Raw genomic sequence first — 56,052 nt, 5'->3', positions numbered from 1 at the left:
CTCAGGCAACGCTAGCGGCGCTATTCCGTCTGCGTCACCTTGTTGAGGCCGCGAGGAGAGTCGGGGTCGATGCCCCGGCGTCGGGCGAGGGCCTCGGTCAGGATCTGCCCGGGGACGATGAGGCCCATCGGGGCCACCCACTCGGGCAGCGCAGGACCGTTGAGGGCCGCCGTGGACGCCTTGGCCAGCTCGGCTCCGCCGCCCACGCCGTACGCCGACGCGCCGGCGCCGGTGACCCGGCGGGCCAGGGCGACGGTGCCGGGCAGCGTGGGGCCCTCGTCGGCGGCGACCAGCAGCGCGGGGGTCTTCTCGTCCACCACCGCGATCGGGCCGTGCAGCAGGTCGGCGTAGGACAGGCCCATGGCGTGCAGGTAGCAGGCCTCCTTGAGCTTCAGCGCGGTCTCAAGGGCGGTCGAGAACGCCATGCCGCGGCCCGACACCACGACGCCGGACACCTCGGCCAGCCCCTCGACCACGGTGTCGATGTCGCCGGGGTCGGCGATCAGCCGCTCGACGGCGTCGGGGACGCGCTGGAGGTCGTCGGCGTCCACCTCGGCCCCGAGGCCGAGGGCGAGCACGGCCAGCGCCGCGAGCTGGGTGGTGTAGGTCTTGGTGGCCGGGACGGCCTTCTCCTCGCCGGCCTGGGTGCACAGCGCCAGGTGGGCGGTCTGGGCGAGCGGCGAGTGCTCGCCGCCGTTGGTGATCGCGACGGTGCCGGCGCCGCAGTCCTTGGCCCAGGCGAGGGTCTCGACGATCTCCTCGGTCTTGCCCGACTGGGACAGCGCGACGGCGAGCACGCCGGTGAGGTCGAGCTTGCGCTTGTAGGTCGTGGCGATGGACGGGGCGGCGAGGGAGGACATCCGGCCGGCGCGCGCCTCGATGAGGTAGCGGCCGTAGACGGCGGCGTTGTCGGAGGTGCCCCTGGCGATGAAGACGAGCTGGCGGGTCTGCCCGGCCAGGGCCTTCACCTCGCCGATCCTCGGCAGCAGGGCGTCGAGCGTGGCTCGCAGCGCGGCCGGCTGCTCGGCTATCTCGCGGCGCATCATCGTGGTCATCGGTGCCCGTCCTTCGGCTCTGGAGGGCGAGATCGGGCCGTTATCGATCCGTCGCCGGTCCGTACGTTGACACTCTTTTCTGGCATGTGGTCTAGTCCGGACTAGACCAGCACAAACCTTAACTCAAACCCATGCGGAGATCGAGAGGAGGGAAAAGCGGTGGCCCAGATCGACCCCGACAGCCCTGTGCCGAAGTACTTCCAGCTTCGCGAGATCCTCCTCGACCTCATCGAGGGCAACGAGCTCACCATCGGCGCGGCGATCCCCTCCGAAAGGGAGCTCTGCCAGCGTTTCGGCCTGTCACGCATGACTGTACGCCAGGCGGTCGACCACCTGGTGTCCGAGGGGCGGCTGCACCGCGTCGCGGGAAAGGGCACCTTCGTGGCCCGTCCCAAGATCGAGATGGCGCTGCGGCTCACCTCGTTCAGCGACGACATGCGGGCGCGCGGCATGGAACCCGGCTCGCGCGACCTGGACCGGCGGGTGGTCCGGGCCAGCGCCCACCTGGCACGCGAACTCGGCATCCAGCCGGGCGAGGCCGTGCACTTCATCGAGCGGCTGCGCACGGCGGACGGGGAACCGCTGTGCATCGAACGGGCGCACATCCCGGTGTCCTTCGCGCCCGACCTGGAGTCGTTCGACCTGTCGGGCCGCTCGCTCTACGCGCTGCTGGAGACGCGCCACGGGGTGGTGCTGGACGCGGGCGAGCTGACCATCGACGGCGGCATCGCCGACCCCGGCGACGCCGACCTGCTCAAGCTGCCACGAGGCGGGGCCGTGCTGCTGCTCCAGCGGCGCTCCTTCTCCGGCGGCGTCTGCGTCGAGTTCGGGGTCTCGACCTACCGTGCCGACCGGTACCAGCTCCGCACGGTGCTGGAGATACCGACGCGGCGAGGCTGAGCCTCCCTTCCCGAGTCCTGGAGGACAGCCGATGGGCCCCACTTCGGCCGACGCCACCCCGCCCGTCCCGGACACCTCTCACGCGCCCGTCCCGGACCCCTCCCGCGCGCCGGCCCCCGACGCCTCCCGTGCGCCCTCACGGCGGCCGGCCGTCATGGCGGTCCTGTCGCGCATCGGCCGCTCCCTCATGCTGCCCATCGCCGCGCTGCCCGCCGCGGGCCTGCTGCTGCGGCTCGGGCAGGACGACCTGCTCGGACGCACCGACAACGCCGCCCTGGACAAGATCGCCGAGGTGGTGGGCGGCGCGGGCGACGTGCTGTTCGACAACCTCCCCCTGCTGTTCGCCATCGGCGTGGCCGTCGGGTTCGCCCGCCGCTCCGACGGTTCCACGGCGCTGGCCGCGCTCGTCGGCTACCTGGTCTTCGACCGGGTCTCCCGCCTGCTGTTCTTCGACGCCTCCGGCTTCGCCGTGCACGACCGGGTCACCCAGACCGTCGTCCAGGCCGACGGGCGGGCCGTGGAGACGATCGACCTGGCGGCGGGCAACCCGACCGGCGTGCTCGGCGGCATCGTCATCGGGATCACCGCGGCGCTGCTCTACCAGCGCTACCACCGCATCAAACTGCCCACCTGGCTGGCGTTCTTCGGCGGCCGGCGGTTCGTGCCGATCGTCACCGCCTTCGCCGCGCTGCTGCTCGGCGTGGTGTTCGGGCTGGTCTGGCAGCCGGTCGGCCAGGGCATGACCGCCTTCGGCCAGTGGCTCGTGGACCACTCGACGGCGGGCGCGGGCATCTACGGGGTGGCCAACCGGCTGCTCATCCCGCTCGGGCTGCACCACTTCCTGAACTCGATCGTGTGGTTCCAGGTGCCCGACTGCACGGTGGCGGGCAAGCAGTTCGCCGGCGACCTCACCTGCTACCTGCAGGGCAACCCGGGGTCGGGCGAGTTCATGGCCGGGTTCTTCCCGGTCATCATGTTCGGCCTGCCCGCCGCCGCGATCGCCATCTGGCGGGCCGCCCCGCCGCACCGCCGCCGCACCGTCGGCGGCATCATGATCTCGGCGGCGCTGGTCGCGTTCGTCACCGGGATCACCGAGCCGATCGAGTTCGCCTTCATCTTCGTCGCCCCGCTGCTGTTCGTGATCCACGCCCTGCTCACGGGGCTGTCGATGGCGCTGGTCGCCGCGATGGACGGGCATCTCGGCTTCACCTTCTCGGCCGGCGCCATCGACGCCGCGCTCAACGCCACCAAGTCCAACACCGACGGGTTCTGGAAGATCATGCTGCTCGGCCTGGTCTACGCGGTGGTGTACTACACCGTCTTCGGGTTCCTGATCAGACGGCTGAACATCATGACCCCGGGGCGGGAACCCGAGCCGGACCTCGACGCCGGGGAGGTCACGGGACCGCCGGGCGGGCGCGCCCCCGCTTCCGTCGCTCCGGACCCCGTCGTTCCCCCCTCCTCCGGGCCCGTCTCCGGCCGCGTTGCGGACGACGGCGTTTCGGACGACGGACGGGCGAGCGGCGGGACGGCCGAATAGCGCGTCGGCGCGCCCGGGAACCGTGCCGCCATACCGTCATCGTGGGGCAAGCGGCGCGAACCCCAGCACCGAAGCGGCAAGTTGGCAGCCCAACCGGCGGCCCCGGTATCAGCGCGACCGGCCGAAAACTCCTTAGAGCGTCACTTCCCGACCTCACCGGAGTCCCGATGCCCCGCTCCCCCGAGCCCATCCGCCCCGTCGCGCCCTCGCGCGGCGGCACGCGGCCCGCCGGCCCCTCCCGCGCGGTCCCGCTGCCCCGGTTGCGACCCGTGCCGCCGGCCGACCCGCCCTACGACGACGAACGCGAGACCGGCCACGTGCCGCCGCCGCCCACACAGGGAGTCCTCGCCCTCGCCTACGACCGGCCCTGGGAGACCCCTGCCCGCGCCGAGCCGTCCCCCCGTCCCGCCGACACGCCCGCCCAGCCCGCCCAGCCCGTCCAGCCGGTCCAGCCGGTCCAGCCGGTCCAGCCCGCCGACACGCTCACACGCTCCACCGACACGCCCACCCAGCCCGCCGACACGCTCACACGCTCCGCCGACTCGCCCGCCGGGCCCGCCGACACGCCCGCCCGCCCCGGCGGCCGGCTGCCGCGCCTGCCGGTCGCTCCGCCCCCCGACCTGCGGGAGCTGCGCGGCATCGGGCAGGCGATGGCCGAGATCCTGGCCGGACGGCGCCCGCCCGCGACCGTCGCCGACCGCCTGACCGGCAGGGCCTACGCCGACCTGGTGCGCGCGGGGACGATGATCCGCACCAGACGGCCGCCGCTGGTCGCGCTGCCGCACGTCAAGCGGCCGCAGGACGGGGCCGTCGAGGCGTGCCTGCTGGTGCACTGCGGGGAACGCAGCCACGTGCTCGCGCTGCGTCTGGAGCGGTGCGGCGGAAAGTGGCTGGTCACCGACTTCGAGACCGCCTGAGACGCCACCGATGCTGACGCCACCGAATCTGAGACGCCGCCGGATCGCCTGAGACGCCGTTCCGAACCCCTGAGACGCCGTTCGAGACCCCCTGAGAACGTCGACGGCCCCGCGACCGGGCAGGTCGCGGGGCCGTCGAGCGCTATTGCGAGCGCGGGCGAGCCTCAGGCGGTGGCGTTCTTCGGGTCGCCGTGGCAGCGCTTGTACTTCTTGCCCGAGCCGCAGGGGCAGGGCGCGTTGCGCTCGACGTTGCCGTAGGCGGCGCGCTCCTCGGCGGTGGTGCGCACGCGGGTCTGCTCCACGTCACCGCTCTCGCCCGGCGCGCTGTAGATCATCTCGGTGGGACGCTGCGGGCGGCGCAGCGCCTTGGAGATGATCGCCTGCGCCTCCGAGACGTTGGCGTCCTGCGGGGCGGCCTCCTCGACGATCGGGTTGTCCTGCACCTCGATCTCGAGGTTGAACAGGAAGCCGACCGACTCCTCCTTGATGCCGTCCAGCATGGCCGCGAACATGTCGAAGCCCTCGCGCTGGTATTCGATCACCGGGTCGCGCTGGGCGTAGGCGCGCAGCGCGATGCCGTCGCGCAGGTAGTCCATCTCGTAGAGGTGCTCGCGCCACTTGCGGTCGAGGACCGACAGGATGACCCGCCGCTCGACCTCGCGCATGGTCTCGGCGCCGAGCTCCTCCTCGCGCCGGTCGTACGCCGCGAGGGCGTCGGCCTTGATACGCTCGCGGATGAGGTCGGCCGTCAGGCCCTCGCGCTCGCCGCCGGCCTCCTCGATGAGCTCCTCGACCGTGACCGAGATCGGGTAGAGCTGCTGGAACGCCTTCCAGAGCTTGTCCAGGTCCCACTCTTCGGCGAAGCCCTCGGCGGTGGCCGCCTGGACGTACCCGTCGACGACCTCGGTGATGAACTCGCGGACCTGCTCGTGCAGGTCGGCGCCCTCCAGCACCCGATGGCGCTCGGCGTAGATCACCTTGCGCTGGCGGTTCATGACCTCGTCGTACTTCAGAACGTCCTTGCGGATCTCGAAGTTCTGCTGCTCGACCTGGTGCTGGGCGGAGGCGATGGCCTTGGAGACGATGCCCGACTCGATCGGGACGTCCTCGGGGATGTTCAGCCGCGTCATGATCATCTCGACGCGTGCGGAGTTGAACAGCCGCATGAGGTCGTCCTCGAGGGACAGGTAGAACCGCGACTCGCCGGGGTCGCCCTGACGGCCGGAACGGCCGCGCAGCTGGTTGTCGATGCGGCGCGACTCGTGGCGCTCGGTGCCGAGGACGTACAGGCCACCGAGCTCAGTGACCTCCTCGTGCTCGGCCTTGACGGCCTCCTTGGCCTTCTCCAGCGCCTCGGGCCAGACCTTCTCGTACTCCTCCGGGGTCTCGGAGGGGGACAGGCCGCGCTGCTGCAGCTCGATGTCGGCGCGGAACTCGGGGTTGCCGCCCAGCATGATGTCGGTGCCGCGGCCGGCCATGTTGGTGGCGACGGTCACGGCGTGCTTGCGGCCCGCCTCGGCGATGATCGTGGCCTCACGGGCGTGGTTCTTGGCGTTGAGCACCTCGTGGGCGACGCCGGCCCGCTTGAGCGCCTTGGAGAGCTTCTCGGACTTCTCGACCGAGGTGGTGCCGACCAGGACCGGCTGGCCCTTCTCGTAGCGCTCCTTGATGTCCTGCACACAGGCGTTGAACTTGGCGTCCTCGGTCTTGTAGACCACGTCGGCCTGGTCTCTGCGGACCATGGGCCGGTTGGTCGGGATCGGGATGACGCCCAGTTTGTAGGTCTGGTGGAACTCGTTGGCCTCGGTCGCCGCCGTGCCGGTCATGCCGGCGAGCTTGCCGTACAGGCGGAAGTAGTTCTGCAAGGTGACGGTGGCGAGGGTCTGGTTCTCGTCCTTGACCTTCACGGCCTCCTTGGCCTCGATGGCCTGGTGCATGCCCTCGTTGTAGCGGCGGCCGTGCAGGACGCGACCGGTGAACTCGTCCACGATCAGGACCTCGCCGTCGACGACGATGTAGTCCTTGTCCTTCTTGTAGAGCTCTTTGGCCTTGATGGCGTTGTTGAGGAAGCCGACGAGGTGGGTGTGCTCGGGCTTGTAGAGGTTGTCGATGCCGAGCCAGTCTTCGACCCTTTCGACACCGGCCTCAAGGACGCCGACCGTGCGCTTCTTCTCGTCGACGATGTAGTCGCCGGTGCTCTCTTCGCCCTCTTTGCCCTCGACGCCGCGGCGGAGGCGGGGGACGATCTTGGCGAACTCGGCGTACCACTTGCCGGACTGCTCGCCGGGACCGGAGATGATCAGCGGCGTGCGGGCCTCGTCGATGAGGATGGAGTCGACCTCGTCGACGATGGCGTAGTTGTGGCCGCGCTGGACGCACTCTTCGAGCGACCAGGCCATGTTGTCGCGCAGGTAGTCGAAGCCGAACTCGTTGTTGGTGCCGTAGGTGATGTCGGCGTTGTACTGCCGGCGGCGCTCGTCGGGCGCCATGTTGGCGAGGATGACGCCGACCTCCAGGCCGAGGAAGCGGTGGACGCGCCCCATGTTGTCGGCGTCGCGCTTGGCCAGGTAGTCGTTGACGGTGACGACGTGCACGCCCTTGCCGCTGATGGCGTTGAGGTAGGACGGCAGCGTACAGGTGAGGGTCTTGCCCTCACCGGTGCGCATCTCGGCGATGTTGCCGAGGTGCAGCGCGGCGCCGCCCATGATCTGCACGTCGAAGTGGCGCTGGCCGAGGACCCTGCGGGCCGCCTCGCGCACGGCGGCGAACGCCTCGGGAAGCAGATCGTCGAGGGACTCGCCGTCGGCGTGGCGCTGCTTGAACTCGTCGGTCAGCGCGCGCAGCTCGGCGTCGCTCAGGCCGGTGAAGTCGGACTCGATGGAGTTGACCTGCTCGGAGATCCGCTTCAGCTTACGCAGGACCTTGCCCTCGCCGGCGCGAAGGATCTTGTCGAGAAAGGCTGGCACTTTGAGTAAAGCTCCTCGCAGGTCTGTACCGCGGCCCGACGGCTGCGGACATGAGGACGAGACATGGTTCCCCACAGCCATGGTAGGCGGTTTCACCACCGGACACAGCCATCGTCAATGACGCTGTCGGGGAACAGGGAGTTCAAGACCGTCTCATACCGGCGACTGACGGGGTACGGCCTGCGGCACGGCCGGTGAGGTTGTATATCGTTCGATGGTACGGGCAGGGAATCTTTGCCACGGGGCGGCCCCCCGGCGGCAACGCACATCGACGAGAACAACAAGGAGTCGGGATGGCCGAGAGCGCACCGGCGAAACCACACAGCGGCCAGTCGCACGCCGGGCGTGCGTCGTCATGGCTCGCGGTGACCGTGATCCTGCTGGGCTTCACCATCGGCGGCATCGCCCTCGTGATGGGCCCCAACTGGCTGCTGTTCTGGGTGGGCGGCGGAGCGGTCATCGTGATCGGCGGCATCCTCGCCCTCATCTTCGACATCTTCTCCGACGTCATCGAGGACGCCCCGCGCGAGATCGCGGTGCAGGAGCACCACTCCCCGTTCGAGCACCACGGCGAGCGCGCCTGACCCCTCGTCGTCCCGGGACGACACCGGCATAGCCGTTTCGTCGGTGGCTCGCCCTACCATCGACACATGCCGAACGGTATCCCCGCCCCCGTGCTCGACCTGTCCGCCGACGAGGCCCGCCGCGCCATCCTGCGCGCCCAGGGGTTCCTCGGGGCCGGCTCCCGCCGGGGCGGGGTCACGGCCATGTTGCGCCGCCTCGCCGCCGTGCAGCTCGACACCATCTCGGTCCTGGCCCGCTCCCACGAGCTGGTGGCGTACGCGCGGCTGGGCGCCGTCGGCCGGGCCGCGGTCGAGCGGGCCTACTGGCACGAGCCCGCCACCGCCTTCGAATACTGGTGCCACGCCGCGTGCGTCGTGCCCATCGACGACTGGCCGCTGTACGCCTTCCGCCGCCGCGCCTACCGCGAGCGGCGCTATCGCTGGCACGAGGTGCCGCCGACCATCGACAAGGTGCTCGAGCAGGTCAGGAACGAGGGGCCGGTGACCACCACCGACCTCGGCGGCGCCAAGAACGGCGGCCCCTGGTGGGACTGGTCCGACGTCAAGATCGCCGTGGAGTTCCTGCTCGACATCGGCGAGGTCGTGTGCACCCGCCGGGTCGGCTGGCGCCGCGTCTACGACGTCGCCGAGCGCGTCGTCCCCCCGGCGCTCCTCGGCCGCGAGCTCACCGACGCCGAGTGCGTCCAGGGGCTGGCCGGTCACGCCGGGCGCGCCCTCGGGGTGGCCACCCGCGCCGACCTCGCCGACTTCATCCGCGTCCGCGGGGCACAGGGGGCCCTGCTGGACGAGGCGCTCCTCGGCGGCGGCGCCGGCCTGGTCCCGGTGTACGTCGACGGCTGGGGAACTCCCCGCGGGGCGGCCGGGGCCGCGCGTCCGGCGGCCAACGCCTGGGCCGACCCCGCCGCGCTCGCCACCGCGCCGCGCGGCCGCCACCGCACCACACCGCTCTCGCCGTTCGACTCCCTGGTCTGGGACCGCGCCCGCACCGAGCGGGTCTTCGGCTTCACCCACCGGCTGGAGGCCTACGTCCCCAAGGACAAGCGGGTGCACGGCTACTTCACGATGCCGGTGCTGGCCGGCGGCCGGCTCATCGGCCGGGTGGACCCCGCGCGCGACGGCTCGACCTTCGTGGCACGTCAGGTGGGGTTCGAGGCCGGGCCGGCCCGCGGCGGCGCGGCCCGCGCCGCCGCCGAGGCGATGAGCCAGGCCCTGTGGGAGGCCGCCGCCTGGGTCGGCTGCGACGACGTCCGCGTCGAGCGCGTCGGCAGCCCCGACCTCGCCGCTCCCCTGGAGGCCGCCCTGCGCCGCCCGCCTGTGGGCGACGGTTCCTGACGTCCGCCTATGGGCGACCGTGCGTGACGCCCGCTAGTGGGCGACGGTTCGTGACGCGCGCCTGCGGGCGACGGTGCGTGACGCCCGCGCCGCCCGCGTGGGTCAGGTGATCTCGAGGAGGCGTTCCCTGACGGCGTAGACGACGGCTTCCATGCGGGAGTGGAGCTGGAGTTTCTCCAGGATGTTGCGGACGTGGTTCTTGACGGTGTTCTCGGAGATGAACAGCTGCTTGGCGATCTCGCGGTTGTTCATGCCCTTGGCGACCAGCCGCAGCACTTCCATCTCGCGGTCGGTCAGCCGGGGCACCGGCAGCTGCGGAGGGCGCTCGGCCTCCTTGCGGCTCATGTTGGCGAACTCGCTGATCAGCTTGGCCGCCATCGCCGGGTTGATGAGCGACTGGCCCTCGTGGACGCCGCGCACGGCGTCGGGCACCTCGTCGATCTGCACGTCCTTGAGCAGGTAGCCGGTGGCCCCCGCCTTGATCGCCTCGAAGAGGTCCTCCTCTTCGTCGCTGACGGTGAGCATCACGATGCGGGCGCTCGGCACCGACGCCTTGATCGCCCGTGTCGCCTCGATGCCGCTCTGCCGGGGCATCCGGACGTCCATGAGAACGACGTCCGGCAGGAGGCGGTCGGCGATCTCGACCGCCTCCTGACCGTCGCCGGCCTCGCCGACCACCTCGATGTCCGGCTCCGCGGCCAATGCCAGCTCAAGGCTCCGCCGGATCAGCGCGTGATCGTCAACGATCAGCACGCGGATCGGCTCCTGACGCCCGGAGCGGTCGGCCGTTTCGTCGGTCTGCGTCACGCCTCCTCCTCGTGGGGAGCCGGTCGCGCGGGTAGGTCGACCCCTACCGCACGACGCTCCCGCGCCCTCGGGACCGCCATCATTACATGGCTTCCCGGCGCGCGGGGGTGGTCGAGAGGATCATCGAACGCGTTGGCTACTGTTCGACGAGCCGCAACACGCCGTACGCGTATCCGACACGCCGGTACACGACGCTCGGAAGTCCGCACTCCTTGTCTCTGAACAGGTAGAAGTCGTGGCCGACCAGCTCCATCTCCAGCAGTGCCTGGTCGATGGTCATGGCGTCGGCCTGGTGGAACTTCTCGCGGACGACGAGGGGCCCGTCGCCTTCCATCTCGATCGGAACGATGGGCTCGCGATATTCGTCCTCGTCACGGGCCGGCTCGGCGGCGTACGGCTCGGCCAGCTCGACGGGCTCGGGTGGAAGCGGTTGCGGCAGGGACTCGTAGGCGTCGGCCAGGACGGAGGTCAGTTCGGCCACCGATGGGGGGCAGTGGTTGCCGTGGTGGACCTTGCGGCGGTCGGCGATGCGCCGGAGCCGTCCCTCGAGCTTGCCGAGGGCGATGTCGAGGGCCGCGAACCGGTCGTCGGCGGAGGCTTCCGCCCTGATCGCCGGTCCCTTGGAATGGATGGTCAGCTCCACCCGCTCGCGGTGCTCGGTCGCCCGCACGTTCGCTTCCTTCGACACCTCCACATCGACGCGTATGAGCTTGTTGTCCAGTCGTTCGATCCTGGCCAGTTTCGTCGTCACATGATCGCGGAACCGGTCACTCACACTGGTGTGCCGTCCCTTGACGATGATGTCCACTCAAAGGCCCCCCTTCGTCTCGACTGCAAGGAGTGGCACCCGCCCGGCCGACCTGGTCTTCGTCCCCACATCCGCCTGCTGAGGGGTTCGCGGCCTGTGCCACTACTGCCCTTCTCTTCTGGCGGAGGACATCTGGACCTCCGGGAAGGCAGGACTTACCTCTAAGCCGCACCGTGATCGGTCGACGAAGAGTCGCCTTACGTGGGCCGTTTCGCCTGCGGCTGGCATCGGCTAGCCAGTCCGGTCCCCTGACGGGGGTCGGTCCGGCGCAACCACGGACCCGAACGGGTGCCATGCTCGAACGCTAGTCCCTGCCGGGCCGAATGTCAGCCGCGGGCTCGGCCAAAGGATCACTATGAGTGATCCGCTGGGCGGCCGCGGACCTCGGGCCGACCCGGCGTTGACCATGCTCGGACCCGTTCCGTGAGGGCTTCTCGCGTCGATTGAGCAGGGAGGGACGGGGGCCGGGACAGCAACATGTGACCGCCGCGCCATGCCGATGATTTATCTCTGCCATTACCGTGCGTATTCTTCTGAGTTCTCTCGAATCCGGGCGTGTCGCGTTCGACGCGGCGTGGCGGCCACCGTGACGGCGAGCGCCACCTCCACCCCGGCCGCCCGCAGCGCCCGCGCCGCCTCGGCCAGCGTGGCCCCGGTGGTGACGACGTCGTCCAGCAGGACCACCACGCCGTCCGGCGGGCCCTGAGAGCGGCGCTGAGCGAGGTTCCGCCCGGGCAGGACACGAAGAGCCCTGCCGAGGTTGGCGGCCCTTTCGGGCGCGCTCAGGCCCGCCTGGTCGCGCACCCGCCGCGCCTGCGCGAGGGCGGGCACCGCCGCGGCCGGCCGCCCCCGCGCCCGCAGCGCCCGCGCCGCCAGCACGGCCAGCCGCCGCACCGGGTCGTGCCCGCGCCGCCGCACGGACCGGCGCGCGCTCGGGACCGGGACCAGGACGAGCGGCGCGCGCGGCGGGAGGCCGCGAGCCGCGAGCGCGGCGAGCAGGGTGGAGACCAGGCAGCTCGCCAGGAGCGGGGCCGTCGCCGTGCGCCCGCGTTCTTTGTAGGCGAGCAGGACACGGCGGACCGGGCCCTCGTAGGAGGCGGCCGACCAGCAGTCGGGCAGGCCGGGCGGCGGCGGGCCGGGCGGCCGCGGCACGGGGTCGCCTCGCAGGCCGGCCGCGCACAGGACGCAGACGGCGGCGCCGGGCCGGTCGCACCCGGCGCAGCGGTGGAGTGAGATCAGATCGAGGAGGGCGGTGAGCATGCCCCTACCGTGCGCCCCGTCACCGACGGTCCGGGCCCGTGCCTCCCGTCCGTCCACAGACGAGCGGGACGAACCGGGGCGACCCGCCCGTCGTCCACAGGGCTCCGCCCCAAGCCCGGTGCGTGCGGGTCACAGGCGACCGGGGTGTGACACGGCCATCGTCCACAGGCGCGCTCGCCGTGGACGACGCCACGCGGGTCACAGGTGACCGGGGTGACTCCGCCGTCCTCCAGGTGGACGGTGCACGGGTCAGCCCAGGGGGTAGGCGGGGGGATCGGCTCCGTCCTTGACCACCGTGGTCCACTGGGTCTTCTGCGGGTTCCACACCTGGATCTCGCCGCCGGCCGTCCCGGCGATGATGAGGGCGGGGTCGGGGGCCGCCGCGATGCTCTCGATGCCGGCGGCCGACTTCGGCGACTCCAGCCGCACCCCTTGAGTCACCGACCACGTGCTGAGCACGCGGTCGGCCTTGGTCGCCATCAGCACCAGAAGCGTGTCGGCGTCGCGCCAGGCGATGTCGATGATTCGCTGGCCCTCGCTCGCGGGCACCAGGGGGCGCAGGTTCTGGATCTTCCACTCGCTCCGGTTGATGGAGCCCACCAGAACCTGCTCGCCGTGCCCGTCGTCGGCGATGGCCGCCACTCTGGCGCCGTCGCGCGCCACGCGGAAGGCGGTCACGTCGCTGATCTCAAGGCCCGGCGCGCTCACCGGGACCTGCCGCGTGGCGTCGTGCGCCCTGAGCACCTGCGCCTTGCGCGGCGCCTGCTGGACGACCGACCACAGATCGCCGTACCGGTCCCACGACGGCGGGGTCAGGTGAGCGCCCTCGATCCAGCGCTCCCACTGGCTGCCGGGGTTGATGCCGCTGACGTAGGCCCCGCCGGCGCGCTCGAGCGCGGCCACCTTGACCGCCTGGTCGTTGGACACCGCCAGATGGGTGAACTGCCGCGTGCCGACCTGCCCCACGCCGACCACTGTGGGGTTGTCGTTGTCCTTGTCCAGCCGGTGGAGCCTGCCCTGCTGCAGGTAGTACGGCTGCGGCTGGGCGATCACGTCGGGGTCGAAGCGGTCGTAGTCGCGCGGGTCGATGATGAACGGCCCGTTGGGGAACTGGTCGCCGTTGACCCGCACCTCGATGCGCCGCGACTCGGTGAGCGGTTTGAGCGTCCAGGCCAGCTGCGCCGACAACGCCTCGCGGTTGACCTCCGAGAGCGTGGAGTCGACGATGCCGTAGGTGAAGTCGACCACGACGGTGTCGTTCTCGACGAACACGTCGTTGACGTCGACGTTCTTCCTGAACGCGGAGTCCACGGCGCCGCTGAGCGGCGCCGTGGGCCCGATGAGCAGCTTGCGCACCAGTGACTTGGCCAGCCCCTCGCTGGGGTTGATCGGCACGCGCACCTGGTCGGCCACCAGGCCCGCCGACTGGTAGGCCGGGAAGTACAGGTCGAAGGAGCGGAAGGCCCGTTTGAAGTCGTCCTGGGTGAGCCACAGCCCTGGAGGCGCCGAGGAGATGCGCCACTCACCCTGCACCTTGACCAGGGTGAACTCGCGGGCGGTCTCACCGCTCGCCGCGGCGTCGCTCGGGACGTAGTGCCCGTCGCCGTCGAGGCTGCCCAGGACGGTGCCCTTCAGCGTCACCCGGGCCTGCTGGATGTCCACTCTGGGGTCGTCCATGGCCAGGGACCCCTCGTAGATGGTGATCGGGTGGAAGGGGACCCAGCCGCGCAGGGCCTCTCCGGTGAGGTACTGCCGGGCCACGGTGCGCAGCGGGTCGTCGAAGCTCGCCGCCGCGGCCAGGAAGCCGCCGACGACCTCCAGAGGGGACCCCTTGGGCTTCGGGGGCGCGGCGAGGACGCGGACGTACGGCTGGCTGAGCGCGTCGCCACCGCGCCCGCCGCGGACCGCGAAGGGACTGCCCCCGGTCGGCACCGTCGAGCAGGCGGCCGACAGCACGGCGACCACGGCCAGGGCGAAGCCCCGCAGCAAGGCTCTACTCGGCATCGAAGGCCCCCTCGATGGCCGGAGAGAGCACCGGCGTGCCCTGGCCCCGCCAGGTGCGCCGCATCTCGACCTCGGGCGGCACCAGGGGCAGGGGCGACCCGCGCAGCTCGGACCCCGCCAGCCGGGGCAGCGACAGCCGGAACTGCGACCCCTCGCCCGGGATGCCCCACGCCTGCAGCCAGCCGCCGTGCAGGATGGCGTCCTCGCGGGAGATCGCCAGGCCGAGGCCGGTGCCGCCGATGGTGCGCGCCCGGGAGGGGTCGGCGCGCCAGAACCGGTCGAAGACCATGTTCTCCTCGCCGGGCTTCAGCCCCACGCCATGGTCGCGCACGGCCACGGCCACGGCGTCGCGGTCGGCGCCGAGGGTGACCACGATGTCGCGGCCCTCGCCGTGCTCGATGGCGTTGAACAGCAGGTTGCGCAGAATGCGCTCGACTCTGCGGCTGTCGCACTCGGCCATGCACGGCTCGTTCGGCAGCCGCAGGTCCAGCCGGGTCGCCTTGCGCTCGGCGAGCGGCTGGGAGTCGCCGACCGCCCTCAGCACGACGTCGCGCATGTCCACCGAGTCGATGTCGAGCGTGGCCGCGCCCGCGTCGTACCGGCTGATCTCCAGCAGGTCGGCCAGCATCGACTCGAACCGTTCGAGCTGGTTCTGCATGAGCTCGGCCGAGCGCGCGGCGGCCGGGTCGAAGTCCTCGCGGCTCTCGTACAGCAGGTCGGCCGCCATGCGGACGGTGGTCAGCGGCGTGCGCAGCTCGTGCGAGACGTCGGAGACGAACTGCCGCTGGACCTGCGACAGCTCCTCGAGCTGGTGGATCTTCAACGCCAGCGTGGAGGCCATCTCGTTGAAGGAGGCGGCCAGGCGGGCCAGGTCGTCCTCGCCGCGCACCTTCAGCCGCTCCTCCAGCCGGCCGGCGGCCAGGCGCTCGGCGGCCTGGCGGGTGAGCCGGACGGGGGTGACGACCTGCCGGGTGACCAGCGAGGCGACCGCGGCGAGCAGCAGCACCAGCGCCACGCTCGCAAGGATCACCCACCGCTGGACCTGGGACAGCGTGCTGACGTCGTCGCTCAGCGGGAAGAAGTGGTAGACCTCGTACTCCCCGTAGACGTTCGGCACCATCGCCCCGATCGCCAGCGCGGGGGTGGGTGTCGGGTCGCCCTGGTAGTACATCGAGGTGTACTGCCCCTGGGGCTCGCCGCGGGCCTTGCGCACGGCGTCGCGCAGCGTGCGGGGGACGCTTCTCAGGGCGATGTTGTTGGTGCCGCGGTCCTCCCCCACGTGGTAGCCGCTGAGGATGACGACGCTGTAGCGGGCGCCGGCCCGGCGGGCGAGCGCCTCGGCCGCCTGGTCGACCGGGGTCTTGAACGGTCCGTCGATGTCGTCGCTCTGGGCCGCGGCCGACTGCTTGGCCGTGGTGTCGGAGGGCTGGCCCAGGTAGCCGGCCACGGTGGTCACGTTGGCCTGGGCCTCGGCGATCGCCGTCTGCTTGCGGCCGTCGAGCACCGCCGTCTGGATCATCTGCAGCAGGAAGAAGGCGACCACCACGACGACGGTCATGGAGATGAGCAGCGTGCTGGTGACGACCCTGAGCTGCAGCGAGCGGCGCCACATGCGGCGCGTCCGCCCCGCGGCGCGCCGGGCCCTCCGGCGGACGCCGCGCACTATCTGGCGCGGCGTTCGCCGGGTCTTCTTCTTCGGCCTGGGCCGGCCCTGCGCGGGGCGGGCGGCGCCGGAGGATGCGGTGGGGAGGGCCATGCGGATGTCCCAGGGGTCACGGCGCGGGGCGGCGGCGGGCGCCGCCTACGCCGGGCCGGCCTTGTAGCCGACGCCGCGGACGGTGACGACGATCTCGGGGTGCTCCGGGTCCTTCTCGATCTTGGCCCGGAGTCGCTGCACGTGCACGTTGACCAGGCGGGTGTCGGCCGCGTGGCGGTAGCCCCAGACCTGCTCGAGCAGCACCTCGCGGGTGAAGACCTGGCGCGGCTTGCGGGCCAGGGCGACCAGCAGGTCGAACTCGAGCGGGGTGAGGTTGACGGTCTCGTCTTCGCGCTTGACCGAGTGGCCGGCGACGTCGATCGTTATGTCGCCGATCTGCAGCACCTCGGGCGTCGGCTCGTCGGTGCGGCGCAGCCGGGCCCGCACCCGGGCCACGAGCTCCTTGGGCTTGAACGGCTTGACGATGTAGTCGTCGGCGCCGGACTCCAGCCCGAGGACGACGTCGATGGTGTCGCTCTTGGCGGTGAGCATGACGATCGGCACGCCGGACTCGGCGCGGATGCGGCGGCACACGTCGATGCCGTCGGCGCCGGGCAGCATCAGGTCGAGCAGCACCAGGTCAGGCCTGGTGTCGCGGAACGCGTCCAGCGCTTTGTCGCCGTCGGAGACGAACGACGGCTCGAAGCCCTCCCCCCGAAGGACAATGCCGAGCATCTCGGCGAGAGCGGCGTCGTCATCGACGACCAGCACGCGTCCTTTCATGGCCCCTCATTCGTTCTGCGCAGTATGGAGGTGGAGGCGAAAGCCGTACGACCGACCGAAGGCTACCTGTGACGCACCGCCGGGTGATAAACGACCGAACAATAGCTCCACCGAAAGCCGAATTTTAGGCTCACGTTACTCAACCCGCCAATGATCTGGCTCGATGGGCTCGTGGCGTGGCGTGGCGCGCACCGGACATGCCCTGGCACAAGTTTGCGCCAAGCCGGTCGTATTCCACCATCTGGACGCATGATCGATCGCCCGGGCACCCCGAGCGGGCGTGCGACATGCCAGGATTGGGATATGTCAGACGGTCACGGCTCCGCGCCAGGCACGCCCCCGGGTTGGGCGCAGAACCAGCCTCCGCCGTACGTCCCTCCCGGGCAGGCGCCGTGGACCTCTCCTGGCGCGGCGAACCCGCCGTCCGACGAGCCGGCGGGGACCGCCGGGCAGCCGGGCGCGCCCGCTGGAGGCACCGCGCAGCCGACGCCGGAGCAGACGGCTCCTGGGCAGGCCGGCGGGCGGACGCCGCAGGACGCGCCGCCGCAGGGCCCCGGATACGGGCAGCAGTCCCCTCCGCCGCCTCCGCCCCAGGGAGGACAGGCCTACCCGCCCCCTCCGGGGCAGCCATACGCGCCGCCCTCCCCAGGGCAGCCCTACCCGCCCGGCCCGTATGGCGGATACGGCGGATACGGCGGATACGGCCCCCACGGGCAGGCCCCCGGCTACGGCGGCCAGTACGGCTTCCGCCCGCCGCCGCAGGCGCCGCGCCCGGGCATCATCCCGCTGCGCCCGCTCGCGCTCGGCGACATCCTGGACGGCACGATCAAGCTGATCCGGTCCAACCCGAAGGCCACGCTCGGCCTGTCGGCGATCGCCGCGGCCATCGGCATGCTGCCGCTGTCGATCGGCCAGGCCGTCTACTACGGCTCCGTCGGCGAGATCATCGCCGATCCCGACACGCTCGCGGCCGGGCGAGAGCTGCCCATGGGTGGCGTCATCGCCCAGTTCGGCGGCGCGCTGATGACCCTGGTCATCCAGTTCTTCCTCGTAACCGTGCTGACGGGCATGCTCACCCGGGTGCTCGGGCGCGCGGTGTTCGGCGGGCGCATCACCATCGGTGAGGCATGGCGGCTCACCCGCGGACGCCTGCCCGCCCTGTTCGGGCTGGCCCTGCTCACCGGCCTCATCGCGCTGGCGCCGCTGGTCGTCGTCGGCGGGCTGCTGTTCCTGCTCATCGCCGGCGACGGCCCCGGCGCCCTCATCGCGCTCGTGGTGATCCTTTCCGTCATGGGCTACGTCGCCTACCTCGTGACGGTCAGCACGCGCTTCTCGCTCGCGGCGGCGGCCGTCGTGCTCGAACGGCGCGGGGTCGTCGAGGCGATGCGGCGGTCGTGGCGGCTGGTCGGCACCGGCTTCTGGCGCGTGCTCGGCATCCTGGTGCTGACGCAACTCCTGGTCGCCATGCTCGGCTACATCCTGTCGCTGCCGGTCACCATCGTCAGTTTGGTGGTGTCCTTCGGCGGGCAGGGCACCGTCGCCGCGACGGTGGTCACCACGGTCCTGCTCACGGTCGGCGGCATCCTCAGCTCGATGATCACCTACCCCGTGCAAGCGGGCGTGAACGGGCTGCTCTACACCGACCTGCGCATGCGCGCCGAGGCGTTCGACCTGGTCCTGCAGACGGCCGCGCTCGACCAGCAGCGCCTGGGCTGGGTGCCCGCGGCCGCCGACGAGCTGTGGCACCCCTCCCACGCCGCGGGCGGCGCCGGCCCGCACGTCCCCGGCTCCCCCGCGGCGCCGTGACCGTTACCGCGACCGTTACCGTGACCGCGCTCGCGTCCGCCGCCGTTCTGGCGGGCACGGCCTCCGGCGGCGGTCCCGCCATCGCCGGCGGTCCCGCCCTCGCTGGTGTGCCCGCCCTCGTCCGCGCGCTGGCCCTGGACGACATCGGGCGCGACGAGGCCCGCCGCCGGGCCGTCGAAGAGCTCGTCAAACCCGAATACCAGCAGGAGTCGCTGGTCGAGCGGGCGTTCCGGCTGTTCCAGGAGTTCATCGACGGCCTGTTCGACAGCGCGCCCGGAGGGGTGCCCGGCGGCGTGCTCGCGCTGCTCGCCGTGCTGCTCGTCGTCGTCGCGCTCGCCGCGCTGCTCCTCTGGCAGGCGCGCAGGGCCACCGGGGCCCGCCGCGCCGCCGCCGAGGGCCTGTTCGGACCGAAGGCGCGCACCGCCGAGGAGCACCGCGCCGAGGCCGAGCGCCTCGCCGGCGAGTCCCGCTGGGCCGAGGCCGTCCAAGAACGGCTGCGGGCGATCGCGCGCGACCTGGAAGACCGGGCCATCGTGGCGCCGCAGGCCGGGCGCACGGCCGACGAGCTCGCCGCGGAGGCCGGGCGGGAGCTCCCCGCGCTCGCGCCCGCGCTGGCGGCCGCGGCGCGGCTGTTCGACGACGTCACCTACGGCCAGGCGCCGGGCACCCCCGAGGGCTACCGGTCGGTCGCCGAGCTCGACGCCGGCGTCGCGGCCGCCCGCCCCGCCGCCCTCGCCGCGACGGCGAGGCCCTCATGACCCTCACCACGCCCGGCCGCGCATCCGACCACGCGGCCGGCCCCGGCACCGCTACCTCGGTCTCCACCTCGCCCACCGCGCACGGCCTGTGGCGCGGCGCCCGTGGCATGGTCGCCGTCGGCGTCCTGGTGGTGCTGGTCGCCGTCATCGCCGCGCTGTTCACCGGCACCTCCACCGAGGGGCGCCCGCTCGACCCCGCCGACGCCTCGCTGACCGGCGGCAAGGCGCTCGCGCAGCTCCTGCGGGCGCGCGGCGTCCGCGTCGAGCGGGTCTCCACCGTGGACGACGTCGTGCGCCTGGACGGGCCCGCGAGCCGGGTCCTGGTGACCGACACCTCCTTCCTGAGCGCCGACGAGGTGTCCCGGCTGTCGCGCACGCGGGCGCAACGGCTGATCGCCGGGCCGGTGTCCGACCTCGACCGGCTGGCCCCCGGCATCGGCCCCACGGGCGAGACCGGCTCGCGATCCCGCGAACCCCGGTGCGCGCTGCCCGCCGCCGTCCGCGCCGGCAGCGCCTTCATGGGCGGGGCGCTGTTCACCGTGCCCCGCGGCTCGACCGGCTGCTATCCCGGCTCCGACGGCGTGAGCCTGGTGCACACGCCCGGCGACCCGTCGGTGACCGTGGTCGGCGACGGCGCCTTCATGACCGACCGGCGGCTCGCCGAGGACGGCAACGCCGCGCTGGCGATGAACCTCGCGGGCGACCGGCCGGTGCTGATCTGGCTGGTCGCGCCGGACGAGCCCCAAGCCGTCCCCGGCTCGGGAGAGGCGAGCGCCGCCGACCTCATCCCGCCCGGAGTCCCGTGGGCCGTGGTGCAGCTCGGCGTCGCGCTCGTGGTGGTGGCGTTCTGGCGGGGCCGCCGCCTCGGGCCCGTCGTGGTCGAGCGCCTGCCGGTGGTCGTCCGCGCCGCCGAGACCGTCGAAGGCCGCGGCCGCCTCTACCGCGCCCGCCGGGCCCGCGACCGCGCCTCGGCCACGCTGCGCGCCGCCTGCGTCTCGCGCCTGGTGCCGCGGCTGGGCCTGTCCGGGGAGGCGACGCCGGACGAGATCGTCGCCGCGACCGCGCTGCGCACCGGGCACGATGCGATCTGGTTGCGTTCGGTGATGTACGGTCCGACACCGGCCGACGATGCCGGGCTCGTCGCCCTGGCGGGCCACCTGGACACCCTGGAAAGGCAGGTACGAGAGCCGTGAGCACACCTCCGCCCGGAGCGCCCATGAGCGGACCCCCCGGTCATCCCTGGCCCGCGACGCCGCCCGCCGCCCCGGCCTCCGCTCCGGCTCCGGCCGGGCCGACTCCGGCCGGGCCGACTCCGGCCGGGCCGCCCGCGCCCGTCCCGGCGGGCGGCGGTGACGGCGAGCCCACCCGGCCCGGCGAGCTCACCCGGCCCGCCGGGGCCCACGCGCGCGCCGCCGGCGACCAGGCCAGGGACGCCCTCGGCGCGCTGCGCGCCGAGGTCGCCAAGGCGGTCGTGGGGCAGGACGCCGTGGTCACCGGGCTGGTCATCGCCCTGCTCTGCAAGGGCCATGTGCTGCTGGAAGGCGTCCCCGGCGTCGCCAAGACGCTCCTGGTGCGCACGCTGTCGGCCACGCTGGCGCTGGACTTCAAGCGGGTGCAGTTCACCCCCGACCTGATGCCGGGCGACGTCACCGGCTCGCTGGTCTACGACGCCAAGACGGCGGAGTTCGCCTTCCGCGAGGGGCCGATCTTCACCAACCTGCTGCTCGCCGACGAGATCAACCGCACGCCGCCCAAGACCCAGGCCGCGCTGCTGGAGGCGATGGAGGAGCGGCAGGTCAGCGTCGACGGCTCGCCCATGCGGCTGCCCGACCCGTTCGTGGTGGTCGCCACGCAGAACCCCGTCGAGTACGAGGGCACCTACCAACTGCCCGAGGCGCAACTCGACCGGTTCCTGCTCAAGCTCACTGTGCCGCTGCCGCCCCGCGACCAGGAGATCGCGGTGCTCGAACGGCACGCGCTCGGCTTCGACCCCAGGGACCTCACGCACGTCAAGCAGGTCGCCTCGGCGGCCGACCTGGCCGCCGGACGGGCCGAGGTCGCCAAGGTGCACGTCGCGCCCGAGGTGCTCGGCTACGTCGTGGACCTGGCCAGGGCGACGCGGATGTCCCCGTCGCTCCAGCTCGGCGTGTCGCCGCGCGGCGCCACGGCCCTGCTGGCCGCCTCCCGCGCGTGGGCCTGGCTGTCCGGGCGTTCGTACGTCACCCCGGACGACGTCAAGGCGCTGGCCAAGCCGGCGCTGCGCCACCGCGTGCAACTCCGCCCGGAGGCCGAGCTGGAGGGGGCGACGCCCGACGGCCTGCTCGACGGCGTCCTGGCCTCGGTCCCGGTCCCCCGCTGATGGCGCTCACCGGCCGCGCGGGGCTGATCGCCGCGCTCGGCGCGGTCGTGGTGCTGTTCGCGCCGCGCCCCGGGTACGCCGTGCTCGGCCTGCTGCTGGTGCTCGGCGCCCTGGTCGCCGTGGACCTGCTGCTGGCCGGGAGCGTCCGCCCGCTGAGCTTCCACCGCGGCGGCGAGCGGCTGGTGCGGCTCGGCGAGTCGGTGACCGTCGAACTGGTCGTGGCCAACCCCGGTCGCCGCCGCGTACGGGGCGCCCTGCGGGACGCCTGGCCGCCGTCGGCAGGTGCCGCGCCCCGTCACCTGCGCCTGGACGTCCCGGCCGGCGAGCGGCGCCGCCTGGTCACGACGCTGACGCCCGCGCGGCGCGGCGACCGCGAGGCCGTGACGGTCACCGTGCGCTCGCTGGGCCCGCTCGGCGTCGCCGCGCGGCAGGGGTCGCACAAGGTGCCGTGGTCGGTGCGCGTGCTGCCCCCCTTCCTCAGCCGCAAGCACCTGCCGGCGAAGCTGTCCAAGCTGCGCGCGCTGGAAGGGCAGCATCCCGCGCTGGTGCGCGGCCAGGGCACCGAGTTCGACTCCCTGCGCGAGTACGTCGTGGGCGACGACGTACGCTCGATCGACTGGCGGGCCACGGCGCGCCGCTCGGACGTCGTCGTGCGCACCTGGCGTCCCGAACGCGACCGGCGGGTGCTGATCGTCCTGGACACCGGCCGCACCTCCGCCGGCCGCGTCGGCACCTCCCCCTTCCCCCAGCCGCACCGCGAGGGCATCGCCGGGCCCGCCGGCGGCCCGGTGACGCGGGGCGAGGCGGGATGGCCGCGCCTGGACTGGTCGATGGACGCGTCGCTGCTGCTGGCCGCGCTCGCCACCCGCGCCGGGGACCGCGTCGACTTCCTCGCCCACGACCGCGCCGTACGGGCGTGGATGTCCGGCGCGTCGCGCACCGACTCGCTGGCGGCCCTGGTCAACGTGATGGCCCCCATCGAGCCTGAGCTGGTGGAGGCCGACTCGGCGAACATGGTGGCGGCCGTGCTGTCGCGCGCCAAGCGGCGCTGCCTGGTGGTCCTGCTCACCGACCTCAACCCCGCGGCCATGGACGAGGGACTGCTGCCGGTGCTTCCGCAGCTCGCCTCGCGCCACCTGGTGCTGGTCGCGGCGGTCTCCGACCCGCGCGTCGCCGAGATGGCGTCCGGGCGCGGCACGGCCGAGCTGGTCTACGACGCGGCGGCGGCCGAGCACCTGCGCGGGCAGCGCGCCCGGCTCACCGCACTGCTGCGCCGCCAGGGTTGCGAGGTGGTCGACGCCGTCCCCGACGACCTCGCCCCGGCCCTGGCCGACGCCTACCTCTCCCTCAAGGCCGCCGGCCGCCTCTGACGGCGGTCGCGCGGGGGTGGAGCCGCGCGGCGGTGCCGGCCGGGGGACCAGAGCTCCGGGACCACCGGGTGGCGAACCGCGCCCGGGGATCGCGCCGGGGTATCCCATCGCCCGGGCGCACGCTCAGCCGCACACGTCGGCATAGGCCACCTCGCCGACCTGGCGCCGCCATTCTTGCGGCGCGGGTCCGCCCCCGGCCCGGGCGCAGACCTGCGACGCGATCCGGTCGCCGTCGAGGGGATACCTCCTGACCACCCCGTCGGGCGTGGCGCTGAGGAGCGTGCGGCCGTCCTCGCCGAAGGCCAGCGACGCCTGCCCCTGGAAGCCCTCTCTGGTCAGACCGTCGAAGACCAGTCCCAGCGGCAGGCGGCTGGACACCTCCCACAACCTCACCCTGTCACCGGACCCGTACGTGGCGATCGTGCGGCCGTCGGGCGACCACACGGCGGTCGCGATCCCGCCTTCGCCCGCCTCCGGGAACGCCTGGCCGGTGGGCGCGCGGAAGTCCGCGTCCCAGACCGACAGCCGGGTCGTCTCCGCGCCGATGGCGACGCGGCGGCCGTCCGGGCTGAACGCGTACGGCCCGGCGGCCAGGCTTCCCGTCCCGCCGGGCCGCGGGAGCCGGGTCCGCCCGGCCGGATCGACGAGCGAGAGCTCGGTGTCGACCCCGGCCACCAGCAGCCTTCCGTCCGGGCGGTAGGCCATGCGCGCGGATCCCGCCACCTGCGGCACGACGACGGCCCGCCCGCGGCGCAGGTCCCACAGTTCGAGCGGCCCGGCGGGGCCGAGGTGGTCCGGCGCGACCGCGAGCGTGGCGCCGTCCGGGCTGAACGCCAGACCGGCGACGCCCTGGGCCTCGCGGTCCGCCACCGGGAAGGAGGTGGTCACCGACCCGTCGGAGGTGTCCACGATCACCACGCCGGCCCGCGCCGCCGCCGGGAGCGCGCCGCCCGGCTCTTCTTCGCCTCCCGTGCCGACGGGACCACGGGTGGCGACAGCACCTGTGGGAGGTGTGGGCGTGCTGGAGACCTCGGCCGTCCCGGGGGCGCCGGGCACGCCGCGGCGGACGGATCCTCCGATGGCCAGCCTGCCGCCGTCCCGGTCGAAGGCGAGGGCGGGAAGCGTGTACGACGGGTTCTCCAGCGCGACGGGACGGCCGATCGTCCGACCGGCCCGGACGTCCCACAGCCGTACGGCCTCGCCGTCGTACAGGGCCAGCACCCGGCCTCCCGGCCCGAGCAGAGCCTTGCCGCCCTCAGAGGACCCGGGCAGGACCGGCCGGTCGAGCAGGGGCGCCAGGTCCAGCGTGGTCACCGCGCCATAGGACGACAGCACCCGCAGAGCGTGGTCGGTCTCGTCGAACCACAGGTCCGCGATCTCCACGCCCAGCTCCCGCTGCGCGACGATCTGGCCGTCCGCGAGCCGCAGGACGACCAGCTCGCGAGGCCCCCACAACGCCACGAAGCGGTCGCCGTACCCGAAGGCGATGTCCTCGCCCACCGGCCCGGCGCCGTCGGCCTTCAGCGGGGCGCCCGTGCGCGCCCGGCGCAGCAGGAGTTTCACGCCCCGCACCTCGGGAAGCGACTCGGTGACGGCCAGCGTCCGGCCGTCCTGGCCGAACTCGACGTCGCGGACGTTCTTCTTCTCGGGCAGCCAGCCCGCCGGAACGCGGCGCCCTGTCTTCAGGTCCCACAGCTCGGCCCGCCCCCGCCCGGTCGAATGGACGACCCCGAGGGTGCCGTCGGCGTTCACGGCGTCCACCCCCGCGCCGGAACCGGCGCGGATCCTCTCGTGCCGGGCGAGGTCCCACCACACCGCCGCCCCGGAACCGCCGCGGGCCTCCGGTACGGCGAGCAGTCGCCCGGTGGGATCGAAGCGCAGTTCGCCGAGGTCCCCCCGGGCGGCCCCACCGGCGAAACGGTTCCCGATCGCCGTGCCGGCGGCCGGATCCCACAGGCGCACGCCGCCGTCGTCCTGGAGCGCCAGGACCTTCCCGTCGGGGCGCAGCGCCGCCTTCACCACCGACGTGCCGACGCCGGAGAACCGGCGGGCCGCCCGGTGGGCACGCACGTCCCAGACCGTCACCTGACCGGCGCGGACGGCCACCAGCGTGCGCCCGCCGGGGCCGCACGCGTACACCGTCCCCGCGGTGACGTCGGGGTCGGTGAAGGCGTCGGTCACGGGCTGGGACCGCGAGTCGTGCAGCGCGCCGAGCGACTGGGGAAGCGCCGGAGCGAGCCTGTAGGCCGCCACGCTCATGAGCATCGCCAGCCGCGGATCGCGTTGCCGCAGGTCGGCGGCGCGCACCGCGAGCGATCGGGCGCTCGCCTCGTCCCGCTCGCGGTTGGCGACGCGGCGCAGGTACTCGGCGAGGCCGCCGCCCGCGAGCGCGAGGACGAGCAGGACGGCGAGCGCCGCCGCGAGCATGCCGCGGCGCCGCGAGGTGCGCCTGGCCAGGGTGGCGGCGGCCTCCAGGTACTCGCGTTCCAGCGGGATCAGCGTGACGTGCCGGCGTCCGGCCGCCGCCCAGCGGAGCGCCCGGTCAAGGCCGGACCCGTGCAGCAGGTCGCCGGGTTTGCGGCCGAGGCGGTCCCACGCCCGGGCGGCCTCGGTGAGCCGCCGGTGGACGGGCAGGCCGTCGCGGTCCTCGGCCACCCACTCACGCAACCTCGGCCATGCCTGGATCAGCGCCGGGTGGGCCAGCGTGAACGCGGCGCCGGTCTCGACGACGAGCCCGGCGGCGCCGTACACGCCGAGCAGCGACGCGGCGGGGCCGTCGCCGGAGACGCCGGGCAGTTCCTCGCGCGGTACGTGCCTGATCGTCTCCTCGCCGTCCTCCGAGGCGCCCACCATCCGCAGGAACACCTCCGGCGCGACGGCGCGCTCTCCATCGGAGAGCTCCTGGTAGAGCTCTTCGGCGAGCGTTCCGAGGTCCGGCTCGCCGGCGCGTGCGGCGTCCGGTGGCCGCACCCCGGCCGCGACCACCCCACCGTCCGCGAGCAGTGGATCCCCGTCCGAGCCGTCCGCCGCCCCGCCCCGGCCGGCCATGCCGCCCAGCAGGGTCAGCAGGAGAGCACGCGCCGAGGGCCGCGCCTCCGCCTCGCGCGCCAGCGCGCCGGCCACCGCGCTCCTGAGCGGGTCCGCCAGGACGCCGACGTCGGGCCGCAGGTGCAGCACCTTGGTGACGACGGCGAACGGATCCCGCTCGGAGACGGCGTCGTGGCCGGTCGCGGCGAACAGGACGGTCAGCCCGAAGGCCCAGATGTCGGCGGCGGCCGAGGCCTCGCGTCCGGCGAAGAGCTCGGGAGCCATGTAGTTCGGCGTGCCCATGATCGGACCGGTGGTCGTCCCCGGGGCTCCGAGCTGCCGGGCCACCCCGAAGTCGATCACTCGGGGGCCGTCGGGGCCGAGGATGATGTTGTCCGGTTTGAGGTCACGGTGGACGATGCCGACCTGGTGGATGGCCGTGAGGGCGGTGGCGACGCCGATGGCCAGCCGCAGCAGCAGATCCCCCTCGTACGGCCCGGTGCGGCCGATCACCTGACGCAGGTTCGGCCCGGCGACGTACTCGCTGACGATGAAGGGCTCCGGGACGTCGGTCCTGGCCTCGAGCACCCTGGCCGTGCAGAACGACGCCACCCGCTGGGCCGCCACCGCCTCCTTGGCCAGCCGGGCGCGCGAGGCGGGGTCGTCCAGCCGGGGCACCTTGACCGCGACGCGCTCTCCCTGCTCGCCGTAGGCCTCGTAGACGACTCCCTGGCCGCCCGCGCCGAGCCGTCCCGCCAGCCAGTAGCCGCCCAGCCGCTGCGGATCGGACGGGGTGAGCGGCGACAGGGCCATCGGGTCCTCCCGTGATATATGAAGGCTTGCGGTTACCGGACGTCTGACGCACCTCACCGGAGATTGTCATGGAATTTCGGATCATGGGGTCGTTACAGGTACAGGACGGCGCGCAGGACCGTACCCCGACGGCCCCCAAGCACCGGGACCTCCTGGCGGTCTTCGTCCTGAACGCGCGGCGCCCCATGACGCTCGCCCGGCTGCGAGGCCTGCTGTGGCCGCGGGAGGACGGCGACCGGTCCGACTCCCTGCTCCGGGGCTACATCGGCCGGCTCCGGCAGTCGCTCGGCAAGGACGTGATCACGACCACGTCCGGCACGTACACGCTGGCGATCGAGGAGGACCGGCTCGACGTCCACCGTTTCCGGCGGCTCGTGGAGCGAGGGCTGCGCGCCGCGCGGGAGGGCCAGGACGACCAGGCCCGATCCCACCTGCGCGAGGCGCTCGACCTGTGGCGGGGTCCCGTCCTGGAGGACGTCGACCCCGACGGGCAACGATGGGTGGAGACCACGGCCCTGCGCGAGGAGCTGGAAGAGCTCCGCCTGCTCGCCGTCGAGCGGAGCGTCGACCTCGACCTCAAGGCCGGGCACCACCGCGAGCTCGTCCCCGACCTGCGGCAGCTCACCAGATGGCATCCGATGTGGCAGCGCTTCCACGGGCAGTACATGCTCGCGCTCTACCGCAGCGGCCGCCGCGTCGAGGCGTTGGAGGCCTACACCCGGCTGCGTGAGGCGCTCGACGAGGGGCACGCCCTCGAACCCGACCCCGCGCTGCAGCTCCTGTACCACCGGATGCTCCACGACGACGTCTCGCTGCACGTCTCCGCCGGGCCGCCCGTGCTGCTGCCCTACGACGTCGCCCACTTCACCGGCAGGCAGGACCTGCTGGAACGGCTCGACCGGCTGACCGCCGACCCGGCCGCGCCTGCCACGGTCGTCGTCCACGGCCAGGCGGGCGCGGGCAAGTCGGCGCTCGCCGTGCACGCCGCCTGGCGCGGGCGCGACCGCTTCCCCGACGGCGTGTTCTACGCCGACCTTCGCGGCGACCACGGCCGGCCGGTCGACCCCGGCGCGGTCCTTTCGGACTTCCTGCGCTGGCTCGGCTGCCCGGCGCAGGCCATGCCCGCCACGCTGGAGCACCGCGCGCGGCTGTTCCGCGCCTACACCGCCGACCGGCGGCTCCTGCTGCTGCTCGACAACGCCGCCGACGAGGGCCAGGTACGGCCGCTGCTGACCTCCTGCCCGGCGTTCGTCACCAGCCGGTCCGCGCTCGGTGGCCTCACCGACGCCGTGCGGCTCCCCGTGGACGTGCTCGGCGACGACGACGCGCTGGAGGTGCTGGTCAAATTGATCGGCCCCGAGCGCGCGTCCGCCGAACGTCCCGCCATGGTGAGGCTCGGCCGCATCTGCGGCGGCCTGCCGATCGCCCTGCGCATCGCCGGAGCGCGGCTCGCCGCGCGGCCGGCGTGGACGGTGGAGCACCTCGCCGGGCTTCTCGACGACGAGCACCTGCGGCTCGATCTGCTGCACTCGGGCGACCAGACCGTGCGGAGCGTGTACTCGATCGGCTACGAAGGGCTGCCCGACAAGGCCCGGCGCATGCTGCGGATGCTCGGGGCGATCTCCGCGCCCGACTTCGCCGACTGGGTCGCCGCGCACTTCGGTGACGAGGCCGAGACCCTGGTCGACGCGGGCCTGCTGGAGACCCACACCATCGACGTGGCCGGCCAGGTCCGCTACCGGATGCACGACCTGACCCGGCTGTACGCGCGCGAGCAGCTGATCGCCCAGAGCGGCGAGAACGCCGTCCGCGACACGCTCATCGGGCTGCTGAGCGTCGTCATGACCAGAGTCCAGGCCTCCCGGTTCCCCCTCCTGTCCACCGGACCCGCCGACCACCCCCTCCCGGCCACCCCCCTCCAGCCCCTCCCGGCCCGCCCGGGTTCGCGCTCGCAGACCTTCGTCACCACCGACATCCGCAAGTCGGTGACCTGGCTGCTGGCCGAACGCGACTTCCTCACCGGCCTCGTGGAGGACCTGCACAAGGCCGGGCTGTGGGACGGCGCCCGGCGGCTCGCCCACCTGCTCGTGCCGTTCCTCGAACGCCACCGGTTCCTCGACGCCTGGCGCCACATCGGCGAGCTCGCCCTGGACGCGGCACGCCAGGTCGGCGACTCCCGCGCCGAGGCGCTGGCGCTGCGCGACCTCGGCGACCTGCACCGGGCCGAGCACCGATGGGACCTCGCCCACGAGCGGCTCCGGCTCGCGCTCAGCATGTTCCTGCGCGCGAGCGCCGCCAAGGACATCGCGCACACCAGGCGCCGGCTCGGCCAGGTCCTGCTGGAGCTGGGCAGGCCCGCGGACGCGGAGCGCAACCTCACCGCCTGCCTCGCCACCTTCGACAGCCACCCCTCCGGCGACGACACCGGTCCGGGTAACCCCGACGGACCGGCGCAGGAACACCGTCCGGGAACGGTGAGGGACACAGTAAGCGCGGCGCACGCCCGCCACACGGCGACGACGACCGATGGCAGAGGGGCCGCGGAGGCGCACCGCGCGCTGGGCATCGTGCTGCACCGCACCGGCCGGCTGGAGGAGGCGGCGGCACACCTCTCCAGGGCGGTGTCCCTGCTGTCCGGCCTGCGCGACCGGCACGGGCAGGCGGACGCGCTGCTCGACCTGGCCTCGGTGCGGATGTCGCAGGAGCTGGTCCCCGAGGCCAGGTCGCTGAGCGAACAGGCACGGGGCATCGCCGTCCGGCTCGGCGACCGGCTCCTCGACGCCGCCGCGCTGATCACCCTCGCCGAGGTCAACCTGGCCGAGGGCGCCGTGGACCGGGCCGGGGAACTGGCCGGCGAGTCGCTGGAGATCTTCCAAAGTGTCGCGGACGACCGCGGCCGATCCAGAGCCCTGGACATCCTCCGCCGAACGGGCAACCCTCACCGCTGACCCGTCCACGCCTTCATCCAACGACGGCGCCCACCGGACCTTCGCCGGGGTGCCGGGCACGTAGGCGGGCGGCGGCCGTGCTGGGGTGAGCGGGCACGGCGGCGTTAGCGGGTGCGGCGGCCATGGTGGGGTGAGCGGAAGTTCAACATTTCCTCAACACGGGCCGACCTACCTTCCTCTCACACCGGCACGAGAGAGGAACCCGACATGATCTCCATCCCCACCCGTCTGCGCACCGGTATCGCCGCCCTCGCCATCCTGGGCGCCGGCTCGGCGATGACGCTGGCCGTCACCCCGGTCGCCGACGCGGCCACCAGCCCCGCGACCACCACGATCAGGCTGGCCGCCGCGCCCGCGCTCACCGGCACGGCCGGCAGTGCCAGCACGGCCGATGGCGCCGGCACGGCCGGGGCGTCGGAGGCCGGCACGGCCGCGGCGACGAGCTGGGCCACCGCGGCCGCGCCCGCGAGCCTTCTGAAGAGCGTCCGGCGCAACTGCGGCTGGGTCACCTGCTCCTGGTACATGTCCAAGAAGGTCACCAGAAACCTCAAGGACATGATGGGAGCCGGCACCACGTTCACGACCGGAGCCGCCTACATGATCTGCAGCAAGATCTCCCACCCCATGGGGATCGCGGTCTGCGCGGCGGCCATCCTCACCAAGGGCGCCTCGGCCGCCTACCACATCACCGCCGCCGCCAACCGGGGCGGATGCGTCGTCACCCGCGTCAACGCGGCGTACCTGGTCTCCAGCATCCCCCCGCTCACCTTCGCCAAGGGTGTCACCTTCGACGACGTCCCGTTGAGCAACAAGTACTGCGACGCCCGCTGACGTCGAGCCGCCGGCGGGGGCCGGCAGCGGGTACTCAGAAGGTGGGGCGGGTGGCCACGGCCACCCGCCCCACCGCCGTTCCGGCACCGGCATCAACAGGGGTGCGCCGCCTCTGACGCCTTCCTCAGAGGAAGGACCGGTCAGAAGGCGAAGCCGCCGGGGCGGTCGTTGCGGTCGGCGAGGAGGCCGGCCAGCGTGGAGATCGCGATCTCCGGCGGTGTCTTCGAGCCGATGTTGAGGCCGATGGGCCGGTGCACGCGGGCGATCTCCCCGGGCGGCACGCCGAGCGCGGCCAGCGCCGCCACGTGCGGTGCGGTGTGGCGCGGGCTGCCCATCACGCCGATCCACCGGCAGGGGAAGGCGAGCAGTTCGTGCAGCACCGCGCCCAGCTCGGGACGGTCGTGGTCGGTGAGCACCACGTCGGCGGCTCCGTCGAGCCAGGCGGGCACCTTGGTCACCACCTCGGCGCCGGGCATGCCATCGGCCGCGATGCGCTCGGCGCGCTCGGAGTCGGGCTCCAGCAGGACGCACCTGAACCCGATGTCGGCCCCGTACCGGAGCAGGTGCCCGGCGACCGGAGAGGCGAACACGGCGACGAGCACCCGCTCGTCCCCCTGCGACGCGCCGACGGCCCCAGACGCCACCTCACCATGCGCGACGGCACAGGCCAGGTCCGTTCCGTGGTCGTGATCACGCCAGTGGTCGTGCCCGTCCCTCTGGCCGTAGTCGTGCCCGTGATCGTGGTCGTGGTCGTGGCCCTGGTCGTGGTCCTGGTCGTCATGCGAGTGGCCCATAGCCGCAGTCTCGCACCCACTCCCGCACCCCGCACAGCACCCGCCGGGCCTGTGCACGGCCCCGCTCACCGCCTGTGGCGTCCGGGCAACGGCTGCCCGGTCCGGCGCGGACTCCTCAGAGGGGGCATCACCGCGCGGATCACTGACCTATCGTGTGACGCTGCGGAGGGAACCAAGGGAAGGCGGGCGACGGCGTGCGGGATGTCGAAGGAGCGGCGTGCGGAAGCTGATGGTGCGGGCCTGGCGGGTCCTTCGCCCCGTCCAGTGGCGGGTGCTGTGGTTCACTCACGCGAAGTTCATGGTCGGGGTCACCGGAGTCGTGCGCGATGCCGAGGGCAGGGTGCTCCTGGTGAAGCACCGGTTCTGGCCGGAGGGCCGCCAGTGGGGCCTGCCGGGCGGCTTCGCCAGGAAGTCCGAGACCTTCGAGGACACTCTGGTCCGTGAGGTCCGCGAGGAGACCGGGCTGGACATCCGGGTGTGGCGCCTCACGCAACTCAACAGCGGCTATCGGCTGCGGGCGGAAGTCGCCTTCGAGGCCGAACTCACGGGCGGCGCGATCAGCCTCGACTCCTTCGAGATCATCGAAGCCGGCTGGTTCACCCCCGACACCCTGCCCCCCGGCCTCCAGGAACCCCACCGCCTCCTGATCAACGGCCCTCTACCCCCGAACGTCTGACCTCTCCGACCGTCGTCCGTGACCACGCGGCCAACCGCAAGAAACGCGGCTCCCGTGGCGGCCGCCCGATCAGTCATGACGTCGACCTCTACAAGCAGCGCAACGGTGGAACGCTGCATCAACAGGATCAAAGAGTGGCGCGGGCCGGCCTTCCGCTTCGACAAGACATCCGGCAGCTACCTAGCCGGCCTCCACCTACGCGGAGCCGTCTTGTGGATCCGAAGCCTCTGACCCACCTGAAGATTCGAACTCCGTACAGCCTTGGCAGCTGCGGTTGGCAGGGACTTCGAAGATGAGTCCGAGACCGTCCTCTTCGTCCCAGTGTTCTCCGACCTCGACGAAGCCGAAGCCGGCGATCGTGGCCAGGGACGCCACATTATCGGGGCTAATGGTCGCGCGCACGGTCTCGACCGCCGGTTCGGCCGCGGCCCGACGCAGCAACTCGATCAGGATGGCTCGGCCATACCCCTGGCGACGGAAGTCAGGAGCAACCGCGTAGCCGATCTCTACCATGCCCGCCTCATCGGGTGGTCCGTGAAACCCGGCATGACCGATGACGATACCTTCAGGCCCGGTCACCACCTGCCGCACCATCCACTGTGCGTGCCGGGGATCGGCGGCCATCTGGTCGATCCGCAACCGCCACAGCCACCGTGCTCTGTCTGTCACAAAGTACTCGGTCAGAGCGACCCCAGCCGTGTTGCTGGCTGCGGGCAGGTCCCCATCGAGCAGAGCGGACATCACAGCGCGCGACAACTCGACAAAGCGCACATGCTTCGAACTGGTGGGGAACGACGTCTGGCGATCGGCTTCATCTGTCACAGTGCGGAGGGTCGCAGAATGTCCGACAGACATCCAACGAATTTTGGAGTGATTGATCAACCGGACGTGCTCACGACAGCATCCGCCACCACGAGCACCAACCGTTGCAAGATCATGTCGGCGTGTGCCGTGCCAAAACTCGTGTACTGGCTCCAAGACCTCAGCGATCATCGCCTGCATCGACCGATCGAAGACACCCCCATCGCCCACGACCCGAACCTGTCATGGACAGTGGACCACGGCCCGTACTCGGCAGGCAGATCCCGCCACGGGCTGCCCGTACGAAAGCGCCGCATCACCGCATCGAACTGCTACCGCAGGTCCGGGGTCGGGCCCCGCTCACCCAGCGGCAGGTGCGGCTCGATCAAGAACCATTCATCGTCCGTAAGCTCTCCACGCGCCATGACGACGGCCTATCAGGAGCGGGAACCACAGTGCGGGGAATCCCTATGATCTCGACTCCGTACAGGCCTTAGAGGGCCTTGAGGAACTTGGCGGCGATGGGGGCGGCCGTGGCGCCACCGCTGCCGCCGTTCTGGACGAATACCGCGAAGGCCAGCGAATCGCGATAGCCGATGAACCACGCATGGGAGGACGCGCCCTGGACCTCGGCCGTGCCGGTCTTGCCGAAGGTCCCGGCGGGCAGCCCGGCCCGCGCGGCGGTGCCCTGGGTGACGACGGCGCTCATCATGGTGCGGAGCCCGGCGGCGATGCCCGGGTCCAGCGGCACCGGGGCCGGTAGCCCGGCGGGCGGGGAGTCGGTCATGACGGCGGGCTTCCACGTGCCGCTCGCGACGGCGGCGGCGACCTCGGCCATGCAGAGCGGGCTACCTTGCACCGAGTTCTGCCCGATGGCGTCGGCGCCCAGGTCGTCCAACGCCGTGTACGGCCGGATGCGGCAGGTGCTCAACCCCGGCTTCTCGCGGAAGCCGAACCGGTCGGCGGCCTCGGCCCGCAGGCGGTCGTCGCGCAGCCGCTCGTACGCCTGCCGGACGAACGTCGTGTTGCACGAGAACGCGAACGCCATGGTCAGCGTCACGGTGCCGTGGTCGGCGCCGCCGTCGTTGTGGAAACTGCGGGCGTTCGGGATGGTGTAGGTGCCCGGGCAGGCAACCTGCGCGTCCGGCGCGAGCCCCGAACGGAGCAGCGCCGCGGCGGTCACCACCTTGAACGACGACCCCGGCGGATACAGGCCGTTGAACGCCCGTTTCCCACCGAGTGTGTCGGCCACGGCCCGCACCTGCCCGCTCTGCGCGTCCAGCGCGACGATCGCCGCCGGCCGGCCGACGCCGTCCAGGGCCCGCGCCGCTGCCTTCTGCACCGGCTCGGAGATGGTCGTCCGCGTCGCCTGCGGCGCCGTGTCCGGGGTGGCCAGCAGGACCTTCCCGGACGGGACCTCCTCGATGGCCAGGCGGACGGCGGTCACGCCCAGGCCGGGGAAGTAGTCCCCGGCCCTGCTGTCCGCGGGAAACGGCCTGCCCTCACGGGTGAGCGCGGCCGGCCGGGCCACCTTGGTCTCCTTCAGCCGCAGCGCGCCGCCGTCCTTGAGCGAGGGGTGCAGCGTCTCGGGACCCCAGACCACCCTCCACGTCCCGTCGCGCCGCGCCAGGCGAAGCACCGAGGCGAAGTCCCACCGGCCGAGGCCGGTCACCTGGCGGGTCCCCTGGAACGGCACCTCCGCGGCGTCGGCGCCCTGGAGGCGCGGCGTGCCCGGGGTCAGGGCGAGCGAGGCGATGTGAAGCTCGGCGCTGAACCGCCGGTGCCGGTCGGCGAAGTCCGCCGGAGGATCGGCCACCAGCCCGGCCATGGCGGCGAAGTCCCCGGCCCGCCAGGCGGCGAAATACCGGGCCGCCACCACGTCCGGGCCCTCCTGCGAGACGGGGGGCGCCGGGGCGGACGAAGCAGGGACGACCGGCGGGTCGGACGGCGCGGCCGTCACCAGAGGGTCGGGTACCTCAGGGACCGACGTGGCGGAATTCTCAGGCGCGGGCTTGGATGTGGAGGGCGTCAGCCCGGCGCTGTGGGTGGGCAGCGGGGACCGCCGCCCGCTGTTCCGCGACGCCTCCAGCGAGTCGGGGGCGGTGAGCATCGCGACCACGCCGAAGACGACGATCAGCACCACCGCCCCGACCATGACCAGAGGCCACCGAGTACGCATGCGCCTCCACCACCGGCATCCAAGGGCCTGAGAACGGGAAAACGATCACAAAAACCATATCCCGCCCAACCGACATTTCCGCCCCCATCACCCCACGTCAGGCCCCTAACCCCCATTACCTCCCGACCATCCCGATCGATGACACTTTGCACTCACCGCTGATATCCGCGCCGGTGGTGGTGACGTCCAAAGATCACTCGGCTGATGTCATGTGACCATCGGCCGGCGTATCACCAGGCCCGGCGAAGGTGAGCCTGGCCCCGTGGATCACCGGGATCAAATCGCGAGGCAGCGGGCGAGTACGGCTTCATGTACGGGCTGCTGCCTGGAGGTCATGGTCGCGGGCGCCGCGACCATGACTGTCAGACTTGCAGGTCAGACAGAGAGGGCCGCCGCCGCTTCCCGGTAGATGACATCCGGGTCCTGCGACAGCCACGCCTTCACCTGGCGGCTCCAGTCGTCGGCGAGCACCTCGGGCCGGTCCCCTTCGATGCCGTCCAGGGCCGCCGCGACGATCACCTCGGGGGCGCTCTTGTCGCCCTCGTACCAGGCCATCATGTCGGTGTCCGCGGCGCCCAGGTGCAGGCCCGTCACCAGGGTGCGCTGGCCGGCCAGCTCCAGGCGGACGTTGTTGGTGAGCGCCCACTCGGCCGCCTTGGCCGCGTGGTACGCGCCCGCACCGTCGACGGCGAGCCACGAGATCGCGGACAGCACGTTGAGGATCGCGCCGTCGGCCACCTGGGGCGCGAAGGCGCGGATCACGTTGAGGGCGCCGTAGAAGTGCGTGTCCATCTCGCGGCGGATCACATCCAGGTCCCCGGTGACCAGGTTCGCCCCGGTCGAGATTCCCGCGTTGTTGATGACGATCGTGACATCAGGTGCCGCCGCCGCCGCGGCGGCGATCGACGCCGGATCGGTGACGTCGAGGCGCAGCGGGACGACCCCTGGCACGTCGATGAGCTCCGGGCGGCGGGCGGTCGCGTACACCTTGCCGGCGCCGCGGTCGAGAAGGGAAAGGGCGAACTGCCGGCCCAGGCCGCGGTTGGCGCCGGTGACCAGCACGTGTGCTCCGTTGATTCGCATGTCGGATAACGTAGAACCTGACGTTGACGTCAGAGGCAAGTCTTGTGACGGAGGTCACGGTGCGTATCGGAGATTTGGCGGCGCAGTCAGGCGTCAGCGTGCGGGCCCTGCGCTACTACGAGGAGCAGGGGCTGCTGGAGGCGAACCGGAGCGGCTCCGGGCAGCGCCACTACCCCGAGTCCGCGGCCGACCGGGTCCAGCTGATCCAGACGCTCTACGCGGCCGGCCTGTCCAGCCGGACCATCGCCGAGCTGCTGCCCTGCGTCGAGGCCAGGGTCAACACTCCGGAGTCGCGGGCCCGGCTGGCCGCCGAGCGTGATCGCATCGACGCCCAGATCGCCGCGTTGACCCGTACCCGTGACCACCTCGACGCGGTCATCCTGCTCTGCGGAAGCCCGGCCAGCGGCTGTACCTACATCCCCGACCAGGACATAGCCGCTCAGGCGAACCACTCCGCGACGCCGTGATCGCGGCGGCACGCACCACCGGATCGCACCCGCCACGACGGGAACCGAGGTCTGCCGATAAACCCAGTTGCGACCTCTACCTGGGTGACCCATGCTGGCGGCCATGCTGATCCGAGAGGCGATGCCGTACGACTGGCCCAAGATGTGGGCCTTCATGGAGGGCATCGTGCGTGCGGGTGAGACCTTCTCCTGGGATCGGGGCACCACCGAATCTGAGGCCCGTCAAATGTGGTTCCCGAAGCCGCCGGGCCGCACCTTCGTCGCCGTGGACGCGGATGGAACCGTCCTGGGCACAGCCAACAGCGTCCGCAACCACCGTGGCGGCGCCGCACACATCGCCAGCGCGAGCTTCATGGTCGATCCGGACCACTCCGGCCGGGGCGTCGGCCGGGCACTCGGCGAGCATGTCCTGGAGCAGGCACGCAAGGACGGCTTTCGAGCGATGCAGTTCAACGCCGTTGTGGAGACCAACACCCGAGCGGTGGCACTGTGGAGGTCACTCGGCTTCCAAGTGATGACCACCCTCCCCGACGGCTTCAACCACCCGATCCACGGCTACGTGGGACTGCACATCATGTACCAGCAGTTTTGAGCCAACTGACGCATGCACCAGGTGCCGTGTGCCGGCCACCCACCCTGCCGCGGGGCCACTCTGGTGATGATCCAGATCAGCGATCTCTACCAAACCACCGCCGAAGGTCCACGGAACACGCGTTAAGCGTGTAGCCGGGTTTGCCTTTCCAGTATGCGAATGACTCCGTGACGGGTATTGCCCAGCGTGAGTCCCTGCCTGGACAACATCTGAGCGGCAGGGCCTTCGCCTTCGCCGATGAGGGCGAGCAGCAAGTGCTCGGTTCCGATGTGGATGTTCCCCATGTCGGCGGCCGCATGGCGCGCAAGCTCCAATATCCGTTCCATTCTGGGATGGAACGGCCGGGTCTCAGGTGGTCGGCCGACGATGGATTCGCCGTACGTCTCCAACTCTTCCTGCATGCTCAGCGGATCGGCCACAAGCTCGAACAGCGCGTCCGCGGCGAGGGACCGGCGAAAGTCGATCAATGCCAGCAGAAGATGTTCGGGGAGTACGCACTCTCGGCCAAGCCTCTCGGCTTCGCCTCTGGCCAGCTCAAGAACCTGCAGCGCGTGGTCTGTGAGGAGGCGATCCAACGGCCACCCGAGAACGCGTCTACGCCTGAGCATCCTCCGCATGATCATTTGGGTGTCTCCTCCGGTCCACGCCTCTCATGGGTCTGCCGCATCGGCGTACCTCCCGTCTCACCGACCGTGTCCTCATCCCGGCGCCGACGCAGAGGGTCGATGGTCGGCGAATAAGGCGCCGTCCTGCGACACCCCGCGCGCTTTCCTCTCGCGAACGCGGGCTCACCGTCACATCATGAGTCGCCGGAGCTCAGCCGGTGAAGCGGCCCTTCTTGACGCCGTCCAGAAACGCCGACCATTCGCCGGGACTGAAGATCAACGCCGGACCGTCCGCGTTCTTGCTGTCCCGCACCCCGATGATCCCGGGCAGACCAATGGCGACCTCGACGCAGTTGCCGCCGCTGTTGCCGCTGCGCGAACTCTTCTTCCACATGGCCTCGGAGAGGGAGGTCGAGGTCAGGTCTTCTGCATCCATGAGGCTTCTGCTTTCTTGATCATTTCGAGCGATTCGCCTGGACGATATGCCTGTGCTCGTATCGTGTCATACCGCCCTAAGATCACGGAAACAACTTTTGGCTCCGCGGAGACTTCACCTGTCCCTGCGGACTCTATGGACACCGTCGTCGGAGCGTCCGCCAGTTCGGCGATCGCGAACCCCGACATCAGACCGTCCGTGCAAGGAGTGTCATGGGGAACGAGTTGCACCGTGACATGGCGGAAGCTCGCAACGGCCGCGAGGTGCGAAGCCTGTTCCCGCATCGTCTCGGGACCGCCGACAGGGCGGCGGAGCACCCATTCGTCTATCAGTACCCACACAATGGGTGGGTCGTCTCTGTCCAGGATGAGGCTTCGCTGCATGCGAGTCTGGACCTGCTCCTCTACCTGTTGCTCGGGCGTGGCCAGGTGGCCACGGAAGACGGCACGTGCGTATGCCTCGGTCTGCAGCAGACCGGGAATCAGGAGGGGGTCCCACGTGCGTAGGGCCACAGCTTGAGGTTCGATTTCCTCCTGCCAGCGCAAGAACCATTCTGGCCCGGACGCGGACTCGATGATACGGCGAAATAGCCGGGCAAATCGCTTACTCTCGGACAGGCCGAACGCACGATCACATCCTTCCGCGAAGTCGAGCTGCGGCTTTCGATTGCCCGTCTCAATATGTCCGATAAGCGAAGGTGAACACCCGAGACGTTCAGCGAGGCGCGCCTGCGACAGCCCTTTCCCCCTTCGACAACGGGCCAGTTCACGCCCGAAACGCTCAGTCGGGGACATACGCGAGTCAAGATCGTTCATCGTACGCACCTCCGCTTGGCTTATCGTTTGCCGACTGGCATCGACAGGATAGTGACAACCTCTACATGGCGAGGGGTTATTAGTCGAGGGTTGTCGACCAACTTCATGCTCCAATTGGCTGACCTACAGGCACTCTAGGCATGCACCAAAAGCCACAAAGAAAGATCGTGACAATAGTCCGACACTCTCCCACGTCGATGGAGCCCGGTATGACAGGCCGAAGTCTGGAACGCCTCCGATCTCGTAGCAGCGTCGGCATCTCGTCGAACGGGCCGCCTCCTGCTCGGTCGGTGAGGGAGCAGCAGTACTACCACTTGGTTCGGCCGGCGTGGAGTCTCAACCGGCGGGGACTGCGCGCGGCGGTGGAATTGCCGCTGAAGACCGAGCCTGTGGTGGTGGTGCCGCGGACGGCGACGAGCGCGCTGCGGGTCATGGCGTGCAGCGTCAGGGGGATATGGGTCTACACCTAGGGCCGGGGTCCGGATCAGCGGGTGAGGGTGGTGGCCGACGACGCGGCCGAGCGGGTCTGGGAGGTCGTGCAGTGAGGACCATGGGTGGCCTGCTCGGCAGGGTCGAGGTCCTGGGGCTGAGCAGACCGGTGAAGATCGCGCGGGAGTATGTGCGTTCGGTGCTGCAGGTGGCCGGACGGCGGGACCTGGACGAGGTAGAGGTCCTGGTCAGTGAGGTCGTCACGAATGCCGTGCGGCATTCGGACTCGGGGCGCCGGCCGGGCGGCGTGGTGGCGGTCCGGGTGTACGACGACGGCGAGACGGTACGGGTCGAGGTCACCGACGAGGGATCGCCCGGCGGCATACCGATGGTCCCGGTACAGGCCGAGCCGTTCAGCGAGAGCGGCCGGGGGTTGTGGCTGGTCCGGGAGTTGTCCACGTCGTGGGGCTGGAGCCAGGACGCCAAGGGCCACACGGTCTGGTTCGAGCTCCGGCCATGACAGGCCGACTCGGTGCGGCGGATGTCCCGGCAGCGGCCGCCCCTGCGTACCGGGGTCGGTCATCGGCCAGTGACAGGTTCCCCCTCAAGCCGGGGCGGCGGCGCGGTGGCTTCCCCCGGCCGATTCGCCGCTCCATCCAAGTGCGCGCCGGCCGAACTGTGCGAATGAGGGTCGCCGCCGCGATTCCTTTCTCGGTGCCGAGAGGTCTACCTGTTGTGAGCCGAGGACCACCCGCGACCGCGGGGGCGATGCCTGGTTCGCCGAGGACTGCGAGAGGATCGAAGACGATGGAGAGTAAGCAGGAGCCCGTGGCCACCCGGCAGCTGAGCCGGGCCTTCGCCAGCACCCGGGCCGTGCTGGCCAAGGTCGGACCCGGCCGGTTGGACGCGGCGACGCCGTGCGCGTCGTGGGACGTGCGCGCGCTGATCAACCATTTCGTCGGCTCGGCCCGGTGGGGCGCTTCCGCCGTCATGGGCGCCGGTTATGAGGCCACCGACGAGGACTACGCGGCCGGCGACTTCCTCGCCCACTATGACGATGGCATCGACCTCGCGCTGGCGGCTTTCGGGGCCGACGGCGTTCTGGAGAAGAGGCTCGAGCTGGCGTTCGGCGGGTTCTCCGGTGCGGACCTGATGAATATGGTGGTCAGGGACCAGTTCGCCCATGGGTGGGACCTCGCCCGAGCCATCGGGCACCACACCGACCTTGATCCCGAGCTCGCCGGTGAGCTCCTCGTCCAGGCCCGGGCCGAGATCCTCGACGCCTACCGTGGGCCTGAGGGAGAGGCCATCTTCGGGCCCTCCGTCGAGGCCCCTGCCGGCGCGTGCGCGGCCGACCGGCTGGCCGCCTTCCTCGGCCGCTCCCTATGACCGGAGAGTGATCGTGACCTGTGGCGGAATCTGACCAGGAGACCGTCGTGCCCGTCGTGCCCGACGGTGAGGCGTTCGTCAGGGACGCCGAGCCGTTCCGGCGGGAACTGCTGGCGCACTGCTACCGCATGCTCGGCTCGGTGGACGATGCCACCGATGCGGTCCAGGAGACCTATCTGCGTGCCTGGCGTTCCTACGGCGCGTTCGAGGGCCGGTCATCGGTGCGCACCTGGCTCTACCAGATCGCCACCAACGCCTGCCTGACCGCGCTGGGGCATCACAGCAGGCGAGTGCTTCCTTCCGGCCTCGGCGGTCCGGAACCGGACTCCGAGGCCGCCCCGGAACCGGCCGGACCCGATGTCAGCTGGCTTCAACCGGTCCCCGACGCACTCGTCGGCCCCGAGACGGCCGACCCCGCGTCCATCGTCCTCGGGCGGGAGGACCTGCGACTGGCGCTGGTCGCCGGCCTGCAGTACCTGTCAGGGACGCAACGGGCCGTGCTCATTCTGCGGGATGTGCTGTCCTTTCCCGCCGCCGAGGTCGCCGTCATGCTGGGCACCACCACAGCGGCGGTCAAGAGCGCGCTGCAACGCGCCCGCGCCCGGCTCCGGGACCTGGCCCCCGCGGCCGGCGAGATCGTCCCGCCCACCGAACCGGGTGCCCGTGCGCTGCTCGACCAGTACGTCGCGGCCTTCCAGAACGCCGACGCGCCGGCCCTGGAACGGCTGCTGCGCCGGGACGCCACCCTGGAGGCGACGCCCTTCAAGACGTGGTTCGCCGGCCGCGCGACCTGCGTGCCCTACCTCCGTACCCGGATTCTCGGATCGCCCGGTGACTGGCTCATGCTGCCGACCGGCGCCAACGGGCAGCCCGCGGCGGTGGCCTACACCCGTGACGGACACGGCGCCTACCAGGCGTACGGCATCGTGGTGCTCACCGTCACCGGCGCGGGCATCAGCCAGATCATCTCGTTCCACCAACCGGGCCTGGTCGCCACCTTCGGCTTCCCGCCGACCGTCGTCCGCTGAGTCAGGTGGAGGGGGCCACGTCGGGGGTGCGTTCGAGGTCGCCGGTCTCGCCGGCGTGGAGGGCTCGGCGGCCGAAGTACACCACGTATGCCAGGAAGGCGGCCTCGGCGAGCACCCCGATGCCGATGCGTGCCCAGGTGGGCAGCGGCGACGGCGTCACCAATGCCTCGATCAGCCCGGACACCAGCAGTACCACGACCAGGCCGAGGGCAACGCTGACGACGGCTCGTCCTTGCTCGGCGAGCGCCTCCGCGCGTTTCCGCGGACCGGGGTCGATGACCGTCCATCCGAGCCGCATGCCGACGGCGGCGGCGAGGAAGACGGCGGTGAGCTCCAGCAACCCGTGCGGGGTGATCAGGCCGAAGAAGATGTCCAGCCGGTCGCGTGAGGCCATGAGACCGGCGGAGATGCCGACGTTGGCGGCGTTCTGCCACAGGATGTACGGGATGGGGATGCCCAGGAGGACCGACATCGCGATGACCTGCATCGACACCCATGCGTTGTTGATCCACACCTGCCCGGCGAACGCCCCGGCCGGGTGCTCGGAGTAGTAGTCGGCGAAGTCGTGCTCGACGAGCTGCTTGATCTGTTCGGGTCCGGCGATGGCGGCCTGGACGTCGGCGTTGCGTGCGACCCAGAAGCCGAGCACGACCGAGACCGCCAGGAAGACGGCGGCCGAGCCGGCCCACCACCAGCGGGCACGGTAGGCGACCACGGGGAAGGAGACGGTGAAGAAGCGGATGAACTCCCGCCAGGCGGGAGTGTGGGCGCCGGTGACGGCCGAGCGCGCCCGTGCGACCAGCGCCGACAGCCGGCCCACGAGGAGCTGGTCGGAGCCGGACCTGACGATGGACAGGTGGGTCGCCACGCGCTGGTAGAGGTCGACCAGTTCGTCGACCTCAGGGCCGGTCAGTGAGCCGCGGTGCCGCACCAGGGTCTCGAGCCGGTCCCACGTCGGCTTGTGCACGGAGACGAACGCGTCGATGTCCACGCACGAAAGCCTATTGGCCCGGTGGATAGGGTGGGGGCGTGGCAGATGTGGTGACCGGTGAGGCCGTCGTCGTCGAGGTGCGGGTGGCCCAGCTGCCGAGCCGCGCGGTGGCCCTGTTGATCGACATGCTGCTGCAGTTCGCGGCCATCGTCGGGCTGTCCCTGCTGCTCGGCATGCTGTCGGTGGTCACCGAGGAGGCCTTCGCGATCGCGCTGACGATCCTGCTGACCGCCCTGGTCATGGTCGGATACCCGGTCATCTTCGAGACGCTGAGCCGCGGGCGCAGCCTGGGCAAGCTGGCGCTCGGGCTCCGGGTGGTGAGCGACGACGGCGGCCCCGAGCGGTTCCGGCAGGCGATGTTCCGCGGTCTGGCCGGGCTGCTGGAGTTCTGGCTGCTGTTCGGGGCGCCCGCGCTGATCGGCTCGCTGGTCAGCGAGCGCGGCAAGCGGCTCGGCGACGTCTTCGCGGGCACCATCGTGATCTCCGAACGGGCCCCGCGCCAGGCGCCGCCGCCCGAGATGCCGCCTCAGCTCGCCGCCTGGGCCACGACGCTGGAGCTGTCGCGGCTTCCGGAGGCGCTCGCCGCCACGGCCCGGCAGTACCTGTCGCGCTGGCACCAGCTGTCCCCCGCCGTCCGCCACGAGATGGGGGTGCGCATCGCCGGGCAGTTCTCCTCGTTCGTCTCGCCGCCGCCCCCGCCCGCCGCGCCGCCCTACGCCTACCTCGCCGCCGTTCTGGCCGAGCGCCGCCGCCGCACGCAGGCGCGGCTCGCCCTCCAGGCGCGGCAGGCGCGCGCGTCGTCGTCCGCTTCTCCCTTCGCCGGCGTGCCGGGTGCGGCGCCCGTTTCCGGGGCGTATCCGGCGCCGTCTTTCCCGCCTTCACCTGCGGCGACACCGCCGACGGCCAGTGGTTTCATCCCTCCCGCCTAGATTTCGCGTCTTCTGCCGCATACATGCCCGAACAGGGGGCACAGGGACGTCCAGCGGGCCACTGGGGCATTGGCCCGCTACGTGGGAACGGGTGTGGCCGGCGCGCATGGGAGAGGACGCGCCGGCCACGCCCATGTTCGGGGTCAGGCGAGCCGGACGCGGGCGTCCAGGAGGGCGTAGGCGACGTCGACCAGGAGGTTGGCGACGACCACGGCCGCCGCCGTGATGAGCACCACCCCCATGATCACCGGCAGGTCGCTGCTCACGAACGCCTGCACGACCGCCTGGCCGACGCCGCCGAGCCCGAAGACCGACTCGGTGACGACCACTCCGCCGATGAGCGTGCCGACGTCCACGCCGAGCTGTGACACCACCGGCGTCAGCGCCGAGCGCAGGCCGTGCCGGACGACGACCCGCCGCTCGGGGACGCCCTTGGCGCGCGCCGTCCTGATGTAGTCCTCTCCGAGCACGTCGAGCATCGAGCCCCGCGTGAGCCGCAGGTAGGTCGCGGCCTGCACGGTGGCGAGCGTGACCCAGGGCAGGATCAGGTGCCGCGCCCACTCGGCCGGGTTCTGGGAGAAGTCCACGTAGGAGTCCGGCGGGAAGATCGGCAGACCCGCCTTGGTGAGCTGGAAGAACAGCAGGTAGAGCAGCAGCAGCCCGATGACGAACGTCGGCATCGAGACGCCGGCGAGCGCCAGGAACGTCATGGCGCGGTCGAGCAGCGAACGCGCCCGGGTGGCGCTGAGCACGCCCGCGCTGACGCCCACGGCGAACCACAGCACCGCGCCGCCGAGCACCAGGGAGAGGGTCGGCGGGAGGTCGGCGGCGACGAGCGTGCCGACCGACTCGCCGTTGAAGTAGGACTTGCCGAGGTCGCCGTGCAGGAGGCGGCCCATGTACTGGCCGTACTGCACGAGGACGGGCTGGTCGAGGCCGAGGTCGCGCCGGATGAGCTCGACCTGTTCGGGGGTGGCCTGGCGGCCGGCCAGCGTGCGTGCCGGGTCGCCGGGGGCCACGAAGAACATGAAGAACGTCCCGAGCGTGACCAGCCACAGGACGATCGCGCCGAGGATCACCCGGCGGATGAGGAAGCGGCGGAACATCGGTCAGCCTCCCGTGGAGTCGTCGTGCGCGCCGGGTTCTCGCCCGTCCGGACCGTCCCCGCCGAGCACTCGCCGGCCCGGATCATCCCCGCCGAGCACTCCCCGGCCCGGACCGTCCCCATCGGTGCCGGTCACGGGGCCGCCGGACGTGGCCGCGCGGGCTCCGGAGGCGGGGGCGGAGGCGGAGGCGGAGGCGGAGGCGGGGCGCCTGTCGCGGGCGCGCCGGCGCAGCAGGCCCCTGCGGCGGCTGAACAGGCGCTCGGTGCGCGGGTCGATGGCGTCGCGGACGCCGTCGCCGAGCAGGTTGAACGCCAGCGTGGCGACCAGCAGCGTGCCCGCGGGGAAGGTGAGGTACCACCAGGCCACCCGGTAGAACCCCTGAGCCTCGCTGAGCAGGTTGCCCCAGGACGGCGTGGGCGGGACGATGCCGAGCCCGAGGTAGGACAGCGTCGACTCGAACACGATGGCGGCGGGCACCAGCAGCGTGACCAGCACGATCACCGGGGCGAGCAGGTTCGGCAGGATGTCGACGACCATGACGCGCGCGTCGCTCGCGCCGAGCGACCTGGCCGCCTCGACGTACTCCCGTTCCTTGATCGAGAGTGTCTGCCCGCGCACGATCCGGGCGATCGCGGCCCAGGAGTAGAACGCGATCACCCCGACCGTGGCGGTCAGGGACGGACCGGCGATGGACACCACCGCGATGGCGAAGATCAGGTACGGGAAGGAGAGCACGACGTCCATCAGGCGCGACAGCAGCGTGTCCACGACGCCGCCGTAGAAGCCGGCGAGCAGCCCGACGGCGACGCCGAGCACGGCCGCGAGCCCGGTGGACAGCACGCCGACGACCAGCGACACCCGCGCGCCGTACAGCACGCGGATGAACAGGTCGCGGCCGAGCCGGTCGGTGCCGAACCAGAACGTGCCGTTCGGCGCCACCGGAAGCCCCTGGTCGGTGATGCCGATGTCGCGGAACTGGTCGTCGGGCCCGTGGCCGCTCCACTGGGCGATCAGCGGCGCCGCCGCGGCGAGCAGGAGCAGGAGCAGCACCACGACCGCCGAAGCCAGGGCGACCTTGTCGGTGCGGATGCGGGCCCAGGCCAGGGCCCACGGGCTGCGCCCGGCGATGGTCCTGCCGGGCACCACCCCGGGCCGTATCTCGGTGAGCGTCACCTCGTCCCCCTTTCTCCCGCCGGCGCTTCTCCGCCGATCGGGTAGTGGCAGGCCGTCAGGTGGGCGCCGCCCTCCAGCGGGGGCTGCCGTTCCGCGCAGAGGTCCCCGGCGCGCGGGCAGCGGGGATGGAAGCGGCAGCCGGACGGCGGGTCGATCGGTGAGGGCACGTCGCCGGTGAGGATGACCCGGCCGCGCCGGTCGGCGGCGTCGGGGTCGGCGACGGCCGTGGCCGACAGCAGCGCGTCGGCGTAGGGGTGGCGGGGGTGCTCGTACAGCTCGTCGGCCTCGGCCAGCTCCACGACCCGGCCGAGGTACATCACGGCGATGCGGTCGCTGACGTGCCGCACCACCGACAGGTCGTGGGCGATGAACAGGTACGTCAGGCCGAACTCGTCCTGCAGGTCCTTGAGCAGGTTGAGGATCTGCGCCTGGATCGACACGTCCAGCGCCGACACCGGCTCGTCGCAGATGATCAGCCGGGGGCGCAGGGCCAGGGCGCGGGCGACGCCGATGCGCTGGCGCTGCCCGCCGGAGAACTCGGCCGGGAAGCGGTTGTAGTGCTCGGGGTTGAGCCCGACCCGTTCCATCAGCTCGCCGACCGCGCGCCGCCGTTCCTTGGCGGTGCCGATGCCGTGGATGACCAGCGGGTCGGCGATGATCGAGCCGACACGCCTGCGCGGGTTGAGCGAGCCGTAGGGGTCCTGGAACATCACCTGGATGTCGCGGCGGAACGGCCGCATCGCGCCGCGCGGCAGGTTGGTGATGTCCTGGCCGTCGAAGACGACCTTGCCGGAGGTGACCGGGTACAGCCCGGCGATGCAGCGGGCCAGCGTGGACTTGCCGCAGCCGGTCTCGCCGACCAGGCCCAGCGTCTCGCCGGGCGCGAGGGTGAGGCTCACCCCGTCGACCGCGTGCACCTGCCCGACCCTGCGGCGCAGCACGGCGCCCTCGTGGATGGGGAAGTGCTTGACCAGGTCGTCGACTTCGAGGAGGTTCACGCCGCTCCCCCGTTCTCCGCGCGGGCGGCGCGCAGCCGCACGGCCTCCGCCTGTTCGCCGAGGCCGACCGCCTCGTGCGGCAGCCAGCAGGCCGAGGCGTGGTCGCCGTCGCCGGTCACGCGGGCCAGCGGCGGCGGCTCGGCGGAGCAGACCGGCATGGCGTAGCGGCAGCGCGGGTGGAACGCGCACCCGGGCGGCACGGCGATCATGCTCGGCGGCTGCCCGGGGATCGGCCGCAGCCGGCCCTTGCGCACCCCCGTGCTGCCGGGGATGGACTCCAGCAGGCCCTTGGTGTACGGGTGGTGCGGCCGGTAGTAGATCGTCCGCCGGTCGGCCCGCTCCACGGGAAGCCCGGCGTACATGACCATGACCTCGTCGGCGACGCCCGCCACCACGCCGAGGTCGTGGGTGATCAGCACCAGCGCGATGTCGAACTCCCGCTGCAGGCGCGTGATCAGGTCGAGGATCTGCGCCTGGACGGTGGCGTCGAGCGCGGTGGTGGGCTCGTCCGCGACCACCAGGCGCGGGTTGAGCGCGAGCGCCATCGCGATCATCGCGCGTTGCCGCATGCCGCCGGAGAACTGGTGCGGGTAGTCGTCCACCCGGCGGTCCGGGCGCGGGATGCCGACCAGCCCCAGCAGTTCGACCGCGCGCCGCCGGGCCTCGGCGCGGCCCACGCCGGCGTCGTGGACGCGGATCAGCTCGGCGATCTGCCAGCCGACCTTGTACAGCGGGTGCAGGCTGGTCAGCGGGTCCTGGAACACGACGCTGATCGCCGACCCGCGGATCCGGCGCAGCCGCTCCTCCCCCAGCGTGAGCAGGTCGACGCCCTCGAACAGGGCGCTGCCGGTGATGTCGGCCTCGGGCAGCAGGCCGAGGATGGCCTGCGTGCTCACCGTCTTGCCGCTCCCGGACTCCCCGACGATCGCCAGCGTCCGCCCCGGCTCGACGCTGAACGACAGCCCGCGGACGGCCCGCACGAGGCCGTCCGCGGTCGGGAAGCCGACCGTGAGGTCCTTGACTTCCAGAAGGCTCATCTACCGGTCCTTCGTCCGATTTCCCCGGCCACGACGTCGCGCCCGCATCACGGGCTCGGCGGGTCGAGCCAGAGGTTGGTGACGTCGTAGAGCTGGAAGGAGGGCAGGTAGAGGGCGTTCTTGACCCGCTTGGCGTGGTAGATCGGCGTGTTCTGGTTCTGGAAGGGCACGATCACCGCGTCCGCCATGACCTGCTGGTCCACCTGGTGCCACAGACCCGCCGACTTCGCCGCGTCGGGCTCGGCGAGCGCCTGCTTGATCAGGTCGTCCACCCGGGGGTTGCTGTAGCAGCCGTAGTTGGAGGTGCCGGGGGTGCAGTTGGTCTGGAACAGCGGCTGGGCGACCGCCCGCCCGTTGTTGCCGTACCAGTCGGGCACCCAGCCGGGGGCTGAGATGTCCCACTTGCTGCCCTTGGCGAGGGACACGTTCTGCAGGAAGGCGCCGTAGTAGTCGCCCTGCCGCACCGGCAGGCCCTTGACCGTGATGCCGCATTTCTGCAGGTCGGCGGAGTAGGACTGGAAGACGGCCGGGTGGTTGCCCGCGTTGCGGTAAGCCCCGGTCAGGGTGAGCCCGTTCGGGTAGCCCGCCTCGGCGAGCATCTGCTTGCACTTGGCCGGGTCGCCCGCGTCGCCCGGCGTCGGGTAGGGGTTGTACTCCTGGTAGCCGATGTTGCCCGGCGGGATGGCGGTGTGCAGCGGCGTGTTGAGCTCCTTACCGCCGTAGATCTTGCCGATGGCCACCTTGCTGATCGCGTACTCGATGGCCTGGCGCACCTTGAGCTTGCCCATGGCGCCGCCGGCGTTCTTGCTCTGCTGGTTGAACACCAGGTAGGGGTTGGTGATGGCCCCTGGGAAGACCTTGTAGTTCGCGTCGCCGGAGGAGGCCAGGCGGGGCAGCTGCGCCGTCGGCACCGGCAGGTCCCACGACAGGTCGGCGGTGCCGGCCTCCAGTTGCTGCTGCACGCTGTCGGGCTCGGTGACCCCCTCCTTGACCTCGATCGCGTCGACGTACTGGTGGCGGATCGGGTCGGCCTCCTGCTTCCAGGCCGGGTTGCGCTCCAGCCTGATCTCCTTCGTCGCCACGTACTTGACGATCTTGTAGGGCCCGTCGGAGACGACGTGCTGGCGGAAGTCCGCGTCGTCGGGCAGGTACTGGTCGTACTCCTGCGGCGCCGCCGAGGCGAAGTTGAGCGACAGGATGTTCAGGAAGTCGCTGGCCGGCTGGACGAGCGTGAACACCAGCGTCTTGTCGTCCTTGGCCTGGACGCCGGCGATGTCATGGGAGTTCTGGAAGTCGGCCAGCGCCTTCGGCGTGGGCTTGTCCTTCTCGAACGCCTTGGCGTAGGCGGCGCAGTACTCCGCCATGCCCTTGATCGTGCTGGTGTAGTACCCGGGCGCTCCCGAGCCGGCCACCGGGTTGCACAACCGCTTGAAGCCGCGCTGGTAGTCCTGGGCGGTGACGGCGCGTGGCGGCGCGGTGTCCCACTGGACGCCGTCGCGCAGCTTGACGGTGTAGGTGAGCAGGTCCTTGCTGAGCCCGCCGTTCGCCGTGGTGGGGATCTCGGCGGCGACGTCGGGGACGACCTCCAGCGCCTTCTTCAGGTCGGCCTGCGCGGCCAGCGAGAACAGCTGGCGGGCGTAGGCGCGCAGGAGCCCGTTGGTCACGGTGTAGTAGGTGCTGGTCGGGTCGAGGTGGTCGACGTCGCCGCCGCCGACCAGCCGCAGCGTCCCGCCCTGGACGGGCTTGCCGGCCGGCTGCTGGGCGGCGGCGGACTTTCCGGCGCCGGCGCCGCCGGTGCCGCTGTCGGTCGCGCAGGCGGAGGCGAGCAGCGTCGCCGCCGCCGCGACCGCGATGGTGAGATGGCGCGATCTGGCCATCTGCCCTCCTGGGTGCCGAGATGGGGATCCTGGTGGCCGGTCGCAGGGCGGGCGCGCGGTAGGCTGGCGCCCTGCCTTGCGGCTGGGATGGGTGCTCGGGGACGAGGCGCTTGGTGCAGATCGAGGGCCGCTCTGATTGAAGGAACCCACTTTCCGGGCCGGCTGTCGAGGCCGGTTACGCAACCGATGGCGATGCGCGATCCATAAGTGATGCCGGTTCGGTCGTGAAATATCAGCGAATTGCGACACAATCGCCGAACAACCCGCTCATAGCCCTCTGAGCTGCGCGAACGGCGCGGTAGCGGGCGCATTCAAAGGTGCTCCCAGGGATGGGTAGCACGAGGTAAACCCGGTTTCCGCACTATTGGTACGGGCATCGGTACATTTGAACGTCTGCTTCCTCCGGGGATGCACCCGAATGAGGTGGAGCAGTGAAACCAACGCCGTCCACGACCTCGCGCCGGAACATCCCGCCCCCCTTGCTGACCATGGGCATGGAGGAGGAGTTCCTGCTGATCGACCCGCGCAGCGGGCGCCTGCGGCCCGCCGCGGGACAGGTGCTGCGCCGCCTCGGCGGGGTGGCCGCCTGCCGGGTCGTGCCGGAGCTGACCAGGTGCCAGGTCGAGACCAACAGCGCCGTCCATACCGACCTGCGGGCGCTCGCCGCCGACCTGCTGCGGCTGCGCGCCCTCGTCTCCGCCGCCGCGTCGGACGCGGGAGCCGCGCTCTCGGCGTGCGGGACGTGCCTGGTCGGCTGCGGCGGCATGCCCCCGCTCAGCGCCGTACCGCGCTACTGGCGCATGTACGAGCAGTACCGCGCCCTGCTGTACGGCCAGGGGGTGTGCGGGTGCCACGTCCACGTCGGCGTCGCCGACCGCGAGGAGGCCGTGGGGGTCAGCAACCACGTGCGGCCCTGGCTGCCGCTCCTGCAGGCGCTGACCGCCAACTCCCCCATCACCGACGGCGAGGACACCGGCTACGCGAGCTGGCGGGCGATGTTGTGGGCGCGCTGGCCGAGCGCCGGTCCCCCGCCGTACTTCCTGTCGGCCGGCCACTATGACGGCCTGCTGCGGGGCCTGCGGGCCAGCGGGGCGATCCTCGACCGGGGCATGGTGTACTGGCTGATCAGGCTCTCCCACCACCTGCCGACCCTGGAGTTCCGGTCGGCCGACACCTGCGCCACGGTGGAGGAGGCCGTCCTGCTGGCCGCGCTGGTCCGGGCCCTGGCCGCGACCGCCCTCGTCGAGGTGCGCCGGGGCGTCCCGGGCCCGCCGGTCGACCACACGCTGCTGTGCGCCGCGTACTGGCGTTCGGCCCGCGACGGCATGGAGGGCGCGGTCTACGACCCGATCACCGGCCGGGTCGTCCCGGCGTGGACGCTCGCCGAACGGCTGGTGGAGACCGTGCGCCCGGCCCTGTCGGCGGCCGGCGACCTCGCGCCGGTCACGGCCGCGCTGCGCCGCATGCGGCGCGGCGGCTCGGGCGCGGAGCGCCAGCGGGCCGCCCACCGCCGCCGCGGCCAGGTCGGCGACGTCGCCGAGCTGCTCGTCCGGCAGACCACGCAGGTGCCGGAGCTGTTCGGCGGGCCGCCCTCACCGGCCCGGGCCGGTGAGGGCGGGACGCGCGCCGGCGTCGGCGGCTCTCTCGTCCCTCTTCAGGAACCGACCCGCCAGGAGCTGAGGTAGTCGGCCTGGACGGCGGTGAGCGCGTCGATCTCGATGCCGGCCGCGCCGAGCTTGAGCCGCGCCACCTCGGTGTCGATCTCCGCCGGCACGTCGTACACTCCCGGGGCGAGCCGGGAGCGTTCTCCGGCCAGCCAGGCGACGGCGAGCGCCTGGGCGGAGAACGACATGTCCATGACGGCCGCGGGATGCCCCTCGGCGGCCGTCAGGTTGACCAGACGGCCCTCGGCGAGCAGCAGCAGGCGCCTGCCGTCGGAAAGGACGTACTCGTCGGTGTAGGGCCGTACGCCGAAGTTCACGTCCTGCGCCATGCCCTCCAGGGCCCGCACGTCGATCTCGACGTCGAAGTGGCCGGCGTTGGCCAGGATGGCGCCGTCTCGCATCTCGGCCAGGTGCTCGCCCCGGATGACGTCGCGGTTGCCGGTGACGGTGATGAACAGGTCGCCCGCCCTGGCCGCGTCGGCCATCGGCAGCACCTCATACCCCTGCAGGGCCGCGTCCAGAGCCTTGACCGGGTCGATCTCGGTGACGATGACCCGCGCCCCCTGGCCCCTGGCCCGCTCGGCGACGCCGCGCCCGCAGTAGCCGAACCCTGCGACGACGACCGTGCGCCCCGCGAGCAGGACGTTGGTGGCCCGCATGATGCCGTCGAGCGTGGACTGGCCGGTGCCGTAGCGGTTGTCGAACATCCGCTTGGTGCGGGTGTCGTTGACGGCGACCATCGGGAAGCGCAGCGCCTGCTCGGCCGCCATCTGCCGCAGCCGGATGATGCCGGTCGTGGTCTCCTCGCAGCCGCCCGAGACGCCTTCCAGCAGCTCGACGCGCTCGGTGTGCAGGATGTTGACCAGGTCGCAGCCGTCGTCCAGCACCAGGTCGGGGCCGATGTCCAGCGCCTCGTGGATGTGCCGGTAGTAGGTCTCGCGGTCCACCCCGGCGCGGGCGTGCACCTCCACCCCGTAGGAGGCCAGCGCCGCCGCGACGTCGTTCTGCGTGGACAGCGGGTTGGAGGCCGCCAGCGCGATCTCGGCCCCGCCCGCCTTGAGCGCGCCGACGAGCACCGCCGTCTCGGCGGTCACGTGCAGGCACGCGGCGATCTTCAGCCCCTCCAGAGGGCGGGTCTGGCTGAAGCGCGCCCCGATGGCGCGCAGCACGGGCATGGAGCGCAGCGCCCAGTCGATGCGCCGCTCTCCCGCCTCGGCGAGCGGCGCGTCCGCGACGTCCACGGTCCCCCCTGTGCTCATGCGGCGAAGGGTCCCCGCGCGGACCGCGCGGGGACCCTGCCATGATCGTCGATCAGTAGCGGTAGTGGTCCGGCTTGTACGGGCCCTCGATGTCCACGCCGATGTACTCGGCCTGGGCCTTGCTCAGCGTGGTGAGCTTGACGCCGAGCGCGTCGAGGTGGAGCCGCGCGACCTTCTCGTCCAGGTGCTTGGGCAGGACGTAGACGCCGATCGGGTACTGCTCGGTCTTGGTGAACAGCTCGATCTGCGCGATCACCTGGTTGGTGAAGGAGTTGGACATCACGAAGCTCGGGTGGCCTGTGGCGCAGCCGAGGTTCATCAGGCGGCCCTCGGCCAGCACGATGATCTGGTGCCCGTCGGGGAAGGTCCAGGTGTGGACCTGCGGCTTGACCTCGGTCTTCACGATGCCGGGGGTCTTCGCCAGGCCGGCCATGTCGATCTCGTTGTCGAAGTGGCCGATGTTGGAGACGATCGCGTTGTGCTTCATCCGGCCCATGTGGTCGGCCGTGATGATGTCGAAGTTGCCGGTGGTGGTCACGAAGATGTCGGCGATGCCGACGACGTCCTCCAGCGTGGTGACCTGGAAGCCGTCCATCGCGGCCTGCAGGGCGCAGATGGGGTCGATCTCGGTGACGATGACCCGGGCGCCCTGGCCGCGCAGCGCGTCGGCGCAGCCCTTGCCCACGTCGCCGTAGCCGCAGACCACGGCGACCTTGCCGCCGATGAGGACGTCGGTGGCGCGGTTGAGGCCGTCGATGACGCTGTGGCGGCAGCCGTACTTGTTGTCGAACTTGCTCTTGGTGACCGAGTCGTTGACGTTGATCGCCGGGAAGAGCAGCGTGCCGGCCTTGAACATCTCGTACAGGCGGTGGACGCCGGTGGTGGTCTCCTCGGTGACGCCCTTGATGCCCGCGGCGACCGTGGTCCACCGGCCCTCGTCGGTCACCGTGCGGCGCAGGAGGTCGAGGATGATCTTCCACTCCTCGGGGTCCTCCTCGGCGGGCGAGGGGACGGCGCCGGCCTTCTCGTACTCGGCGCCCTTGTGCACCAGCAGGGTGGCGTCGCCGCCGTCGTCCAGGATCATGTTCGGGCCGGTGCCGTCGGGCCAGCGCAGCGCCTGGTCGGTGCACCACCAGTACTCCTCCAGCGTCTCGCCCTTCCAGGCGAACACCGGCACGCCCTTGGGGGCGTCGGTGGTGCCCTCAGGGCCGACGACGACCGCGGCGGCGGCGTGGTCCTGGGTGGAGAAGATGTTGCAGCTCACCCAGCGCACGTCGGCGCCGAGCGCGACCAGCGTCTCGATCAGCACGGCGGTCTGGATGGTCATGTGGAGGGAGCCCATGATCTTGGCTCCGGCCAGCGGGCGAGTCTCGGCGTACTCGCGGCGGACCGCCATCAGGCCCGGCATCTCATGCTCGGCGAGCTGGATCTCTCTGCGGCCGAAATCGGCCAGCGCAAGGTCGGCGACCTTGAAGTCCATGGTGTCTTCCCCTCAACCCGGTCATTGTGCGTCCCTGCGAGTTTAAGAGCCCTGCGGACCCCAACGCATCCCCAGATCTGCGAACCTGACACAATTATGTGAGAATTGGCCCCATGCGTATCACCGAGGCGGCGAAACGACTGGGAATGTCCCCGCGGATGCTCCGCTACCGCGAGGCGCTCGGCCTGCTGCCGCCGACCCGCGAGAAAGGCTCCCACCGCCGCTTCGGCCCCGAGGAGCTGGCGGCCGTCACCCAGGCGATGGACCTGGAGCGGCGCTTCGACGTCTCCCCCGCCGAACTGGCCTTCGGCCTGCGCGTGCTCAGCGAGCCCGCCGTCGCCCAGGCCGTACGCGACCTCGGCCTGCGCGTCGGCCGCATCCAGGCCCCCCGCAGGGCCCTCGACTTCGAAAAGGAGAAGGCCCTCCGCCTGCTACGCCACGGCCGCTGACCAGCTGGAGACCTCGTACTCACCCGGCATCTGCCCACGGTCGGACACGCGCGTCCGTCTGAGGTCGCACACCCGCTCGTGCCCGCCCGTCAAGATGCGACCCGAGCCGGACGCGCGCCCACCGCGTCGCCCCGCACCATGCTGGTGTGCCCCGACACACCGGTCCGGGCGTACCGACACGGACAAGACGGGCAGCAATCCATGAGCATTGATCTTCGCGGGCACTTCACGCGGTGGCGGCAGACCGGCGCGGATCGGCGGGCCGCCAACGCCGCTGCCAATCTGGACCGCCAACCCCCATTCCCCGGCCGGTGGGTGAGTGCCATCTCGCTGATCGCCGGTCCCATCCTGATCATGACCGGGACTCTGTTGCGTTCCCAGTTCTACTACTTCGTCCCTTATCAGCTCGTCGCCTACACCCAGCATCCCGCCCTCATCACCGCTGCCTACGCCTGCTTCGCCGGCGGGTTCGTGCTGCTGTGGCCGGCGGTCATGACGCTGGCACAGCGGATCGCCGTCACCGCCCCGCTGTGGGGACTGTGGGGCGGTTGCCTGGTGATCGTCGGCCTGTTCACCAGGACCTTCCAGTTCGGCACCGATCACCTGGCCTTCCACCTGACCGACAGCCTCGGCCTGCAGACCATGCTCAAGGGCATCGACGGCTACTACGTGGCATGGCGGGACACCGTCTGGCATCCGTTCAGGTCCATGTCCGGGCCGGCCTTCTTCGGCTGGGTCGTGCTGGCCATCGGCGCCTACCGCTCCGGCGCCCTGGGGCTGGGCCGTTCGATCGCACTCGGCCTGATGTCAGCGCTCGCGCTCGGGACGCTCAAAGGCACCGAACCGCAGTCCTTCATCGCCGTGGGCGGCCTCTGCGTCGCCTTCATCCCCCTGGGCATCTCGCTGCTGCGCGGCGGCCCCCCACCGACCAGGCGCGCCATGATCTGGGTCGTCGCCCTCATCGCCGTGCACGTCCTCATGTCGGCCTTCGGTCCGAGAGGATGACGATCCGGACCAGTGCTACGCCGGTGAGCCGGGAACCCACCTCACCCGCACCCGCACCCGCGCCCGCACCCGATGAACGTGCGGAGGCGTGCCCTCGTTCGGAGAAGGGCGGACCGTCACCGGCGGCCGTCCGGGTTGGTGATGAGCCCGCCTTCGTAGGCGGCGATGACGAGCTGGGCACGGTCCCTGGCCCCCAGTTTGGCCAGGAGGCGGCCGACGTGGGTCT

General features: G+C 71.7%; 49 protein-coding genes and 1 pseudogene (1 of these 50 running past the window's edge). 24 read left to right on the top strand and 26 right to left on the bottom strand.

Annotation, left to right across the window (positions count from 1 at the left end):
* Nucleotides 1-20: 20 nt before the first annotated feature.
* Nucleotides 21-1,055: an SIS domain-containing protein gene (locus ACWEN6_RS04890; protein ID WP_452568997.1), complete on the bottom strand. Its 1,035-nt coding sequence runs from the start codon at nt 1,053-1,055 to the stop codon at nt 21-23.
* Nucleotides 1,056-1,214: 159 nt separating this feature from the next.
* On the opposite strand from ACWEN6_RS04890, the gene ACWEN6_RS04885 reads away from it, so the two are divergent.
* The 3 genes from ACWEN6_RS04885 to ACWEN6_RS04875 all read left to right on the top strand — a co-directional run bounded on the left by ACWEN6_RS04885 (nt 1,215) and on the right by ACWEN6_RS04875 (nt 4,412).
* On the top strand, nt 1,215-1,955 hold the full coding sequence (locus ACWEN6_RS04885) for a GntR family transcriptional regulator (RefSeq protein WP_354836911.1): 741 nt from the start codon (nt 1,215-1,217) through the stop codon (nt 1,953-1,955).
* A gap of 31 nt (nt 1,956-1,986) precedes the next feature.
* Nucleotides 1,987-3,495, top strand: a complete 1,509-nt coding sequence (locus ACWEN6_RS04880) for a PTS transporter subunit EIIC (RefSeq protein WP_452568996.1) — start codon at nt 1,987-1,989, stop codon at nt 3,493-3,495.
* Between the two features lie 167 nt (nt 3,496-3,662).
* A complete protein-coding gene (locus ACWEN6_RS04875) occupies nt 3,663-4,412 on the top strand; it encodes an Rv3235 family protein (RefSeq protein ID WP_452568995.1) in 750 nt (249 codons plus the stop codon).
* A 164-nt stretch (nt 4,413-4,576) separates the two neighbouring features.
* Here ACWEN6_RS04875 and secA read toward each other — a convergent pair whose 3' ends face one another.
* Complete coding sequence (gene secA / locus ACWEN6_RS04870; protein WP_452568994.1) at nt 4,577-7,378, bottom strand: preprotein translocase subunit SecA; 2,802 nt, start codon at nt 7,376-7,378, stop codon at nt 4,577-4,579.
* 293 nt (nt 7,379-7,671) lie between these two features.
* Here secA and ACWEN6_RS04865 point away from each other — a divergent pair, with 293 nt between their 5' ends.
* Together ACWEN6_RS04865 and ACWEN6_RS04860 are read left to right on the top strand one after the other, a co-directional pair.
* Nucleotides 7,672-7,962: an HGxxPAAW family protein gene (locus tag ACWEN6_RS04865; protein ID WP_354836919.1), complete on the top strand. Its 291-nt coding sequence runs from the start codon at nt 7,672-7,674 to the stop codon at nt 7,960-7,962.
* Between the two features lie 66 nt (nt 7,963-8,028).
* A complete protein-coding gene (locus tag ACWEN6_RS04860) occupies nt 8,029-9,294 on the top strand; it encodes a winged helix-turn-helix domain-containing protein (protein ID WP_452568993.1) in 1,266 nt (421 codons plus the stop codon).
* A 102-nt stretch (nt 9,295-9,396) separates the two neighbouring features.
* Here the strand turns inward: ACWEN6_RS04860 and ACWEN6_RS04855 are convergent, their stop codons facing one another.
* From ACWEN6_RS04855 to mtrA, 6 genes are all read right to left on the bottom strand, one after another.
* On the bottom strand, nt 9,397-10,101 hold the full coding sequence (locus ACWEN6_RS04855) for a response regulator transcription factor (protein ID WP_354915884.1): 705 nt from the start codon (nt 10,099-10,101) through the stop codon (nt 9,397-9,399).
* Nucleotides 10,102-10,237: 136 nt separating this feature from the next.
* Nucleotides 10,238-10,909 (bottom strand): ribosome hibernation-promoting factor, HPF/YfiA family, encoded by a 672-nt coding sequence (gene hpf, locus ACWEN6_RS04850; protein WP_452568992.1) that lies wholly within the window; start codon nt 10,907-10,909, stop codon nt 10,238-10,240.
* A 516-nt stretch (nt 10,910-11,425) separates the two neighbouring features.
* Entirely contained in the window at nt 11,426-12,169 is a 744-nt protein-coding gene (locus ACWEN6_RS04845) for a ComF family protein (RefSeq protein WP_452568991.1), read from the bottom strand.
* A gap of 249 nt (nt 12,170-12,418) precedes the next feature.
* Nucleotides 12,419-14,173, bottom strand: a complete 1,755-nt coding sequence (locus ACWEN6_RS04840; protein ID WP_452568990.1) for an LpqB family beta-propeller domain-containing protein — start codon at nt 14,171-14,173, stop codon at nt 12,419-12,421.
* Entirely contained in the window at nt 14,163-15,929 is a 1,767-nt protein-coding gene (mtrB, locus tag ACWEN6_RS04835) for an MtrAB system histidine kinase MtrB (protein WP_452568989.1), read from the bottom strand. Before mtrB ends, ACWEN6_RS04840 begins: the two co-directional genes overlap by 11 nt.
* Nucleotides 15,930-15,974: 45 nt before the next feature.
* Nucleotides 15,975-16,652 (bottom strand): MtrAB system response regulator MtrA, encoded by a 678-nt coding sequence (gene mtrA, locus ACWEN6_RS04830; protein WP_214408661.1) that lies wholly within the window; start codon nt 16,650-16,652, stop codon nt 15,975-15,977.
* A 303-nt stretch (nt 16,653-16,955) separates the two neighbouring features.
* On the opposite strand from mtrA, the gene ACWEN6_RS04825 reads away from it, so the two are divergent.
* From ACWEN6_RS04825 to ACWEN6_RS04805, 5 genes are read left to right on the top strand one after another with little or no spacing between them, the layout of a single operon-like run.
* On the top strand, nt 16,956-18,458 hold the full coding sequence (locus tag ACWEN6_RS04825) for a DUF7544 domain-containing protein (RefSeq protein ID WP_452568988.1): 1,503 nt from the start codon (nt 16,956-16,958) through the stop codon (nt 18,456-18,458).
* 20 nt (nt 18,459-18,478) lie between these two features.
* Nucleotides 18,479-19,216 carry a DUF4129 domain-containing protein gene (locus tag ACWEN6_RS04820; RefSeq protein ID WP_452568987.1) on the top strand — a complete coding sequence of 246 codons (738 nt, stop codon included), beginning with the start codon at nt 18,479-18,481 and terminating at the stop codon, nt 19,214-19,216.
* Nucleotides 19,213-20,409, top strand: coding sequence for a DUF4350 domain-containing protein (locus ACWEN6_RS04815; protein ID WP_452568986.1), 1,197 nt, complete (start codon nt 19,213-19,215; stop codon nt 20,407-20,409). The genes ACWEN6_RS04820 and ACWEN6_RS04815 overlap by 4 nt, the downstream gene beginning before the upstream one ends.
* Nucleotides 20,410-20,432: 23 nt before the next feature.
* A complete protein-coding gene (locus ACWEN6_RS04810; RefSeq protein WP_452568985.1) occupies nt 20,433-21,575 on the top strand; it encodes an AAA family ATPase in 1,143 nt (380 codons plus the stop codon).
* On the top strand, nt 21,575-22,945 hold the full coding sequence (locus ACWEN6_RS04805) for a DUF58 domain-containing protein (protein WP_452568984.1): 1,371 nt from the start codon (nt 21,575-21,577) through the stop codon (nt 22,943-22,945). The genes ACWEN6_RS04810 and ACWEN6_RS04805 overlap by 1 nt, the downstream gene beginning before the upstream one ends.
* A 123-nt stretch (nt 22,946-23,068) precedes the next feature.
* On the opposite strand, the gene ACWEN6_RS04800 is transcribed toward ACWEN6_RS04805, so the two are convergent.
* Complete coding sequence (locus ACWEN6_RS04800) at nt 23,069-26,785, bottom strand: WD40 repeat domain-containing serine/threonine protein kinase (RefSeq protein WP_452568983.1); 3,717 nt, start codon at nt 26,783-26,785, stop codon at nt 23,069-23,071.
* Between the two features lie 68 nt (nt 26,786-26,853).
* On the opposite strand from ACWEN6_RS04800, the gene ACWEN6_RS04795 reads away from it, so the two are divergent.
* Together ACWEN6_RS04795 and ACWEN6_RS04790 are read left to right on the top strand one after the other, a co-directional pair.
* Nucleotides 26,854-29,733 carry a BTAD domain-containing putative transcriptional regulator gene (locus tag ACWEN6_RS04795; protein ID WP_452568982.1) on the top strand — a complete coding sequence of 960 codons (2,880 nt, stop codon included), beginning with the start codon at nt 26,854-26,856 and terminating at the stop codon, nt 29,731-29,733.
* 207 nt (nt 29,734-29,940) lie between these two features.
* A complete protein-coding gene (locus ACWEN6_RS04790) occupies nt 29,941-30,564 on the top strand; it encodes a hypothetical protein (protein ID WP_452568981.1) in 624 nt (207 codons plus the stop codon).
* 140 nt (nt 30,565-30,704) lie between these two features.
* On the opposite strand, the gene ACWEN6_RS04785 is transcribed toward ACWEN6_RS04790, so the two are convergent.
* Nucleotides 30,705-31,358, bottom strand: coding sequence for an XdhC family protein (locus tag ACWEN6_RS04785; RefSeq protein WP_452568980.1), 654 nt, complete (start codon nt 31,356-31,358; stop codon nt 30,705-30,707).
* A gap of 217 nt (nt 31,359-31,575) precedes the next feature.
* On the opposite strand from ACWEN6_RS04785, the gene ACWEN6_RS04780 reads away from it, so the two are divergent.
* Nucleotides 31,576-32,034, top strand: a complete 459-nt coding sequence (locus tag ACWEN6_RS04780; RefSeq protein WP_452568979.1) for an NUDIX domain-containing protein — start codon at nt 31,576-31,578, stop codon at nt 32,032-32,034.
* Between the two features lie 17 nt (nt 32,035-32,051).
* Nucleotides 32,052-32,265, top strand: a pseudogene (locus tag ACWEN6_RS04775) (hypothetical protein); the annotation flags it as partial.
* Here ACWEN6_RS04775 and ACWEN6_RS04770 read toward each other — a convergent pair.
* The 4 genes from ACWEN6_RS04770 to ACWEN6_RS04755 form a co-directional block, all read right to left on the bottom strand.
* Nucleotides 32,230-32,856, bottom strand: a complete 627-nt coding sequence (locus ACWEN6_RS04770) for a GNAT family N-acetyltransferase (RefSeq protein ID WP_452568978.1) — start codon at nt 32,854-32,856, stop codon at nt 32,230-32,232. The pseudogene ACWEN6_RS04775 and the gene ACWEN6_RS04770 overlap by 36 nt on opposite strands.
* A 167-nt stretch (nt 32,857-33,023) precedes the next feature.
* The gene (locus ACWEN6_RS04765; protein ID WP_452568977.1) at nt 33,024-33,152 is read right to left on the bottom strand and encodes a transposase; all 129 of its coding nucleotides are present in this window, start codon (nt 33,150-33,152) and stop codon (nt 33,024-33,026) included.
* 176 nt (nt 33,153-33,328) lie between these two features.
* On the bottom strand, nt 33,329-35,014 hold the full coding sequence (locus ACWEN6_RS04760; RefSeq protein ID WP_452568976.1) for a penicillin-binding transpeptidase domain-containing protein: 1,686 nt from the start codon (nt 35,012-35,014) through the stop codon (nt 33,329-33,331).
* A gap of 375 nt (nt 35,015-35,389) precedes the next feature.
* Nucleotides 35,390-36,097 (bottom strand): SDR family oxidoreductase, encoded by a 708-nt coding sequence (locus ACWEN6_RS04755; RefSeq protein WP_452568975.1) that lies wholly within the window; start codon nt 36,095-36,097, stop codon nt 35,390-35,392.
* Between the two features lie 59 nt (nt 36,098-36,156).
* Between ACWEN6_RS04755 and ACWEN6_RS04750 the strand changes: the two genes are divergently transcribed.
* Complete coding sequence (locus tag ACWEN6_RS04750) at nt 36,157-36,564, top strand: MerR family transcriptional regulator (RefSeq protein ID WP_452568974.1); 408 nt, start codon at nt 36,157-36,159, stop codon at nt 36,562-36,564.
* Nucleotides 36,565-36,667: 103 nt separating this feature from the next.
* Nucleotides 36,668-37,156 carry an N-acetyltransferase family protein gene (locus tag ACWEN6_RS04745; RefSeq protein ID WP_452568973.1) on the top strand — a complete coding sequence of 163 codons (489 nt, stop codon included), beginning with the start codon at nt 36,668-36,670 and terminating at the stop codon, nt 37,154-37,156.
* Between the two features lie 122 nt (nt 37,157-37,278).
* Here the strand turns inward: ACWEN6_RS04745 and ACWEN6_RS04740 are convergent, their stop codons facing one another.
* The 3 genes from ACWEN6_RS04740 to ACWEN6_RS04730 form a co-directional block, all read right to left on the bottom strand.
* Complete coding sequence (locus tag ACWEN6_RS04740; protein WP_452568972.1) at nt 37,279-37,731, bottom strand: Clp protease N-terminal domain-containing protein; 453 nt, start codon at nt 37,729-37,731, stop codon at nt 37,279-37,281.
* Between the two features lie 241 nt (nt 37,732-37,972).
* Complete coding sequence (locus tag ACWEN6_RS04735) at nt 37,973-38,197, bottom strand: DUF397 domain-containing protein (RefSeq protein WP_452568971.1); 225 nt, start codon at nt 38,195-38,197, stop codon at nt 37,973-37,975.
* A complete protein-coding gene (locus tag ACWEN6_RS04730; protein ID WP_452568970.1) occupies nt 38,179-39,012 on the bottom strand; it encodes a helix-turn-helix domain-containing protein in 834 nt (277 codons plus the stop codon). Before ACWEN6_RS04730 ends, ACWEN6_RS04735 begins: the two co-directional genes overlap by 19 nt.
* A gap of 290 nt (nt 39,013-39,302) precedes the next feature.
* Between ACWEN6_RS04730 and ACWEN6_RS04725 the strand changes: the two genes are divergently transcribed.
* From ACWEN6_RS04725 to ACWEN6_RS04710, 4 genes are all read left to right on the top strand, one after another.
* Nucleotides 39,303-39,482 (top strand): hypothetical protein, encoded by a 180-nt coding sequence (locus tag ACWEN6_RS04725; protein WP_452568969.1) that lies wholly within the window; start codon nt 39,303-39,305, stop codon nt 39,480-39,482.
* Nucleotides 39,483-39,562: 80 nt separating this feature from the next.
* Nucleotides 39,563-39,961: an ATP-binding protein gene (locus ACWEN6_RS04720; RefSeq protein WP_452569085.1), complete on the top strand. Its 399-nt coding sequence runs from the start codon at nt 39,563-39,565 to the stop codon at nt 39,959-39,961.
* A gap of 287 nt (nt 39,962-40,248) precedes the next feature.
* Nucleotides 40,249-40,830, top strand: a complete 582-nt coding sequence (locus ACWEN6_RS04715; protein ID WP_452568968.1) for a TIGR03086 family metal-binding protein — start codon at nt 40,249-40,251, stop codon at nt 40,828-40,830.
* Nucleotides 40,831-40,850: 20 nt separating this feature from the next.
* Nucleotides 40,851-41,858, top strand: a complete 1,008-nt coding sequence (locus ACWEN6_RS04710) for a sigma-70 family RNA polymerase sigma factor (RefSeq protein ID WP_452568967.1) — start codon at nt 40,851-40,853, stop codon at nt 41,856-41,858.
* A 1-nt stretch (nt 41,859) separates the two neighbouring features.
* Here the strand turns inward: ACWEN6_RS04710 and ACWEN6_RS04705 are convergent, their stop codons facing one another.
* On the bottom strand, nt 41,860-42,849 hold the full coding sequence (locus ACWEN6_RS04705) for a stage II sporulation protein M (protein ID WP_452568966.1): 990 nt from the start codon (nt 42,847-42,849) through the stop codon (nt 41,860-41,862).
* Nucleotides 42,850-42,887: 38 nt separating this feature from the next.
* Here ACWEN6_RS04705 and ACWEN6_RS04700 point away from each other — a divergent pair, with 38 nt between their 5' ends.
* Nucleotides 42,888-43,778: an RDD family protein gene (locus ACWEN6_RS04700; protein ID WP_452568965.1), complete on the top strand. Its 891-nt coding sequence runs from the start codon at nt 42,888-42,890 to the stop codon at nt 43,776-43,778.
* Between the two features lie 143 nt (nt 43,779-43,921).
* Here ACWEN6_RS04700 and ACWEN6_RS04695 read toward each other — a convergent pair whose 3' ends face one another.
* Genes ACWEN6_RS04695 through ACWEN6_RS04675 form a run of 5 tightly spaced genes read right to left on the bottom strand, consistent with a single transcriptional unit; the run spans nt 43,922 to nt 49,969 of the window.
* Nucleotides 43,922-44,884 (bottom strand): ABC transporter permease, encoded by a 963-nt coding sequence (locus ACWEN6_RS04695; RefSeq protein ID WP_452568964.1) that lies wholly within the window; start codon nt 44,882-44,884, stop codon nt 43,922-43,924.
* Nucleotides 44,885-44,887: 3 nt separating this feature from the next.
* A complete protein-coding gene (locus ACWEN6_RS04690; protein ID WP_452568963.1) occupies nt 44,888-46,057 on the bottom strand; it encodes an ABC transporter permease in 1,170 nt (389 codons plus the stop codon).
* Nucleotides 46,054-47,055 carry an ABC transporter ATP-binding protein gene (locus ACWEN6_RS04685; RefSeq protein WP_354836992.1) on the bottom strand — a complete coding sequence of 334 codons (1,002 nt, stop codon included), beginning with the start codon at nt 47,053-47,055 and terminating at the stop codon, nt 46,054-46,056. Before ACWEN6_RS04685 ends, ACWEN6_RS04690 begins: the two co-directional genes overlap by 4 nt.
* The gene (locus ACWEN6_RS04680; RefSeq protein WP_354836994.1) at nt 47,052-48,092 is read right to left on the bottom strand and encodes an ABC transporter ATP-binding protein; all 1,041 of its coding nucleotides are present in this window, start codon (nt 48,090-48,092) and stop codon (nt 47,052-47,054) included. The genes ACWEN6_RS04685 and ACWEN6_RS04680 overlap by 4 nt, the downstream gene beginning before the upstream one ends.
* A gap of 47 nt (nt 48,093-48,139) precedes the next feature.
* Nucleotides 48,140-49,969, bottom strand: coding sequence for an ABC transporter substrate-binding protein (locus ACWEN6_RS04675; RefSeq protein WP_452568962.1), 1,830 nt, complete (start codon nt 49,967-49,969; stop codon nt 48,140-48,142).
* Nucleotides 49,970-50,400: 431 nt separating this feature from the next.
* On the opposite strand from ACWEN6_RS04675, the gene ACWEN6_RS04670 reads away from it, so the two are divergent.
* Nucleotides 50,401-51,654: a carboxylate-amine ligase gene (locus tag ACWEN6_RS04670; protein WP_452568961.1), complete on the top strand. Its 1,254-nt coding sequence runs from the start codon at nt 50,401-50,403 to the stop codon at nt 51,652-51,654.
* On the opposite strand, the gene ahcY (ACWEN6_RS04665) is transcribed toward ACWEN6_RS04670, so the two are convergent.
* Together ahcY (ACWEN6_RS04665) and ahcY (ACWEN6_RS04660) are read right to left on the bottom strand one after the other, a co-directional pair.
* Nucleotides 51,624-52,892, bottom strand: coding sequence for an adenosylhomocysteinase (ahcY, locus tag ACWEN6_RS04665; protein ID WP_452568960.1), 1,269 nt, complete (start codon nt 52,890-52,892; stop codon nt 51,624-51,626). The two genes, ACWEN6_RS04670 and ahcY (ACWEN6_RS04665), sit on opposite strands and share 31 nt — an antisense overlap.
* Before the next feature lie 52 nt (nt 52,893-52,944).
* Nucleotides 52,945-54,372 carry an adenosylhomocysteinase gene (gene ahcY, locus ACWEN6_RS04660; RefSeq protein ID WP_354837002.1) on the bottom strand — a complete coding sequence of 476 codons (1,428 nt, stop codon included), beginning with the start codon at nt 54,370-54,372 and terminating at the stop codon, nt 52,945-52,947.
* Between the two features lie 113 nt (nt 54,373-54,485).
* Between ahcY (ACWEN6_RS04660) and ACWEN6_RS04655 the strand changes: the two genes are divergently transcribed.
* Nucleotides 54,486-54,821 carry a MerR family DNA-binding transcriptional regulator gene (locus ACWEN6_RS04655; RefSeq protein ID WP_354837004.1) on the top strand — a complete coding sequence of 112 codons (336 nt, stop codon included), beginning with the start codon at nt 54,486-54,488 and terminating at the stop codon, nt 54,819-54,821.
* Between the two features lie 354 nt (nt 54,822-55,175).
* Nucleotides 55,176-55,826: a hypothetical protein gene (locus ACWEN6_RS04650; RefSeq protein WP_452568959.1), complete on the top strand. Its 651-nt coding sequence runs from the start codon at nt 55,176-55,178 to the stop codon at nt 55,824-55,826.
* A 116-nt stretch (nt 55,827-55,942) separates the two neighbouring features.
* Here ACWEN6_RS04650 and ACWEN6_RS04645 read toward each other — a convergent pair whose 3' ends face one another.
* Nucleotides 55,943-56,052, bottom strand: partial view of a response regulator gene (locus tag ACWEN6_RS04645; RefSeq protein WP_452568958.1) — the 3' end only. It continues 610 nt past the right edge of the window; 110 of the gene's 720 nt are visible here — the last part of the coding sequence; its start codon lies off the right edge, out of view; the stop codon is at nt 55,943-55,945.

This window comes from Sphaerisporangium sp. NPDC004334 (assembly GCF_053602655.1).
The sequence above is the reverse complement of the archived record's forward strand: the minus strand, read 5'-3'. Positions and strand labels throughout refer to the sequence as shown.

What these genes read in the sequence shown, in the direction of transcription:
- ACWEN6_RS04785 (WP_452568980.1), bottom strand. Translation starts at nt 31,358, where the DNA reads ATGGGCCACTCGCATGACGACCAGGACCACGACCAGGGCCACGACCAC.
- mtrB (WP_452568989.1), bottom strand. Translation starts at nt 15,929, where the DNA reads ATGGCCCTCCCCACCGCATCCTCCGGCGCCGCCCGCCCCGCGCAGGGC.
- ahcY (WP_354837002.1), bottom strand. Translation starts at nt 54,372, where the DNA reads ATGGACTTCAAGGTCGCCGACCTTGCGCTGGCCGATTTCGGCCGCAGA.
- ACWEN6_RS04845 (WP_452568991.1), bottom strand. Translation starts at nt 12,169, where the DNA reads ATGCTCACCGCCCTCCTCGATCTGATCTCACTCCACCGCTGCGCCGGG.
- ACWEN6_RS04745 (WP_452568973.1), top strand. Translation starts at nt 36,668, where the DNA reads ATGCTGATCCGAGAGGCGATGCCGTACGACTGGCCCAAGATGTGGGCC.
- ACWEN6_RS04825 (WP_452568988.1), top strand. Translation starts at nt 16,956, where the DNA reads ATGTCAGACGGTCACGGCTCCGCGCCAGGCACGCCCCCGGGTTGGGCG.
- ACWEN6_RS04860 (WP_452568993.1), top strand. Translation starts at nt 8,029, where the DNA reads ATGCCGAACGGTATCCCCGCCCCCGTGCTCGACCTGTCCGCCGACGAG.
- ACWEN6_RS04735 (WP_452568971.1), bottom strand. Translation starts at nt 38,197, where the DNA reads ATGGATGCAGAAGACCTGACCTCGACCTCCCTCTCCGAGGCCATGTGG.
- ACWEN6_RS04755 (WP_452568975.1), bottom strand. Translation starts at nt 36,097, where the DNA reads ATGCGAATCAACGGAGCACACGTGCTGGTCACCGGCGCCAACCGCGGC.
- ACWEN6_RS04795 (WP_452568982.1), top strand. Translation starts at nt 26,854, where the DNA reads ATGGAATTTCGGATCATGGGGTCGTTACAGGTACAGGACGGCGCGCAG.
- ACWEN6_RS04720 (WP_452569085.1), top strand. Translation starts at nt 39,563, where the DNA reads ATGGGTGGCCTGCTCGGCAGGGTCGAGGTCCTGGGGCTGAGCAGACCG.
- ACWEN6_RS04815 (WP_452568986.1), top strand. Translation starts at nt 19,213, where the DNA reads ATGACCCTCACCACGCCCGGCCGCGCATCCGACCACGCGGCCGGCCCC.
- mtrA (WP_214408661.1), bottom strand. Translation starts at nt 16,652, where the DNA reads ATGAAAGGACGCGTGCTGGTCGTCGATGACGACGCCGCTCTCGCCGAG.
- ACWEN6_RS04790 (WP_452568981.1), top strand. Translation starts at nt 29,941, where the DNA reads ATGATCTCCATCCCCACCCGTCTGCGCACCGGTATCGCCGCCCTCGCC.
- ACWEN6_RS04880 (WP_452568996.1), top strand. Translation starts at nt 1,987, where the DNA reads ATGGGCCCCACTTCGGCCGACGCCACCCCGCCCGTCCCGGACACCTCT.
- ahcY (WP_452568960.1), bottom strand. Translation starts at nt 52,892, where the DNA reads ATGAGCACAGGGGGGACCGTGGACGTCGCGGACGCGCCGCTCGCCGAG.
- ACWEN6_RS04800 (WP_452568983.1), bottom strand. Translation starts at nt 26,785, where the DNA reads ATGGCCCTGTCGCCGCTCACCCCGTCCGATCCGCAGCGGCTGGGCGGC.
- ACWEN6_RS04675 (WP_452568962.1), bottom strand. Translation starts at nt 49,969, where the DNA reads ATGGCCAGATCGCGCCATCTCACCATCGCGGTCGCGGCGGCGGCGACG.
- ACWEN6_RS04890 (WP_452568997.1), bottom strand. Translation starts at nt 1,055, where the DNA reads ATGACCACGATGATGCGCCGCGAGATAGCCGAGCAGCCGGCCGCGCTG.
- ACWEN6_RS04765 (WP_452568977.1), bottom strand. Translation starts at nt 33,152, where the DNA reads ATGCGGCGCTTTCGTACGGGCAGCCCGTGGCGGGATCTGCCTGCCGAG.
- ACWEN6_RS04730 (WP_452568970.1), bottom strand. Translation starts at nt 39,012, where the DNA reads ATGAACGATCTTGACTCGCGTATGTCCCCGACTGAGCGTTTCGGGCGT.
- ACWEN6_RS04865 (WP_354836919.1), top strand. Translation starts at nt 7,672, where the DNA reads ATGGCCGAGAGCGCACCGGCGAAACCACACAGCGGCCAGTCGCACGCC.
- ACWEN6_RS04840 (WP_452568990.1), bottom strand. Translation starts at nt 14,173, where the DNA reads ATGCCGAGTAGAGCCTTGCTGCGGGGCTTCGCCCTGGCCGTGGTCGCC.
- ACWEN6_RS04695 (WP_452568964.1), bottom strand. Translation starts at nt 44,884, where the DNA reads ATGTTCCGCCGCTTCCTCATCCGCCGGGTGATCCTCGGCGCGATCGTC.
- ACWEN6_RS04650 (WP_452568959.1), top strand. Translation starts at nt 55,176, where the DNA reads ATGACCGGGACTCTGTTGCGTTCCCAGTTCTACTACTTCGTCCCTTAT.
- ACWEN6_RS04875 (WP_452568995.1), top strand. Translation starts at nt 3,663, where the DNA reads ATGCCCCGCTCCCCCGAGCCCATCCGCCCCGTCGCGCCCTCGCGCGGC.
- ACWEN6_RS04805 (WP_452568984.1), top strand. Translation starts at nt 21,575, where the DNA reads ATGGCGCTCACCGGCCGCGCGGGGCTGATCGCCGCGCTCGGCGCGGTC.
- ACWEN6_RS04760 (WP_452568976.1), bottom strand. Translation starts at nt 35,014, where the DNA reads ATGCGTACTCGGTGGCCTCTGGTCATGGTCGGGGCGGTGGTGCTGATC.
- ACWEN6_RS04655 (WP_354837004.1), top strand. Translation starts at nt 54,486, where the DNA reads ATGCGTATCACCGAGGCGGCGAAACGACTGGGAATGTCCCCGCGGATG.
- ACWEN6_RS04810 (WP_452568985.1), top strand. Translation starts at nt 20,433, where the DNA reads ATGAGCGGACCCCCCGGTCATCCCTGGCCCGCGACGCCGCCCGCCGCC.
- ACWEN6_RS04680 (WP_354836994.1), bottom strand. Translation starts at nt 48,092, where the DNA reads ATGAGCCTTCTGGAAGTCAAGGACCTCACGGTCGGCTTCCCGACCGCG.
- ACWEN6_RS04715 (WP_452568968.1), top strand. Translation starts at nt 40,249, where the DNA reads ATGGAGAGTAAGCAGGAGCCCGTGGCCACCCGGCAGCTGAGCCGGGCC.